This window comes from Mesorhizobium yinganensis, assembly GCF_040081985.1.
GTDB lineage: Bacteria > Pseudomonadota > Alphaproteobacteria > Rhizobiales > Rhizobiaceae > Kumtagia > Kumtagia yinganensis.
The window spans coordinates 1-51,798 of sequence record NZ_JBEBMH010000034.1 but is presented as its reverse complement, the minus strand read 5'-3'; the positions used below and the strand labels follow the sequence as shown (position 1 = coordinate 51,798).

General features: G+C 61.1%; 68 protein-coding genes, 1 tRNA gene and 1 pseudogene (1 of these 70 only partly in view). 10 read left to right on the top strand and 60 right to left on the bottom strand.

Features of this window, described 5'->3' with window-relative positions; all coding sequences use genetic code 11:
- The 23 genes from ABMA59_RS32175 to ABMA59_RS32065 form a co-directional block, all read right to left on the bottom strand.
- A protein-coding gene (locus tag ABMA59_RS32175) for a glycoside hydrolase family 108 protein (protein WP_349009461.1) crosses the window boundary here: on the bottom strand, positions 1 to 364 show its 5' portion. It extends 320 nt beyond the left edge of the window; only the first 364 of its 684 coding nucleotides appear in the window; the start codon lies at positions 362 to 364; the stop codon falls past the left edge of the window.
- 33 nt (positions 365 to 397) lie between these two features.
- The gene (locus tag ABMA59_RS32170) at positions 398 to 1,213 is read right to left on the bottom strand and encodes a hypothetical protein (protein ID WP_349009460.1); all 816 of its coding nucleotides are present in this window, start codon (positions 1,211 to 1,213) and stop codon (positions 398 to 400) included.
- Between the two features lie 15 nt (positions 1,214 to 1,228).
- Entirely contained in the window at positions 1,229 to 5,428 is a 4,200-nt protein-coding gene (locus ABMA59_RS32165) for an SGNH/GDSL hydrolase family protein (RefSeq protein ID WP_349009459.1), read from the bottom strand.
- Positions 5,429 to 5,461: 33 nt separating this feature from the next.
- Positions 5,462 to 8,269, bottom strand: coding sequence for a phage tail protein (locus ABMA59_RS32160; RefSeq protein WP_349009458.1), 2,808 nt, complete (start codon positions 8,267 to 8,269; stop codon positions 5,462 to 5,464).
- The gene (locus ABMA59_RS32155) at positions 8,254 to 8,670 is read right to left on the bottom strand and encodes a DUF6950 family protein (protein ID WP_349009457.1); all 417 of its coding nucleotides are present in this window, start codon (positions 8,668 to 8,670) and stop codon (positions 8,254 to 8,256) included. Before ABMA59_RS32155 ends, ABMA59_RS32160 begins: the two co-directional genes overlap by 16 nt.
- Entirely contained in the window at positions 8,652 to 9,224 is a 573-nt protein-coding gene (locus ABMA59_RS32150; protein WP_349009456.1) for a hypothetical protein, read from the bottom strand. Before ABMA59_RS32150 ends, ABMA59_RS32155 begins: the two co-directional genes overlap by 19 nt.
- Positions 9,225 to 9,929: a hypothetical protein gene (locus tag ABMA59_RS32145; RefSeq protein ID WP_349009455.1), complete on the bottom strand. Its 705-nt coding sequence runs from the start codon at positions 9,927 to 9,929 to the stop codon at positions 9,225 to 9,227.
- Between the two features lie 9 nt (positions 9,930 to 9,938).
- Positions 9,939 to 13,229, bottom strand: coding sequence for a tape measure protein (locus ABMA59_RS32140; RefSeq protein ID WP_349009454.1), 3,291 nt, complete (start codon positions 13,227 to 13,229; stop codon positions 9,939 to 9,941).
- Positions 13,230 to 13,238: 9 nt separating this feature from the next.
- Positions 13,239 to 13,418, bottom strand: a complete 180-nt coding sequence (locus tag ABMA59_RS32135; RefSeq protein WP_349009453.1) for a hypothetical protein — start codon at positions 13,416 to 13,418, stop codon at positions 13,239 to 13,241.
- A gap of 32 nt (positions 13,419 to 13,450) precedes the next feature.
- Positions 13,451 to 13,897, bottom strand: coding sequence for a gene transfer agent family protein (locus tag ABMA59_RS32130; RefSeq protein ID WP_349009452.1), 447 nt, complete (start codon positions 13,895 to 13,897; stop codon positions 13,451 to 13,453).
- Complete coding sequence (locus ABMA59_RS32125; RefSeq protein ID WP_349009451.1) at positions 13,897 to 14,337, bottom strand: phage tail tube protein; 441 nt, start codon at positions 14,335 to 14,337, stop codon at positions 13,897 to 13,899. The genes ABMA59_RS32130 and ABMA59_RS32125 overlap by 1 nt, the downstream gene beginning before the upstream one ends.
- Positions 14,338 to 14,405: 68 nt before the next feature.
- Positions 14,406 to 14,828 (bottom strand): DUF3168 domain-containing protein, encoded by a 423-nt coding sequence (locus tag ABMA59_RS32120; protein ID WP_349009450.1) that lies wholly within the window; start codon positions 14,826 to 14,828, stop codon positions 14,406 to 14,408.
- Complete coding sequence (locus tag ABMA59_RS32115) at positions 14,825 to 15,316, bottom strand: HK97 gp10 family phage protein (RefSeq protein WP_349009449.1); 492 nt, start codon at positions 15,314 to 15,316, stop codon at positions 14,825 to 14,827. The genes ABMA59_RS32120 and ABMA59_RS32115 overlap by 4 nt, the downstream gene beginning before the upstream one ends.
- Positions 15,313 to 15,654 carry a head-tail adaptor protein gene (locus ABMA59_RS32110; protein ID WP_349009448.1) on the bottom strand — a complete coding sequence of 114 codons (342 nt, stop codon included), beginning with the start codon at positions 15,652 to 15,654 and terminating at the stop codon, positions 15,313 to 15,315. Before ABMA59_RS32110 ends, ABMA59_RS32115 begins: the two co-directional genes overlap by 4 nt.
- Entirely contained in the window at positions 15,629 to 15,835 is a 207-nt protein-coding gene (locus tag ABMA59_RS32105; RefSeq protein ID WP_349009447.1) for a hypothetical protein, read from the bottom strand. Before ABMA59_RS32105 ends, ABMA59_RS32110 begins: the two co-directional genes overlap by 26 nt.
- Positions 15,835 to 16,245 carry a hypothetical protein gene (locus ABMA59_RS32100; protein ID WP_349009446.1) on the bottom strand — a complete coding sequence of 137 codons (411 nt, stop codon included), beginning with the start codon at positions 16,243 to 16,245 and terminating at the stop codon, positions 15,835 to 15,837. The genes ABMA59_RS32105 and ABMA59_RS32100 overlap by 1 nt, the downstream gene beginning before the upstream one ends.
- A gap of 26 nt (positions 16,246 to 16,271) precedes the next feature.
- A complete protein-coding gene (locus ABMA59_RS32095) occupies positions 16,272 to 16,814 on the bottom strand; it encodes a head-tail connector protein (protein WP_349009445.1) in 543 nt (180 codons plus the stop codon).
- A gap of 2 nt (positions 16,815 to 16,816) precedes the next feature.
- Entirely contained in the window at positions 16,817 to 16,996 is a 180-nt protein-coding gene (locus ABMA59_RS32090; protein WP_349009444.1) for a hypothetical protein, read from the bottom strand.
- The gene (locus ABMA59_RS32085; protein WP_349009443.1) at positions 16,993 to 17,229 is read right to left on the bottom strand and encodes a hypothetical protein; all 237 of its coding nucleotides are present in this window, start codon (positions 17,227 to 17,229) and stop codon (positions 16,993 to 16,995) included. The genes ABMA59_RS32090 and ABMA59_RS32085 overlap by 4 nt, the downstream gene beginning before the upstream one ends.
- Positions 17,230 to 17,283: 54 nt before the next feature.
- Complete coding sequence (locus tag ABMA59_RS32080) at positions 17,284 to 18,552, bottom strand: phage major capsid protein (RefSeq protein ID WP_349009442.1); 1,269 nt, start codon at positions 18,550 to 18,552, stop codon at positions 17,284 to 17,286.
- A gap of 96 nt (positions 18,553 to 18,648) precedes the next feature.
- Positions 18,649 to 19,230, bottom strand: coding sequence for an HK97 family phage prohead protease (locus ABMA59_RS32075; RefSeq protein WP_349009441.1), 582 nt, complete (start codon positions 19,228 to 19,230; stop codon positions 18,649 to 18,651).
- 73 nt (positions 19,231 to 19,303) lie between these two features.
- Positions 19,304 to 20,494 carry a phage portal protein gene (locus tag ABMA59_RS32070; protein ID WP_349009440.1) on the bottom strand — a complete coding sequence of 397 codons (1,191 nt, stop codon included), beginning with the start codon at positions 20,492 to 20,494 and terminating at the stop codon, positions 19,304 to 19,306.
- Entirely contained in the window at positions 20,491 to 22,161 is a 1,671-nt protein-coding gene (locus ABMA59_RS32065; RefSeq protein WP_349009475.1) for a terminase TerL endonuclease subunit, read from the bottom strand. The genes ABMA59_RS32070 and ABMA59_RS32065 overlap by 4 nt, the downstream gene beginning before the upstream one ends.
- Before the next feature lie 27 nt (positions 22,162 to 22,188).
- On the opposite strand from ABMA59_RS32065, the gene ABMA59_RS32060 reads away from it, so the two are divergent.
- Positions 22,189 to 22,329 carry a hypothetical protein gene (locus tag ABMA59_RS32060; protein WP_349009477.1) on the top strand — a complete coding sequence of 47 codons (141 nt, stop codon included), beginning with the start codon at positions 22,189 to 22,191 and terminating at the stop codon, positions 22,327 to 22,329.
- Here ABMA59_RS32060 and ABMA59_RS32055 read toward each other — a convergent pair.
- The gene (locus tag ABMA59_RS32055; RefSeq protein ID WP_349009439.1) at positions 22,313 to 22,744 is read right to left on the bottom strand and encodes a P27 family phage terminase small subunit; all 432 of its coding nucleotides are present in this window, start codon (positions 22,742 to 22,744) and stop codon (positions 22,313 to 22,315) included. The genes ABMA59_RS32060 and ABMA59_RS32055 overlap by 17 nt on opposite strands.
- A gap of 206 nt (positions 22,745 to 22,950) precedes the next feature.
- On the opposite strand from ABMA59_RS32055, the gene ABMA59_RS32050 reads away from it, so the two are divergent.
- Positions 22,951 to 23,418 carry a hypothetical protein gene (locus ABMA59_RS32050; RefSeq protein WP_349009438.1) on the top strand — a complete coding sequence of 156 codons (468 nt, stop codon included), beginning with the start codon at positions 22,951 to 22,953 and terminating at the stop codon, positions 23,416 to 23,418.
- Positions 23,419 to 23,550: 132 nt separating this feature from the next.
- Positions 23,551 to 23,991 carry a Ros/MucR family transcriptional regulator gene (locus ABMA59_RS32045; RefSeq protein WP_349009437.1) on the top strand — a complete coding sequence of 147 codons (441 nt, stop codon included), beginning with the start codon at positions 23,551 to 23,553 and terminating at the stop codon, positions 23,989 to 23,991.
- Between the two features lie 3 nt (positions 23,992 to 23,994).
- Here the strand turns inward: ABMA59_RS32045 and ABMA59_RS32040 are convergent, their stop codons facing one another.
- Both ABMA59_RS32040 and ABMA59_RS32035 read right to left on the bottom strand, forming a co-directional pair.
- The gene (locus ABMA59_RS32040; RefSeq protein WP_349009436.1) at positions 23,995 to 24,213 is read right to left on the bottom strand and encodes a hypothetical protein; all 219 of its coding nucleotides are present in this window, start codon (positions 24,211 to 24,213) and stop codon (positions 23,995 to 23,997) included.
- A 506-nt stretch (positions 24,214 to 24,719) separates the two neighbouring features.
- A complete protein-coding gene (locus ABMA59_RS32035) occupies positions 24,720 to 24,902 on the bottom strand; it encodes a hypothetical protein (RefSeq protein ID WP_349009435.1) in 183 nt (60 codons plus the stop codon).
- A gap of 526 nt (positions 24,903 to 25,428) precedes the next feature.
- Here ABMA59_RS32035 and ABMA59_RS32030 point away from each other — a divergent pair.
- Both ABMA59_RS32030 and ABMA59_RS32025 read left to right on the top strand, forming a co-directional pair.
- The gene (locus ABMA59_RS32030) at positions 25,429 to 25,713 is read left to right on the top strand and encodes a DUF982 domain-containing protein (RefSeq protein WP_349009434.1); all 285 of its coding nucleotides are present in this window, start codon (positions 25,429 to 25,431) and stop codon (positions 25,711 to 25,713) included.
- Between the two features lie 80 nt (positions 25,714 to 25,793).
- Positions 25,794 to 26,081: a DUF982 domain-containing protein gene (locus ABMA59_RS32025; RefSeq protein WP_349009433.1), complete on the top strand. Its 288-nt coding sequence runs from the start codon at positions 25,794 to 25,796 to the stop codon at positions 26,079 to 26,081.
- On the opposite strand, the gene nusG is transcribed toward ABMA59_RS32025, so the two are convergent.
- The 10 genes and pseudogenes from nusG to ABMA59_RS31980 all read right to left on the bottom strand — a co-directional run bounded on the left by nusG (position 25,972) and on the right by ABMA59_RS31980 (position 32,829).
- Positions 25,972 to 26,865: a transcription termination/antitermination protein NusG gene (nusG, locus tag ABMA59_RS32020; RefSeq protein WP_349009432.1), complete on the bottom strand. Its 894-nt coding sequence runs from the start codon at positions 26,863 to 26,865 to the stop codon at positions 25,972 to 25,974. The two genes, ABMA59_RS32025 and nusG, sit on opposite strands and share 110 nt — an antisense overlap.
- Positions 26,862 to 27,221, bottom strand: a complete 360-nt coding sequence (locus ABMA59_RS32015) for a hypothetical protein (protein WP_349009431.1) — start codon at positions 27,219 to 27,221, stop codon at positions 26,862 to 26,864. The genes nusG and ABMA59_RS32015 overlap by 4 nt, the downstream gene beginning before the upstream one ends.
- Complete coding sequence (locus ABMA59_RS32010) at positions 27,218 to 28,099, bottom strand: hypothetical protein (RefSeq protein ID WP_349009430.1); 882 nt, start codon at positions 28,097 to 28,099, stop codon at positions 27,218 to 27,220. The genes ABMA59_RS32015 and ABMA59_RS32010 overlap by 4 nt, the downstream gene beginning before the upstream one ends.
- Positions 28,099 to 28,710, bottom strand: a complete 612-nt coding sequence (locus ABMA59_RS32005) for a hypothetical protein (protein ID WP_349009429.1) — start codon at positions 28,708 to 28,710, stop codon at positions 28,099 to 28,101. Before ABMA59_RS32005 ends, ABMA59_RS32010 begins: the two co-directional genes overlap by 1 nt.
- On the bottom strand, positions 28,707 to 29,651 hold the full coding sequence (locus tag ABMA59_RS32000; RefSeq protein WP_349009428.1) for a primase/helicase family protein: 945 nt from the start codon (positions 29,649 to 29,651) through the stop codon (positions 28,707 to 28,709). The genes ABMA59_RS32005 and ABMA59_RS32000 overlap by 4 nt, the downstream gene beginning before the upstream one ends.
- The gene (locus ABMA59_RS31995; RefSeq protein ID WP_349009427.1) at positions 29,648 to 30,883 is read right to left on the bottom strand and encodes a DEAD/DEAH box helicase; all 1,236 of its coding nucleotides are present in this window, start codon (positions 30,881 to 30,883) and stop codon (positions 29,648 to 29,650) included. The genes ABMA59_RS32000 and ABMA59_RS31995 overlap by 4 nt, the downstream gene beginning before the upstream one ends.
- 16 nt (positions 30,884 to 30,899) lie before the next feature.
- Positions 30,900 to 31,208, bottom strand: a pseudogene (locus tag ABMA59_RS37385) (DEAD/DEAH box helicase family protein); the annotation flags it as partial.
- The gene (locus ABMA59_RS31990) at positions 31,205 to 31,558 is read right to left on the bottom strand and encodes a hypothetical protein (RefSeq protein WP_349009426.1); all 354 of its coding nucleotides are present in this window, start codon (positions 31,556 to 31,558) and stop codon (positions 31,205 to 31,207) included. The pseudogene ABMA59_RS37385 and the gene ABMA59_RS31990, both read right to left, overlap by 4 nt.
- Positions 31,559 to 31,561: 3 nt before the next feature.
- Positions 31,562 to 32,605, bottom strand: coding sequence for a ParB N-terminal domain-containing protein (locus ABMA59_RS31985; protein WP_349009425.1), 1,044 nt, complete (start codon positions 32,603 to 32,605; stop codon positions 31,562 to 31,564).
- Positions 32,606 to 32,622: 17 nt separating this feature from the next.
- Complete coding sequence (locus ABMA59_RS31980) at positions 32,623 to 32,829, bottom strand: DNA-binding protein (protein ID WP_349009424.1); 207 nt, start codon at positions 32,827 to 32,829, stop codon at positions 32,623 to 32,625.
- A gap of 130 nt (positions 32,830 to 32,959) precedes the next feature.
- Between ABMA59_RS31980 and ABMA59_RS31975 the strand changes: the two genes are divergently transcribed.
- The 3 genes from ABMA59_RS31975 to ABMA59_RS31965 all read left to right on the top strand — a co-directional run bounded on the left by ABMA59_RS31975 (position 32,960) and on the right by ABMA59_RS31965 (position 34,914).
- The gene (locus ABMA59_RS31975; protein ID WP_349009423.1) at positions 32,960 to 33,592 is read left to right on the top strand and encodes a hypothetical protein; all 633 of its coding nucleotides are present in this window, start codon (positions 32,960 to 32,962) and stop codon (positions 33,590 to 33,592) included.
- A complete protein-coding gene (locus ABMA59_RS31970; protein WP_349009422.1) occupies positions 33,589 to 34,755 on the top strand; it encodes a tyrosine-type recombinase/integrase in 1,167 nt (388 codons plus the stop codon). Before ABMA59_RS31975 ends, ABMA59_RS31970 begins: the two co-directional genes overlap by 4 nt.
- A gap of 69 nt (positions 34,756 to 34,824) precedes the next feature.
- Positions 34,825 to 34,914 (top strand) — tRNA-Ser (locus ABMA59_RS31965).
- A 205-nt stretch (positions 34,915 to 35,119) separates the two neighbouring features.
- Here the strand turns inward: ABMA59_RS31965 and ABMA59_RS31960 are convergent.
- From ABMA59_RS31960 to ABMA59_RS31940, 5 genes are all read right to left on the bottom strand, one after another.
- Positions 35,120 to 35,380: a DUF982 domain-containing protein gene (locus ABMA59_RS31960; RefSeq protein ID WP_349009421.1), complete on the bottom strand. Its 261-nt coding sequence runs from the start codon at positions 35,378 to 35,380 to the stop codon at positions 35,120 to 35,122.
- A 527-nt stretch (positions 35,381 to 35,907) separates the two neighbouring features.
- Positions 35,908 to 36,180 carry a hypothetical protein gene (locus ABMA59_RS31955; protein ID WP_349009420.1) on the bottom strand — a complete coding sequence of 91 codons (273 nt, stop codon included), beginning with the start codon at positions 36,178 to 36,180 and terminating at the stop codon, positions 35,908 to 35,910.
- The gene (locus tag ABMA59_RS31950; protein WP_349009419.1) at positions 36,177 to 36,737 is read right to left on the bottom strand and encodes a hypothetical protein; all 561 of its coding nucleotides are present in this window, start codon (positions 36,735 to 36,737) and stop codon (positions 36,177 to 36,179) included. The genes ABMA59_RS31955 and ABMA59_RS31950 overlap by 4 nt, the downstream gene beginning before the upstream one ends.
- Before the next feature lie 744 nt (positions 36,738 to 37,481).
- A complete protein-coding gene (locus tag ABMA59_RS31945) occupies positions 37,482 to 37,709 on the bottom strand; it encodes a DUF768 domain-containing protein (protein ID WP_349009418.1) in 228 nt (75 codons plus the stop codon).
- A 359-nt stretch (positions 37,710 to 38,068) separates the two neighbouring features.
- The gene (locus tag ABMA59_RS31940; RefSeq protein ID WP_349009417.1) at positions 38,069 to 38,791 is read right to left on the bottom strand and encodes a Crp/Fnr family transcriptional regulator; all 723 of its coding nucleotides are present in this window, start codon (positions 38,789 to 38,791) and stop codon (positions 38,069 to 38,071) included.
- A 172-nt stretch (positions 38,792 to 38,963) separates the two neighbouring features.
- Here ABMA59_RS31940 and ABMA59_RS31935 point away from each other — a divergent pair, with 172 nt between their 5' ends.
- Both ABMA59_RS31935 and ABMA59_RS31930 read left to right on the top strand, forming a co-directional pair.
- Entirely contained in the window at positions 38,964 to 39,254 is a 291-nt protein-coding gene (locus ABMA59_RS31935; RefSeq protein ID WP_349009416.1) for a hypothetical protein, read from the top strand.
- Between the two features lie 30 nt (positions 39,255 to 39,284).
- Positions 39,285 to 39,527: a DUF6894 family protein gene (locus ABMA59_RS31930; RefSeq protein WP_349009415.1), complete on the top strand. Its 243-nt coding sequence runs from the start codon at positions 39,285 to 39,287 to the stop codon at positions 39,525 to 39,527.
- Here the strand turns inward: ABMA59_RS31930 and ABMA59_RS31925 are convergent.
- The 19 genes from ABMA59_RS31925 to ABMA59_RS31835 all read right to left on the bottom strand — a co-directional run bounded on the left by ABMA59_RS31925 (position 39,524) and on the right by ABMA59_RS31835 (position 51,603).
- The gene (locus ABMA59_RS31925; RefSeq protein WP_349009414.1) at positions 39,524 to 39,763 is read right to left on the bottom strand and encodes a hypothetical protein; all 240 of its coding nucleotides are present in this window, start codon (positions 39,761 to 39,763) and stop codon (positions 39,524 to 39,526) included. The genes ABMA59_RS31930 and ABMA59_RS31925 overlap by 4 nt on opposite strands.
- Positions 39,764 to 40,000: 237 nt before the next feature.
- On the bottom strand, positions 40,001 to 40,750 hold the full coding sequence (locus ABMA59_RS31920; protein ID WP_349009413.1) for a hypothetical protein: 750 nt from the start codon (positions 40,748 to 40,750) through the stop codon (positions 40,001 to 40,003).
- Between the two features lie 8 nt (positions 40,751 to 40,758).
- Positions 40,759 to 43,572: a tape measure protein gene (locus ABMA59_RS31915; protein WP_349009412.1), complete on the bottom strand. Its 2,814-nt coding sequence runs from the start codon at positions 43,570 to 43,572 to the stop codon at positions 40,759 to 40,761.
- Positions 43,572 to 43,781, bottom strand: coding sequence for a hypothetical protein (locus ABMA59_RS31910; protein ID WP_349009411.1), 210 nt, complete (start codon positions 43,779 to 43,781; stop codon positions 43,572 to 43,574). Before ABMA59_RS31910 ends, ABMA59_RS31915 begins: the two co-directional genes overlap by 1 nt.
- Positions 43,778 to 44,014, bottom strand: coding sequence for a hypothetical protein (locus tag ABMA59_RS31905; protein ID WP_349009410.1), 237 nt, complete (start codon positions 44,012 to 44,014; stop codon positions 43,778 to 43,780). Before ABMA59_RS31905 ends, ABMA59_RS31910 begins: the two co-directional genes overlap by 4 nt.
- Entirely contained in the window at positions 44,005 to 44,520 is a 516-nt protein-coding gene (locus ABMA59_RS31900) for a hypothetical protein (protein WP_349009409.1), read from the bottom strand. Before ABMA59_RS31900 ends, ABMA59_RS31905 begins: the two co-directional genes overlap by 10 nt.
- Positions 44,521 to 44,522: 2 nt before the next feature.
- Complete coding sequence (locus ABMA59_RS31895; protein ID WP_349009408.1) at positions 44,523 to 44,879, bottom strand: P27 family phage terminase small subunit; 357 nt, start codon at positions 44,877 to 44,879, stop codon at positions 44,523 to 44,525.
- A 199-nt stretch (positions 44,880 to 45,078) separates the two neighbouring features.
- Entirely contained in the window at positions 45,079 to 45,492 is a 414-nt protein-coding gene (locus ABMA59_RS31890; protein WP_349009407.1) for a hypothetical protein, read from the bottom strand.
- Entirely contained in the window at positions 45,489 to 46,970 is a 1,482-nt protein-coding gene (locus ABMA59_RS31885; RefSeq protein WP_349009406.1) for an HK97 family phage prohead protease, read from the bottom strand. Before ABMA59_RS31885 ends, ABMA59_RS31890 begins: the two co-directional genes overlap by 4 nt.
- Complete coding sequence (locus tag ABMA59_RS31880; protein ID WP_349009474.1) at positions 46,967 to 47,497, bottom strand: ATP-dependent Clp protease proteolytic subunit; 531 nt, start codon at positions 47,495 to 47,497, stop codon at positions 46,967 to 46,969. Before ABMA59_RS31880 ends, ABMA59_RS31885 begins: the two co-directional genes overlap by 4 nt.
- 110 nt (positions 47,498 to 47,607) lie before the next feature.
- On the bottom strand, positions 47,608 to 48,138 hold the full coding sequence (locus tag ABMA59_RS31875) for a hypothetical protein (protein ID WP_349009405.1): 531 nt from the start codon (positions 48,136 to 48,138) through the stop codon (positions 47,608 to 47,610).
- A gap of 78 nt (positions 48,139 to 48,216) precedes the next feature.
- Positions 48,217 to 48,465 (bottom strand): hypothetical protein, encoded by a 249-nt coding sequence (locus tag ABMA59_RS31870; RefSeq protein ID WP_349009404.1) that lies wholly within the window; start codon positions 48,463 to 48,465, stop codon positions 48,217 to 48,219.
- On the bottom strand, positions 48,462 to 49,223 hold the full coding sequence (locus ABMA59_RS31865; protein ID WP_349009403.1) for a hypothetical protein: 762 nt from the start codon (positions 49,221 to 49,223) through the stop codon (positions 48,462 to 48,464). Before ABMA59_RS31865 ends, ABMA59_RS31870 begins: the two co-directional genes overlap by 4 nt.
- Complete coding sequence (locus tag ABMA59_RS31860) at positions 49,223 to 50,146, bottom strand: hypothetical protein (protein ID WP_349009402.1); 924 nt, start codon at positions 50,144 to 50,146, stop codon at positions 49,223 to 49,225. The genes ABMA59_RS31865 and ABMA59_RS31860 overlap by 1 nt, the downstream gene beginning before the upstream one ends.
- Complete coding sequence (locus ABMA59_RS31855) at positions 50,143 to 50,409, bottom strand: hypothetical protein (protein WP_349009401.1); 267 nt, start codon at positions 50,407 to 50,409, stop codon at positions 50,143 to 50,145. Before ABMA59_RS31855 ends, ABMA59_RS31860 begins: the two co-directional genes overlap by 4 nt.
- Positions 50,406 to 50,609, bottom strand: a complete 204-nt coding sequence (locus ABMA59_RS31850) for a hypothetical protein (protein ID WP_349009400.1) — start codon at positions 50,607 to 50,609, stop codon at positions 50,406 to 50,408. Before ABMA59_RS31850 ends, ABMA59_RS31855 begins: the two co-directional genes overlap by 4 nt.
- Complete coding sequence (locus ABMA59_RS31845; protein WP_349009399.1) at positions 50,599 to 50,793, bottom strand: hypothetical protein; 195 nt, start codon at positions 50,791 to 50,793, stop codon at positions 50,599 to 50,601. The genes ABMA59_RS31850 and ABMA59_RS31845 overlap by 11 nt, the downstream gene beginning before the upstream one ends.
- Complete coding sequence (locus ABMA59_RS31840; protein WP_349009398.1) at positions 50,793 to 50,996, bottom strand: helix-turn-helix transcriptional regulator; 204 nt, start codon at positions 50,994 to 50,996, stop codon at positions 50,793 to 50,795. Before ABMA59_RS31840 ends, ABMA59_RS31845 begins: the two co-directional genes overlap by 1 nt.
- Before the next feature lie 97 nt (positions 50,997 to 51,093).
- Positions 51,094 to 51,603, bottom strand: a complete 510-nt coding sequence (locus ABMA59_RS31835; protein WP_349009397.1) for a hypothetical protein — start codon at positions 51,601 to 51,603, stop codon at positions 51,094 to 51,096.
- Positions 51,604 to 51,798: the final 195 nt, after the last annotated feature.

Sequence of the window (51,798 nt, the reverse complement as noted above, 5' to 3'; positions counted from 1 at the left end):
GCGTCGCCTTCAGCGTTTCCGGCCCGATCTTACCGTCCTGAGCGGCGCCAACGACGGCCTGCAGGTAGGTCGCAGCCCGGCGCGGCCCGGAGTTCACGGCGAAGTCAAACACCGCATAGTCGACACCGTCCGGCAGTTCGGCGCCCGCGACGACATGCCAATAGTGCCGGCGATATACCATCGCTAGTTGCGCGTCGGTGATCTTGCGGAGATCGTCCTTCGTCGCGCCCGGCTTCACATATTTGCGGAAGGTCGCGAGCGTGACGCCTTTCATGGTAGGTCCGCCAGGGTCGGCAGGGTTGTCCGCCCACCCTCCTTCGTGTTTGAGGACGAGCGAAAACGCCCGCTGGAAATTGCGGTCCATAGTAATGATCCTATTGAGAGGGGTTTTCGCGGGTTAGGCGTCGAGGCCAGTGCCGGCCACGGCGTGCCATTCGATGTTGTTGTCGACGGCCGCCTCAAACTCTTCCTGAGTGATCGGGCGCAACACGATGCAGAAGCTAGACCCGACCGTCGTGCCGGTGCCTGAACCCGCCTCGTCCAGGATCTCAAACGGCACGTTGGCGTTCAGGGCGGTGACGGCGACGTTGTTCGGCGTGACTGCCTTCGTTGTCGCGCCCTTGCGCTTCGACCATCCGTACCGGCTGGCGAGCGTGTAGACGCCGCAATAATAGGCGCTGTTGCCAAGCTCGGTGGTCAGGTCGAGGATCGAAGCCGTCTGCTGCGCGCCGCCACCTGTCGCCTGGACACGCAAATCATTGCCGCCGTTAAGTCCAAGGGTAAGGCCGACATTCGGGTCAGGCGTGCCGGTATCGCTGCGGACAAGGGCGACAGCCTTTGCGGCGGCGGGTGCGGTGGCATGAGCGATGATTGTGAAGCCGCCGCTGCCTGCCGCGACAACCGCATCCCAGACATTCTTGAGGGTATACGTGGTGTTTGCTTCGTTGGCGACCACGCCAGCCGTCACGCCCCATTCGCCGAGGCCGCCGGCGAGGTCATTGAGCGAATTGAGGTGATGGCCGTTGCCGGACCAGTCATAGAGTGCGCCATAGGCTTCGGCTTCGTCATCCGGGTTCAAAGCCGCATAGCCGGTGCCGATCATATGCGCGGCGAAAAGATCGTCGCCGAACTCCCACGGCGGAAAGGGCACGAAAGCCCCTTCCGTCTCGCTGATATCGACATCGGTATCGAAATAAACACGGGTCTCGACCATGCGAGTGGTCTCCTGTCAGAGCGGATTGTCGTTGAGGACTTGTTGGGTTTTGCACTGGCTGATGCGGAACGTGCCGCTCGCCGGGATCGCAACGCCGCTGGCGTACTTGACCCCCGTCAGCGCCCAGAAGACGCCGGCCTTCGTCGGCGTGCCGACGATCGGTTTCGTCTCCGGGGTGATCATCGACCCGGAGAAGGCGACGTTCGGCAGGCCAAGGTTGATCTGTCCGGCCGGACGGGTCACATCCGGCTCACCGGCCGCGCTGATGAAGGTTCCGGCCGCCGTCGTGTACCAGGCATAGAGGCCGCAGCCGCGCACGTCGGTTATGCCGGCGTCCGCTTCGAGGTGGCACATGGCCTGGAAAGAGTCGCCCTCGACCACGTATCCGGGGTTCAGCGGGACGCCGAGCGTCGTATCCATGATCGTCTGTTGCAGGACAACCGAGATCGGGCGCGGATCGAGGTTGCCGGCGGTATCGCTGGTTTCCACACTGGTCGGACCCGCGCCGCCGACAACGATCTGCTGATGGTTGCCGAAGCCGCTGGCAGCCGCGCCAACCGAGCAGGCACCCGTGAGACCGCTGCCGGCGACGGCTTCCCAGCCGTCCGCTACGGTTCCGGTACAGTTCGCTCCGACGATGCCGGTCCCGCCAGTCGTCAGGAACAGCGGGTTCGCATTCAGAGAGCCGGCCTCATATTCCGTGGCATGGAACAGGTCCGCGACCGTAGTCGGCAGGAAGCTGCGCGGCGGAAGCATCTGGTTGAAGAACTGCGCGATCTTCATGCCGGCGACACGAGCACCCGGAGGTCCGAAGTGGAGACCTTCGCGCAGCAGACCAGCCTTCGCCTTGGCGTTCGAGCTCAAGGGATCGATGAAGTCCGCCCAGACATCGATCACATAGCAGCCAGCGATTGCCGCCTGCTGTAGCAGCGCGGCCCGGTCGGACAGGTGATGACGGAGCTGCGACCCGGTGAAGCCGGCATAGTAGGTGCCGGCGGCATTCGGATCGCCCTTCGGCGTCTCCGCGATGAAGACGACGCGATGGCCCATCTTGAGCACGCGGTCGCGGTAGGCGAGGATGCGTGCCAAAGTCCATGCCGGTCCGTTGCCCTCGGGCGGATCGTTGATCGAAATCCAGCAAACCACCCATCCCGGCTTGGCGCCCCAGAGGGAACCGGCACTTTCAAGGATTTGCTGAGAGTTCGAACCGCCAAGGCCGAACATCGCATCCTGGAAGCGAACGCGCCCGCCGGTGTAGAGTTGAGCCCACCAATGCCAGCCCTGAGCGCGCGTCCGGCCGGGATTGATGCCGAGGTCGGAGCGGCTGTCGCCGTCCGACCAGACATCGATGCAGACCTGCGCGGCCTTGGCCTGCGCCTCGATCCGGCTGATGGTCTTGTTGACCAGTTCGCCATCATCGCGCATGCCGAGCAGTGCCTTGCCTTTGCCGCCGACTGCCCACATCAGCCCGCCGGGCTTGGTTCGGGCTTTCAGCGGCGCCGTCGCGCGGCGCATCGCATTCAGCATCGGATTCTTGATCGTGCCGTCCGCATAGAGCGCGAAGAGACCGAGACCCTTGCCGCCCCAAGACAGGAGAGGGACAAGTCGGCCACCGGTGCGCTTGCGGTACTGTTTCGGTTGGGTGGAAAAATCGGTCTTGCCGAATTCATCGAGGCGCGGCGTCGATCCAGCGGACACAGCGCCAGCGCTCTCCAGGACCGAACGCTGACCTGGCCAAACGCGGAAGCGCACGACGCCATTGCCTTCGCCCTGGAACATGACGAGATCGCCACTCTTGACGGTGACGTTCTCCGTGAACTGGTCACCGCGCAGGGTATTGTCGCCACTTCCGACGACCAGCGTCACGTTGGTCAGGAACAAGCACATGCGCATCTTGCCGTCGTTCAGCGTGACTTGGCTGATCGACGGCACGCCCGCGGTGATCGGAATGTACCAGCCGGTCGGACCCGTTTGGATCGGCAGCGGGTCTATTGCGGCGATGCTGCCGCCGCGCCGCATGATCTGATCGAGCGACGGCATCGGATCGAGGAAGGACGCATCGCCGTAGCCGGTGGCGTTGGTCCTCATCGTCTTATTGGCGTCGCCAGCGCCGGCCCGCGTCCCGATGCCGGACTGATTGGCTTCCGGCACCTTCTGATCAACGCCGAGCGGCGCGTAGCCGTTCGCCTGCCCGCGCTCGCTGGTGTCCTGCTTCGCGGACGGTGCAACCGCCGACCAGCCGTCAAGATTGGCCGATGTCGTCTGCTTGCCCGTTTCGACCGCCGTTACACGGCCATCCAATGCACTATCGGCGGCGTCGCGCGTCGCGACTTCATTGGCCAGATCGCTCGCGACCGCAGCGGCATCGCCCGCCACCGTCGTTGCAAGCGTGATGTTGGTCGCCGACAGTTCGCCGATGCCGGTGTCGCCGGTCGACTTGAAGAGCCGCCCACCGATAGACGCATAGCGCGTGGACGCCGGCACGACATAATGGACATCGTCGGCGGCAACGCGGCTGATTACGATCGTCTCGTCGACCGTATCCAGCGCATCGGCGAGTGGATAGGCCGCGCCGCCCGAAACGATGTGCCCGTCGACCTCCGGCCCACCGAAGCGGATGTTGCTGACCGCATTCAGGTTTTTGTTGAGGTTCTGAATGCGCAGCTCGACGCCGTCGCCGAGCGGATCGCCGGTTGCAGTAATGCGCTCGAAGGCCCATCGCACGGCGTATTTGTCAGCCGAGCCAAGCGGGATTTCGAAGCGCGTATAGATATCGATGTAGCCGGGATCAGCCGGGATATCGGCGCCGTTGATGCGCAGCACCGTGCCGTAGACATCGCTCTGGTAGCGACCCGTGAATGGAAACGGCGCGCGGGACGCCGAACGTCCGGTGGGTTGCGCCGTGAACAGGTCGGGGGCATCGCCAGGCCGCAGGACGCTACTCGCCAGCGATGCCGCCGTGACCTCTTGCACGACAAGCCGATCGACGGCGGCAGTCAGATCAGCATCAGCCGCCTTTTCGTTCAGCGCATCTTCGAGCCCGGTGACGGTCGGGATTGCCTGCGTGCCGGTGTGGGTGGCACGCGCCCGCAAGGCCGCATCGGAGGCGTTCGCCGTGGCGTTTGAGGCGACACTGTCGAGCTTGTCCTTCAGCGTGGTGGTAAAGCTCGCCGTGGTGTTGGTCAGCACGGTCGCAACGGGCTGATAGACAGGGTCCAAATGGGCCTTCATCGCGGCCTTGATGTTGGCCCAGGTGAATTTCTTCAGGACATTGGACGCCGCGCTGTCGATACCGGCGAAGGTGTCGGCGTCGGCCGGCGCCGCTTTCGATGCAGCTGCGTGCACCACCGCGCCGACATTCCCGGCGTCGGTCACGTCGGCGGAAGTCTCGACCCCCGCCAGTTTCGTCTTTTCGGTATCGGTGAAGGCGTTGGTGTCGCCTTGCCCTTCATAAGCGGCCTTGATCTCCGCGCCGCTCATGTCCGCCGTTGCGCCATCCTCGACGTTCAGCAGCGTGCGAACCTGTGCGGCGGTAAGGTCTTCCTGGACGCCCGTGCCTGCCGTCACGCGACCTTTCAGCCGAGCCGTCGCCATTGTCGCGGCCTTGGCATTGGTCACCGCGCCGTCCGTGAGGTTTGCAGTGTTGACGGACGCCAGCAAGGCAAGCGCGCCGAGGCCAAGCGCTGTCCGCTGTGCGGAGGCGTCCGCCGCAGCCGCCAGGGCACGGCCCGCCGCCGTCAGGTCGGCAAGCGTCCAGTCGCCGGAGCCGTTGACATAGAGGAGCTTGTTATTCGCAAGCACCAGATCGGCCAGCGCATCGAGGTTCGGCGCGGTGTCCTGTTTGTCGGCGATGAGAGCCGCGAAAGTCGACGCAAAGGACGCGGGCAGCAGAACGTTGGCCGTGATCGCCCACGAGCCCGTGCCAGACGCGCCGCTCTTGATATAGAGGCCGTTGAATGCGGGCGTGCCGTCATTGACGACGATGCCGAAGCTGTCCGCATCGTGTGCGAGATCGGCATAGAGGTTCGCGCGCGTCTGCTTCCCGACCGCATTGCCGAGCACCAGCGCCGCGATCATCGTCGAGATCGCGGCGTCGATCGCCGGGCCGATCGGCAGAATGTCCGCCTTTCGCGGGTTGTGTTCGCCCGACGACGGCACATTCGGCGTGGACCATTTGCGCCACGCAAAGCCGACGAGGTCGCCAATAAGCGCCATGTCTATTCTCCAGAATTTCAGTGATGAGTGGGGCTAGAGGCCGATGGCCGTGCGGAAGGTCGACAGACGCCCATGGAGCGCGGTCACATTCGCGCCGGATAACGAGCCGCCGAATTCGCCGATCGACAGCACATGGGGAGCAGTGGCGAAGCCAGTGACGATGCGCAGGAACTGCAGTTCGGCTGCTGGCAGCGTCGTCGCCGCCGCGGTGTCGGAGTTGATCACCGACCCGTTCTTATAGTTCTCACGCGCCGAGGCGCCAGACCTGTTCGCCAGCGAGAAGCCTGCCGGTGTCGCTACCGGAAGTGTGCTGTTGAGCGTCGCCGTCGCGTTGGCACGCGATGACATGACCGTGCTGCTGCCACGAGCGCCCAACAGGACAACCGACGATCCTGACGTGCCGCCGATGGCGGTGTCGTTGGCCGTGGTTCCGGAGCCGCCGTTGAACCAGCCGCCGATATGGAGGCTGTTCGTCGTGAAGACGCCTGCGGCGTTCGCCAGAACTCCGGTGCCGATGTAGCCGGTGCTCCCGTCGCCCGCGAAACCAGCGTTTGCCGTGAACGTGACCGTGCCATGGATGGCTCCGGTCTCGGCAGGGTTGATCAAGTTCAATAGGGCGGCCTGCGGGGTCGGCAGGCAGAACAGCGACAGCCAGCGCAGCTTCGAATAGACCGAATCCGACTTCAGGCCCGCGACCAGCGCGTCGACCGCCAGCACGATCACGTTGCCGGGCTTCGTCGCCATCGCGTCCAGATAGTCTTCCGTCTCGGTCTCGAGCCCGAGGCGGATGATCGCGGGAGCGGTCGGCGAGGACTGGACGCCGGACAGGTTTTCCGCTGTCGCCCAATACTGCCATGATCCGTCGCCCGGCGTGTCCTGATCCGTCTGCGTACTGTTCGGCGGCCCATATACAGGCCCGAGATCGGTCGCGGACCCGAACGCGGTGGCCTCGTCGGCGCGCCAGAAGTGCAGCGCCTTGTGAATGGCCGTGTTCGGCGCCTTGGCCGAGAGGCTGACATCGATGCCGGCCGGCATAGCCGAGAACACAGTCGGCACGCCCGGCGGCGTCGGATTGGCGACCGCCATAAGGACGATGTAGCTGGTCCAGTTGCCGGGCGCACCGCCAGACCAGTGCCGCGCACGGAACCGATAGCTCTCATTGTCCGCGAGATAGCCGGTGCGATACTCATCAAGCCCGGCCTTTGCAATCGTTGATAACGGCTGCCCGCTGCCGACCTTCTCCCACTCGACTTCCGTTGAGATCGCATTGGAGGTCGGCGCGTTCCATTCGAATAGACCGTAGGCAGCCTGTTGTCCCGCGGCGATGACCTCTCGTTGGATCGTGACCGTCAAATTGTCGACTGTGGGAATGCCGTCATGCTCCAGCTCGTCGATATCCGGCGGAGGGTTGCCCTCGTCGACCGAGGCCGTGAAGTCGTAAAGTGACGGCGGCACAACGACGCCTTCGATTTCATAGGTCAGGCTGCGCAACGAAAGCTTGGGCGCGCTGCTGATCTCGATCACAGCTTCGTTTAGCCGAGGCGGGAAATGCACGCGGATGAACCGGCGATAGGGGACATGCTTGGCCGGCTCATAGTCTGCGACGATGCGCACGCGTGGCCCGTTGGCACGCTTGAACAGCAGCGATTGCAAGCGCTGCATGTGGTTGTGCCGCTGCACCGCCTGGTTATCGACGGTGCGGGTTCGTTCCGTGTCGTCATCGGAAACGTAAGGGTTGCCGACGATTGCCGCATCGACGGTATTGAACAGCTTCGCCGGATCGGTATAGCGCCCGCGCACCGCCAGAGCCGTCGTAGCGCGCCGCATGTTAGGGTCGAAGTTGACGCCTCTGATATCGGTTTCCGTCAGGCGGATATCCGGCGCCACATACTCCCCGGCGTGCACGCCGATTTTCCCGTCAGGCCGCTGGTAGACGACGAGATCGGCGGCCTGGTCGATGATCCTGCCGACATCGACGGGGTTGCTGTTACCCTTGAACCAAAGACCGCCGTGGTAGCGTGGCTCCGGATCGCCAGCCTTGTTCGTCACCAACTCGTCGCAGACGTCCGCCGCGTGGTTCCAGTCGGGCCAATAGAGATCGGACAGCCTGCGCTTGGCGCCTGCCGGCATGGTCAGGTGCCGCGCCCGGATCAGAGCAAGATTTTCCGAATATTCCCACGTATCCGGGTTGGAGGGGTTATGTCCAACCTCGCGCCCATCATAGAGCAGCGCGCCTTCCATCTCTTCCGAAAGGAGCGGCATTCCGTTCGGGAAGCGCTCTTGCTGTTTTTCCAGGTCGGACGATATGCAGGACATCATGACCGTCGCCATGCCGTCGCCGCGATGGTCGTTCGTCCAGATCGTCGGCATCGCCGCGACCATCTCGGCGAAGGCGGTTTCCGGATTGAGACCGACGCGATGCCGGATCATCACGTTGTTGTCGAAATGCGCCGGTCCAGTCGTGATTCCTGTCACCGGGTCGAGCTGCAGTTCCTCATCATGCGCATAGAAGCGCACATGCCGATTGATGCGCTGCCAGGCCGGGCAGAAGACGTGATAGGCGACGCCGTTCTTTTCCTCGAGCGCCAGATAGTCGGCAGCCTTCTTCACCCGGCCAAACACATAGGTCGGCGGCGGCACGGGTTGCCGCAGGTTGAACTTTCCGTCTTCCGGCTTCGGAACTTCCGGCTTCGGCGTTAGCGCCGCCTGCGCGGCGAACAGTCCGGCAGCGGTTGCAAGATAGCCGATGGCATTCGCCGTGGCCGTTACGGTCGCGGTTCCAAGAAAGCCAACCGTCCCCTGCACCAGGGGGAGAACGAGAGCTGCTATGAATTGCGGCATGGGTATTCCCAGATCGCCAGCGGCCGGGCCATGAACGGCAACCAGCCAGCATCGGCGCGAACCTTCCATCCATTTCGGTAGCGGATCGCGCTCCATTGCCGCGTGACCGTCGTCGGGCTTCCGATGACGGCAACACAACCTTCCGAAGGCGTATCGGCCCGCCGCCACCCGACGCCCTCCAGACGGTCGCCGAACGGGATAAGCCCTCCCGCCGCTTCCATGACCGCGTGACACTCGTCTTCGGTCGCATAGGTTCCGCGCAGATCGGCGGCAGGGTCATCGGTGCCGTAGGCAATCGACAGGTCGGCAACCGCTATGCAGCAGTCAACGAATGACCACCGCCACGGCCGGCCCTCATAGTCCGCCATGAAAGCGGGCAGGATCAACGAAATCTCGGCCACTGGATTGTCTTGTCGTTGAGCTTCGGCATCCGTTCGCAAACGCGATCGGGATTGGCGCCGGGGTTGAGAATTGCCGAGCGGGCCTTTTGCGCGGTGTCGGAAATAACATCCTCCGCATTGATGCCGCGCATATCGAAGGCATTGACGCATTCCAGGGCCACCAGCGAGCGGATGCCCTGTTCGGATGCCGTGTCGTCGAAAATCGGGTTATCGACGGTGCCGGTCCATCGAACTTCCGGGTTACCGACCGGATCGTCGTATTCGTTGCAATCCTGGATCAGGATTTGCATTTCGGAGCCGACCACGTCGCCGGCCTCGACCTCGCGCCACGCTATATCGGCGAGCGCCTTGGCGACACCCGACACACCGACCGTGATCCGGCTTTCCTCGCCATTGATTGCCGCCTCGACGATATCGGCCCCGCCCTCAGCGAGACTGACGCCAATCCACACTTCCCCGTCGAGATCGAGGTATGGGCCGGAGCCCTCCCACAGCCGAACCGTTTTCGACGGGAAATAGAAGACGAAGAGGATTTTGATCGACCGGATAGCCATCTACGCCACCGCCAGATCGTTCCAGTAGTCGGCAGCCTCGACAAAGGAGACCGAAACATCCTGCCGTTCGCGCTTTCCCTGCGCGATATCCATGCCGCGATCTTCGGCGAGATGGACAAGGCACGTCGGCTCATCGCATTCCAGCGCCGCACCGGCCGGGATCGTGGCGCGGATCGAAGGGAACACCGGAACCGTCCAGAGATTGCCGTCGATATCGATAGCCGGGCCGGTTTCATAAAGCGCGTGCTGGTAGGAGAAGCGTATGCCGGCGAGATCGTCGGCAGCCTTCACCCTCCGCAGGGTGACCACGTTCTGGCTGATTGTGGCCGTCTCTTCCATGACGACGTCGATTGCACCTTGCTCATAAAGCGAACCATCGTCGAACGACGTGCCGTCATCATGGGGAAGCAGGATTTTCCGCTCGAACTTGCCGGACGCATAGGGAGCGGTATCCCAAGACCAGACCGGCACGACAATCAGCCCGGCTCGACCGCCGAGCGCGACGCGCAGCGCGTTCCATGTGCGCTTTTTGCCGTAGTCGAGACCGCCGATTGAAATGCCTTGCAGCTCGATCGCCCACGAACCTTTATCGGTTTTTGTCGATCGCTCGAATCCGCCAAGCGTCGGCCCTCCGCCACGGGTGAACGGCAAGGGATTGGCGGGCGTGCTGCGCGGCGGCAGCGTGCATTTCGGCCAGAACAGCATGTATTTGCCCTAAAACCGGTATTCGCCGCCGGCACGTTGCTTCTGGAACGTTGCCATGGCGCCCGGCGCAGTGGCGTTCGCGCGCTGCACCGCGACGTTGATGATCGTTCCGGAACGGCTGACGATGCGCTGGTCCGCGATTTCGGCCATGCGCCCGCTATCGTCCTGCAGTCGGACGTCCACAACGTCGTGACTGCTGCTGCGCGCAGCCGGCGCTGGCATCGAGGCCAGGACGGGCGCCCGCATCGGCCAACCGCCATCTGCGAAGCGCCCCAGCCTGTCGTTGTTGATGGCATCCAGAAGCGGCCCATACTTCTTCGCGGATGCGGCGTTCGTGATGTGCTCGCCGTCCGACACCATGATCGGGATTTTGTCGCCTCGGGGCCCGCCTGGACCGCGCACGCGGCCACCCGGCCAACCGCCATCCGCGAAGCCGAACAGTTTGGCGAAGCCTCCAAGCAGCGAACCAAAGATGCCGCCGCCGGAGCCGGGTTTGCCGCCATCGAACAGGAGATCAAGACCGGCATCGAGCAATTTATCGCCGAGCCGGCCCAGCGCATTGCCGAGCGCTTCCGTCGCGCTCTTGCCGTTCCGTAGGTCCTGAATGAAACCGCCAAGGATGTCCTTGCCGACTGCGGAGACCTCGCCAAGATTCTCCCGGAGTTGGCCTTGCGCTTCGTCGAGTTGGTTGCTTGCCGCCTGCGCGGTGCCGGATGCTTCCGCCAGTTCGCGCATCGCAAGCGCCTGTTCGCGAGCCTCCGGAGTGAGGCCCGACAGGTCACCGGTGAGAAGCTGTTGCGCACTGGAAAGCTCACGGCCGGCAGCCGTGCCTTCCTGCTGCGCCATGTTCAGCAGTTCTTGCGCCGCCTGGAGCGTCGACAGCCCGCGACCGTAGTCCTCGATCAGCGGGTTGAGGCTGGCGCGGAGACCGGTTTCCTCTTTCAGGAAGTCGATCTGCCGTTTGTACTCTTCCAGGCTGGTCTGGAAGTTCTCCCGACTTTCCAGCCGTTGAGTGCCGGCCGTCGACATGCCGGCGCGCTTCTGCCCGTAGGCGATAGCGTCCTCGACCGTCCGATTGCCGCCGAGCACTGTGGGATTGGCCGCGATCTGGTCGGCACCGAGCACATTGCGCAGTGGCGTGCCGGGAGCCGCCTTCAGGACGTTGATCGCACCTTGCGGACCCAGGAAGTGCGCCAGATGAAGTTTATATTCGTCGGCAGCATCCTGTACGGCGATGCCGGCGGCCCGCAGCGCGTCAGCATTCTGATTGCCGTAGGCTTCGATCAATGCTTTCGACTTGGCGGCATCCGTCTTCATCGCAAGGATTGCAGCGTCGGAAAGCTGCTTTGCCTCGCCGGGGAAGTAGCGGCGGAAAAGGTCCAGCCACGTACTATCGATGAACTGTCCGAGACCTTCCGCCGACGACAGCGGGTTTTTGGCGAAGCGATTGCCGCCGCTTTCGGCATTGATCGTGCGGTCGACATAGCCGGAGACCGCGCCTTCACCGCCGCGCGTCTGCGTCTCCAGGATGATTTCCGTCCGAGCCTGGAGCTTCGCCGCTTCTTCGCTGATCTTGTCGCCGAATTCCTTGACGATCTCCTTGGCCCGCGCGTCGACCTGCTGTTCGAGCTGCGAGCGCTGCGCGTCGGCAAGGCGCTGATCGAGCGCGCGAGCCGTTTCCCGCGCTTCGCCCATCGAGCGGAGACCTTCGGCCCGTCGGGGATCGATCTGGACGCCGGCCGGCGCTTTTAGCCGGTCATTCTCGTCAGCCAGCTTTTTCGAAGCAGCCGCGGCATTGTCCAGTTGCTTGGCGTATTTCTCGACTTCAGCCGCGATTTTCCGGAACAGCGAATTCTGCTCCACCAGACGCTCCAGACCGTTGGACAGGTCTTCGACAGAAACCTCACCGGCCTTGTACTGTTCGACCAGTTTGGCGAAATCGTCACGCTGCTGCTGCGTGGTGTGACGCCCGCCAGGGACAATCACGTCCAGGGCTTTCAGCAGATCGGCGCGGGCTTTCTCGACCTCTTCCACGCCGACCTTCGCGGCTTCGCGGGCACGGCGACGTTCCGCCTCGACATAGCGGTCACCGGCCGCCTTCGCGGCATTGCCGGAATTCTTGGCCGCTTCCTCGACTTCTTGCAGGGCGGCAGCGTAAGCCTGTGCGGCCTCGGTCGCTTCGCCGGATTGCGTTCCGAATGCAATCAGGGCGCCGGTCAGCACCGTGCCGATAACGAAGCCTATCGGGTTCGCGGCAGCGGCAAGCCCGCTCAACGCCAGGCCCGTCCGCGCCACGGCTTGCGCGTTGCGGAGCAGCTTCACGAAATTGACCAGCGCAACACCGGAGAGGCCAAGTTTTGCAATCAGGCCAGCAAGCGACCGACCGACCAGCGCCCCGGCTATGATCGAGGCGAGTTGCAGGGCCGTGTCGGCAGTCTCGTCGAAATTGTCGGCCAGGGCATTGAGACCCTGGACCAACCGCTGCGACGCGCCGAGCGATGAATCCGTCTGACCGATATAGCGGGTCAGCGCATTCTCGATCTTCGTATAGCCCTGTTCGATCGTCTGCGCCGCCCCGGCGGCTTGTTGCCGAAGCTGCGGCAGCCCTTTCAGGAATGCATTGAAAAAGTCGCGACCGGAGACCTCGCCGTCGTTGACCAGTTGCTTCAGCTTCGAGACCGAGCCGCCGGCCTTGTCGAGACCGTTCGCCACCGCCTGCAGGATCGGCCGCGCGCCTTCGTTGACGGAGTTGAATTCCTCAGCCTGGACCCGTGTAGAACCGAGCAATTGCCCGAGCTGGGTCAGCGCGCCGCGCGCCTCATTTGCGCCAGTGCCGGCAACCTTCAGCGCGACAGCGACACCGTCCGAGAATTCGATAAGTTGTTCCTGGCTGGCTCCAAGCACGTCGCCGGCTTGCGCGGCCTTGCCATAGAGCCCGGTCAGCGCCTCAATCGGAGCCGCGTTGGCTTGTGCCGACTGGTAAAGCTGATCCAGAACGCGCTTCTGGTTGGTGCCCTGCACGCCGGCAATCGAGAGCGAGTTCTTCGCCCGCGTCCAGGCATCGGCATAGCGCAGCACTTCGCGGACGGTCAGCGCACCGGCAACGCCAGCCAGTGGCGCGACAAGCCCGTTCGCCATGTTGCGGCCGATACCGCTGAGGCGCTTGTTGGTATCGTCCCAGCGCTTGACGACGGCGCGCGCCTCGCGATCGGAAACACCACGGGCACGGCGCATTTCGCGCTCATAACCCTTGATGTCCGCCGATAGCTGGACAACCAGTTTTTCGATGTCAGTTGCCATGAGATCCTGCTAGTCGCCGCTGGTCACCCATTCGAAGAGTTCGGCGGCTTCATCTTCGGAAAGCTCGTCACCGGCCTTCGGATCGTTGGCTTTGACGAAGCCATCCCAGGCGGCCATGAACTGCCAGACAGACATGTCGTCGATCTGCTGGGGAGACAGCCCCATCACCGCGCCCTTGCCGTAGATCATTGCGAAGCGGAAACGGCCGTTCGGGAGGTCGTCTAGTCGTGGTCCTTCAGCGTCGGACCTTTTTTTTTGAGGCTGTCGTCTTCCTCCGGCGCGCCGTAGAGCGCGACATGCAGGATCGCCCAAGCGAGAGCGCGACTCTCTTCCGGAACGCGGTCCTCGACATAGGTCCGGACCAACTTCAGCGCCTTGTGAGGCGCCAACCCGCCGCCGATGAGCCCGAGTCGGATCACACTGCCGATCTCCTTCACGCCGCAGCGCGGCGGGGGAGGAAGATCGTCATCATCGGCTACGTCGGACGCCGCGATGTCCTCATCCGCTTCGATCGGCTTTTGCTTACCCGTACGGTCGCGCAGCCTGTCCAGCACCACGTAAGGGCCAGCGCCTGTCGCCTCCTGGAGTTCGGCAAGCTGGCCCCAGGGCAAACGGAACGTGTAGTCGCCGTCTGCCCAGGGGACCGTGAGGAACGCCCTGCGGCTCACTACGACACCACGCGAGTCATTTCGCCGTCGGAAACCATCTCGACCTGATTGGTGACGCGGCCGAGTTCGGTCGGATGGCCGGCGGTGATGGTGGTGACATGCATCAGGCCGGTCCAGGTGATCATCTTGGCCGGAAACTCGATCTCGACCTTGACCGGGATGCTGTCGGGATTTTCAGCGGCATCAAGCCAGGTCTCGACGGATTCGGAAGCAAGCACACCCTCGCCGGAGATCGACATGGACAGGCTGGTAGCATCGCGACCGAGCCACGGGACACGGTCGGGATCGGTACACGACGGGATCGTGAACTCTTCCGTCGCTTTGGTGAAGGTCAGCGATTTGCTGCGGAAGCCGCAGGGCGCGGCATAGACGATCGGCCCGGAACCGCTGCCAAGCAGCACGCGGAACTTGCCGCCTTTGATAGTGGTAGCATCAGCCATGATGTTCTCCTTATGGCAACGGTTGCGCCCGCCGGAGCGGGCCTTGACGAGGGATGGAGGTGAGGAGGTCAGTCGTGCTCGACGACGGCCTTGAACGTGACCACGGCGTGGCTGGTTTTGCCGTCGGGATCACGCAGGATGCGCGTGCTGTCGTGCTCAAGCGACACCAGCGCATTTTCGGTCAGGGGAAGATCGTATTTGTGCAGCGCCGACCTGACCGAACCGGCGATTTTCTTGACTTCGGCGAAACCCGGCTTCCGAGACCATGCGTCGAGCTGCAGGAAGACTTCGGAACTGTTCTGACAATCCCAGCCGTCGGGCAGGATCTGCGTCGGGCCAAACGAAAGGTAGGGGAACGTTGCCGTGACCTGGCCGTCACTATTGCGCGGAGGATCGTCATAGACACGCTGGTCGATCAGCTCCACAACGCCGGCAGAGCCCTTCAGCCGCGCGACGGTCGCGATCTGGATTTCGTAGGAAGCGTCGATCATGAACCCACTGCCACTTCCTTCGCGGCCTTGCGCGTCGCCGACCGGATGGCCCGGATCGCGCCGCGTTTGTTGGCCCGCCACGACACATAGAAGAATGGTTGTGCGTCGGTGCCCTCGTGGCGCTGGCCACGATCCTGCTTTTTGCCGCGCGCTACCGAGGCGTTGCGGGCAAGACTGTGCGCCTGCGTTCCGAACTCGATCCAGCGTGCGTAATAGGCGTCATCATTGCCGGCATAGATCGTGATCGTCATGTCGCCGCCGAGGCTCGCCTTGACCGAAGCGACGATCACCGCGCCCTTCGGCGCCTTGCCCCACGTCCACCCGATGCTGTCCCGCAAATCGCCATCGTCGACCGCGACCAGCGACTTCATCATCGAGACGACAACTTCGGCCTGTTCCTCCATTGCCTTGCGGATCAACGAGCGCGCGGCTTGCGGCAGCCGGTCAAGCTTGCGCTGCAGCCGGGCGAGATTCAGGATCGAGGTCACGATGCGACTCCGCTTTCGGCGAGGATGTCGAAATCGGCGCGATCCTTGGACAGGGAGACACCCTTGATCGCATAGACGATGCCGGTTCGCTTGTGACGGGCCTGCCATTCGCTGTTGATCAGCCGGCTTCGCGCCGTGGCACGCACTGTGATGACGATAGGCTGCCGGCCTTGAAGCCGCGAGGCGATGACGCTCTCGCTTCCCCGCAGAAAAATGACACGCGCCCAAAGAATGAACTGCTCCGCAAACTCGCCTTGTGTGTTGCCATCGTCGGGGCCGACAGGCGCACCACGACAATCGAAGGCAATGCGCTCAGTCAGTTCGCCGCTCGGAACCATCGCCGTACTCCACAGGCTTCGTCGCCTTCGACACCTTGCGGAGCCGAACCGCCTTGCCGGCGGCTACGGCTTTCGCGGCGCATGGCGTGGTGACGTTGCACTCGTCGCCGCGCCGGTAGGCGAGGGTGACGGCACGTTTTGGCTTGAAGTCGAAATCCGTCGTGAAGCGAACCCAGGGCATTAGCCGAGCGTCACGCCAGTTTGCTCAATGTCGACGTTCAGAACGCTGGTCGAAAGCGCCACGCCGATGATCACCACATCATCGCCTGAGGCAACGTCAGCTTGCGGACAGATCGCTCCCGGCGTGGAACTCAGGCAATAGGTCGTTCCGGCGACCAACGTGCCGCCGATCGTGACCGGGCCGCGTCGAATGATCGCCATAGGTTGACCGTTTGCCGCTCCATTGAGCGCCAGGCCGCGCACCTTGCGCACCGCAGCCGCCCCATCATTGTCGCTCACTTTCAGCCGGCTATCGACCGCATCACGGTAGAGCGCTTGCCCGGCCGTTTCGGTTGCGCCGGCTATGCCGTGCTCGATTTCAGCGCCAGCACCCGCCAGGACGTTGGCGGCGGCAATGGTTACGTCTGCCATGGGGATGGTCCTTTCGGGATTTCCGCCTAGCGGCGGTGATTGCAGAGAAGATCGTCAAAGGAGGTGCGACCCTCGACCGCGACGGGCTCACGCTGGAGGAAGGTGTTGGCGACGTGCATGATCATCGCTTGCGCGACCGCAGGATCGACCGGGTCGCCGCCGACAACGGCGGTTATGGTGATGCGAGAACCGCATTGGATTGCCGGCCAGTGCTGTCCAGGTTTCAAGACAATCGCGGCGTCATAGCCGTCGAAACGCTCTTCATAGACCGTGTTCGCAACGGTCTGCACGACACCATCGACGTCTAGATATGCAATTGAGGTCAGCGACTTGACCGGGGCTTCCGGCAGCCGCGGCAAGTCGGCGAAACAGTCGCATTTCGCCTCAATGGTCTGTTCGGCAAACCGCGCGCTGCAATACTTCTCGACATGCGCGCGCGCGGCTTTGATCAGCCGCGTCAGTTCGGTGTCGAACCCGTCCGCCTCATCCACCGAGCAATGCCGGCGGACATCATCGAGCGTGATCGGCTCGACGGATGGCGCCGTCGTGACTTTGGTCGGATACCACATGGTCAGCCGCGCTTTTCGGAAACTCGTTTCTTCGTAGTCGTTTCCATTTTCCTGTCGGTCACCGGCACGGCAAAGCCCGCAGTGATGAGGCGCGCGGCCTCATCGTCCGGGAATTCGTGTTCATCTCCAGGTAAAAGGCAGTATGCGTTCCCTGAAAGACACGTGTTGAGGCGGACCATCATGCGATAATGCCGACGCCGCGCAGCGCAGCCAAAACGGAGTTTAACTTTGTGATCAGCGTGTTGTGCTCGGCTTCCGTGGGAGAGTCCCCGCCGGAAATTGCAACGGCATTGGTAATCGCGCCCGCCTGCGTGCCGTTGTTTGGAACGATCATCCCGCCTGTTTTGATCTGAATCAGACCACCAGATTCCACGACGAGTTGATCGCCGCCCTGCGGCCTATTGACCTTGGTCATGTTCGCGCTCCGTCAGTTTGGGCGGGGCCAAGCCCCGCCCGATCTAAACTAGGTTCAAGCTTGGATGAGGTGCTTCACGGCGGCCGTGTCGCCAAGTTCGCCGTCGAAGCGGATCAGGCCGGCGATGCCGAGATCAGGCCAGAACCGCTCACGCAAAACGCCGATGACGGGCGAGCCGACCTTGCGCACAAAGTATTTCCCGAAATCCCCGAACAGCATCGTCTTGTTGCCGGTCGCGAGGTTCGCCATCGCCTGGTTGATGCTGTAGCGATAGCCAAGCAGATTGCCAGGAACTCCCTTCTGGATGTCGCCCATCGACCAAATGTACGCTCCGTTGCCGTCTTTGAGTTTTCGGATCGCAGCGAGCGTCAGATCGTTGAACATGAACCGGACTTTCGGCGACTGACGGTAAGCAGGATCAACCGAATGGACGAGATCGATGATCTCGTCTCCGGTGATCGCTGCCGTCGCGGCGGCCGTCTTGCCAAGCGTGGACGCGGTCACGACGCCGTTCGGATCGCCGGCGCCGTCACCAACCGTCAGTTCGTTGTTGGCGATGCGGCCTAGGCGTTCGCCAAGCAACCCGCCGAGCAGGCTCTCCATGTTGAAAATGGAATCCTGGGCCAGCTCCATCGAAAACCGAACGAACTCAGTGTCGTACACGTAGGCGTCCAACGATTTCTGTCCGAAGGTCACGTCCGAACCGCCATCATCGGTCAGCGCCGTGCCTTCGGTGTGCTTCACCGCCGGCACTGCCGTGTCGTCAACCGTTGGAATCTTCATCGGGTTGCCAGATGCGGTGGCGATGATGGTGCAGACATCCTCGTCGTACATGGGGCCCCAGGCCTTCATCGACTTCACGATGAAGTCAGCCAGTTCCGTGGGCACCGTATAGCCGCCGGCTGTGGAGGAAGTCGTCTGCGCACGGAATTCTGCTTTGGCTTGAACACCGGCTTTGAGAACCGATCGCTCTTCGCTGGTGAGCTCGTCCAGTGATGCGCCCGCCGCGAGATAGCGGTAGAACACCGTCCGATAGTCGACTTCCTCTCCCGTATCCTGACCGTTCGCCGTGCCATTGCCGGGATTGGGACGGTTGGCCCTGCGTTCCGCTTCCGCACGTTCCTCCAGGCGGCGCTCAGCCGCGGCGGTGCGTTCCTCGCGCTCGATGACCTTTTCGAGCTTGTCGAACTCCGCCATGATGTCGTCGTGGCGCTTTTCCAGTTCGGCAGCGCGCGCGTCATCGGTATTCTTGGTGATGTCATCAAGGGCGGAACGGGCGTCCGCGACAAGCTTTGCCCGCTTCTCAAGCAGTTCCTTGCTCATGGTAATCTCCTATCGAGCAACGTCGAAAAGCCCGCGCGAGCGGGCGGCTAAGACAGGAAGCGGGTGCTTGCGTGTCCTCCGGATGGTCCGGGTGAACTATGAAATCCTGCGGAATTTCGCTTCGGACGCAGCCTTGCGGCGAGCGAATGCCGTCGCGTTGTGCTGGCGACGGGTTTCCTTTCGGGCCTCGTCGAGACTGCGCAGGCCGATTTCCGTGCCGTCATATGCAGGTTCGGTGACGATCGACACGTCGTAAAGCTCGAGCTCTTCGACGGTGCGCAACGGCGGGTCTTGCGTATCGTCCCAACGCTGGACGACGGCGCGGAAGGCAAATGACATTTTGTCGAGATCACCGCGTTTCATTTTCGGAACGATGCGCATGACATCCGGGTCGGCCGCGTCGAGATCGGTGTCAATCTTGAGACCGTGATCGTCTTCCGTGAGCTTCAGCGTGCCCGACCGCGTCCGCGCCAGCGGCAGACCGTCATGGTTGATCAGGAACGGCACGTCGCTGTTGGCGAGAGCCTTGCGGAAGGCGCCGGGCAGGATGATTTCCCGGAAATACCCGCCGATGTTCGCTTCCTGATTGAACACAGCCGCATAGCCCGAGACCTTGATAGCCGTCGCATCGGCACGAATTTCGGCAGGGATGCCACCACGGGTTTCGCGCTTCGTCATTTCAAGGCTCCATCGTCGGGCGCGTCGCCGTCCGGCTTCGGTTCGGCGGGCGGTGGATTAGCCGCAGCAGTGCCTAGCACACGGTCGCGCCCTGGATCAGCAGTTCGTCAGCGGCCTTGTTCGGGTGTTTGGGCCTGTTTTCTTTCTCGCGGGCCTCGTTTGGCGTCATCTGCGATGTCTGGATCGCGCGGGCGTTGCCTTCGATGCGGCTCTTGTAGTCGCCACGCATGAGACCATCGAGATTGTGCTGTACGTTCCGGCTGCCATTGAAGCGGCCGAATATCTTCAGGTTCATTTCGCCTTCCAGCGCCGAAGCCCACTGGCTGATCAGATGCTTGACCAGGTGCAAGTCCTGCTGCTCCGAATTGTTGAGCGTGGCGTGGGTCAAGTCCTGAAGGAAGACGGGTGGCATCTGCCAGGCGCGCGCTATTTCCTCAATCTGAAACCGCCGCGCGTCGGTCATCTGACCTTTTTCAGGGTCTATGCCGACAGGCTTAAGATCGTGACCAGGCGGAAGAGGAAAGACTGGCTTGGCGCTCGATTTGGCAACCTCAATCGCGCGATGGACATCATCCATCGCCCGTTTCATACCGTCCTTGCCCTGTGGCAGCGGGCCAGTCAGCGCCAAAGGGGGAACGCCACCGCCCGCAAAGAAGGCGCTCGCATAATCGTTCATCGCAAGTGCTAGCTGAATAGCCTTCGATGCCAGCATGATCGGGCCGAAATGGTTCAGCATGTCTTCCTTCAGCATGAAGGGGACGTCGATCACGTCTTCAGCCGGATAGTCCTTCCCATCATGCCGGTAGACCAACCTTGGCCCGATGCGGCTGATCGAAGTCTTTTTGGGGTTCATCGGCCAAATGGCTTCGAGGTTGACCCCGTTGCGCTCAATCCAAGCGAGCCCGCGACCGCCCGTGAAGACTTGTTGCCAGAAATATTGCCGGAACTTGAACGTGTCCATGAGCGGATTCGGGTTCTCATGGATGATGGTTTGCAGTTTGCCCGTAAGCTTTACCGAGCCGTCTGCCGTAGTGCGGAAGGCGTGAAGCGGCACCGCCGCCAGCGTGCGCGACAGGAAGGCAACAGCCGCAGCAACGGCCGGCACCTTCAGCGCCCGCTCAATCGTTACATGGGGAAGATCAGCGGTGTCCTGCCCGAAGAACGCGAGAAAGTTGGACGCGCTGACCTGTACTGTCTCACTCTCCGGAGATTCGGAACGAACCTCCCGCCGCCGCCTGCCAATGTCGAAGCCCAAAAAGTTCATGCCGGCACCAGACTGAAATTCGGGTCATCCCAGGGCGAGGTTGCGACCACGGCGTTGAACTCGTTCTCGGCGGCGCCGGTCACCATGGCGACGGTCACCATGCCGTCGATGCGACCGCGAGAGCGCTTCTTGTCGAAACAGCGGTTGCCCATGCCGTCCGCGTCCAGGAAAGCGTTGCCGGCGCACATGTACGTGACCGGCGAGGCGTCAATGTCGATCGTCTCGGCGAGGATGCGATCTTCGAGCTTTTCAATGGAGCGCGGCATGTTCAGCGCCCGCTCTTCGAATGTGATGCGCTTGCCCTGCCCGTGACGGACCAGTTTCAGGCCGATACCTTCCGATTCGTCCGGCCCCTCATACTTCCACACCGGGAAGCCGATGACCTCGCAAGCGGCGATGAAATCCTCCATGCCGGCAGGATCGAAAGCGAGGAAGTCGACACCCTCGTTTTCCTCGCAGAACTGTTTGACCTGCATCGCGACGAACGTCTTGTCGATCACCGCGCCTGGAACGGCGGTCAGATCAACTTTCGGGTCAGCGGCCCATTCAACATATTTCGCGTTGTCCGCGAGCGCCCGATCGGCAAGGCCATGCTGTGTCGTCCAGTACCAGGTCTTAACCGCCAGCTTCGCAGTCGGTTCGTCTTCCGGCCCGGCTTCCCATGCCGCAGACATCGCAGTCAGGTCGTTCTTCATCGAGAGATCGAGGGCGAGCCAGCATTTCCGGGTTCTATATTTCGTCTCGTCGACCTTCCGCTGGACCTTCGCCCATACCTCTTCCTTGATCCAAAAATCGGTCGAACCGATCGGAATTCCGAAATAAAGGCGCTTGACGGAAAACGCCGTCGACAGCAGCACGCGAGCGGTGTTGACCTCGCCCCTGATATTCTCGATCGGAAACGTCGTTCCGAGTGCAGGAAGCGCCTTCGGCCAGCAGTTTTCGTTATCGAAGACGGTTTCGCGGTCTGCCTTGTCCACGCGGGCGATGAAGGCGAACGCCTCATCGTCGATAACCTCGCCCTTCGCCACCTTCTGATAGAATTCCGAGTAGTCGGTGCCGACCAGTTGCGTTGCTGCCGGCGTGTTGGTGCCGAGTAGCATGAGCGCATCGCCCGGCATTTTGGCAATCGCGCGCTTCCAGGTCTCGATCGCGTGGTTAGCCTTGAACTCGTGAATCTCGTCGGCCGCTACCATGATCGGGCGGGGCCCGGAGATCGCCTCACCGTTCGCGAGTGATTGAAACTTGCTGCCGCTCTCAGGGAACTCGATCTTCCAGGCGTTGTCTCCTTCGCCCCGAATCAGAACTTCGCCCCGGCTCTCCAGCATGTCCGTCTCATCCTCGTCGGCACCGGGGATATTGGCCCGGCACATGGCAACGGCATCCTTGAAGAGAACGTTCGCCGTCGCCTTGTCCTGACCGATCGCGTAGACTTCGGCGCGCTTAACGCCGTAGTAGCCGCCCATGTACAAGCCCGTAGCCGCCATCCATGGACTTTTGGCTTGTCCTTTGCCGGTCTCGACCCATGCCGAGCGAAACCGCATGCGCCCGCTTTCGTTGCGCCACCCGAACAGGCTTCCCGTGCAGAAGACCTGCCAGGGTAGAAGGTTAAACGGCTTACCCTCAAACGATCCTGCCGTGATCGACAGGACGGCAGGCGCAAATCCTATCGCGCGCCCAGCCAGCTCCGGGCGCCAATGGAGCCCGCGCGACTGCCCGTCGTGCCGATCGCGAAGGTGGCGTTCTGCCGCCGCAACGTGATGCTCGCCAGCGACGATGCGACCGGCGAGGACATCGTCCGCGTACTGCGTCGTCGGATCGTCAGGATACTGGTTTGAGGTACGCGTCGGCCGCGCGTTTCCGGTTGGCTTTGCGGTCGGCCTTTGTCGCGGCATTTCGGTCTCTCGGGGATAGGCCGAGTTTGGATTCCAGCAGTGTCGCGTCGGCGCTCGCCTCACGCATGGCCGTGAACCACGGGTTGATCCGGGAAATGGCCTTGCTGTTTCCGCGCCGGGGTTTGAGTACCGCGCCGTTCTCCGCGACCTCTCGCGATGCGCGCTCATAACTGAGGTACGAGATCACCAGCCGCTGCAACGAATGGACATTGGCCGCCGACAGCAGGCCGCGATCGATCAGCTCCGTCGTTACGATCCGCCAGCGCTCATGTGCAGCCGCGACCTCCAGTTCATCGCTGAAGATCGAGGCCCAATCGGGTTCGCTGACGATACCGCCGGTGTTGTCGACAAGGTTCATGACACATCATCCCCTATGGGGATGGCCCCAACTTTTTGGTTCAAAACTGATCTCGGTGCGAAGGAAGGGGGGACGCGGGTAGGGGACCGGCACGGTGCTGACTTTTGACCCTCCCCCTGGGATCAGCAATCGCACGAGGTGCTAATCCTAAGTTGCACTGGACTCATCGCCTCGATTTGCTGCAACAATGCCGCTCGGGGGAAATCATGACGTTTAGAACGCTATTGCTATTCGCGGTTGCGATTTCCAGCGGCTGCTCAACAACAACGGCGCCGTCTCAAGCGCAGCTGACCAGCAAGAGCACGAATGAGTTATGCCGTGCTTTGGTGACAACCAACGATCAGGTTTACATCCAGAAAGTCGTTGCACTGCTGGTGAAGCGCGGGGCAAACGCTGAGAAGTGCAAGCGACTGATCGAGGGTGACAATGCCGTTTGGGCAGGTATTGCCGTCGCCGGCGTCGGTGTCGCGGCCGGAGCCGTTGCTGCGAACAATCCCGGCTATGGTGGGTACTATCCAAACCAGCCTTACGGCGTCGCGTGGGATGCTTTCAATAACCAGTACGGCCAACGAGTTTGGCGCTGCCGGGATCGGGCAACAGGTCGGTTCGTATCCGACTACAATTGTGCCGGTCTACCTATGACTGACTATGCATGGCCCGGTCCAATCATCTGATCGAACTGACTTGCTCGATGCGATTTCCCAAGACGTTGGGGATCAAATGGGTGTTGATAGCCCAGCAATTGCAGCAGGGCTTGCAGACTCACGCCGATGCAAATAGCGCTTGCTTTATAGTGGAGGTTCGCCATGTCCGACAACGACGATCTGGTTCAACTCACCGCCGATATTGTCTCGGCTTATGTGAGCAATAATCCAACCCCAACAACCAGCCTTCCAGACCTGATCGCCGTCGTCAACACGGCGATGCGGAACCTTACGCCGATTAGTGAGCCTGAACCTGTGATTCTCGTGCCGGCTGTACCAGTCAAGAAGTCCATCACGCCGGACTATTTGGTTTGCCTGGAGGACGGCAAGAAGTTCACCTCGCTAAAGAGGCATCTCGCTACGTCTTTCGACCTTTCGCCGGACGAGTACCGCAAGAAGTGGAACCTGCCACCCGACTATCCCATGGTCGCGCCTAACTATGCGGCAAAGCGTTCCGAACTGGCGAAGACGAGTGGGCTCGGTCGAAAGGCTGCTCCGCCGCCTCCGGCGCCGAAGAAGCGCGGTCGACCTGCTAAGAGGTAGCGCTCACTTATTCCAAGGATGCTGCGGATCGATCGGCCGGCCATTGATGTCCGACCCGATGGTGTACCCGCGCATCTCCTCGCGCTGGATCAGCGTGTCGTGGTCGCGCTTGCAAACCGTCTCGACGTTCTCCAGGTCGAAGAACAGTGTCGGGTCGCCTCGATGCTTGACCTTGTGGTTGGCGACAGCGGCGCGAGGATCATGCCGGTCGCCCTCGATCACGATGCAGCCACACCGCCTGCATGTGTATAGGTCGCGCAGGAAGGCTTGACGGCGGACGCCGTGCGGGCCGCACCAACGAGGGTCTTTGTAGAGCTGCCGGTATTGGAGGGCTTCAAGGCTACGCCCGCGGCCTGGAACTAACCGGTTGTTTGACATTGACGCCCTTCCGGATACACCGGTAGGTTGAGTAGTGGTGTTGTTGAGGCAGGCAGTGCAAACGAAAGGGCGCGTGGAAGGCGCTGGAACCCTGATTGTGAATGGGGAAGATCGTGTGGAAGTCCGGTACGTCTTGGACATCCGCACTGATAGAAGGGCTCGTTACGGCGTGGGCTCTCTTGAAATCGACAAATCTGCGACTTTTGGAGCTTTACTCGATGCGTTTTCGTCAGCCGATGTTCAGCTCCGGCTGGCTGATGGCCAACGCGTAAGGATCGTGATCCAGAGAATGAGTACCACGGGCTCCGTTCCGATCGCCACGCGCGGCTAAGTGCCAATCATTTAACAGCTTATCGGCCTTTCGCGCGGTCCTGTTTGATTGGGAAAGTCGCATCGCCTTCTTTGTTGCCGGAGAGGACACGTGGATCCGCACTGGATATGCCGTCATTGGAGCCGCCCGCGTGGTTCTTTTCTGACTGACCTTTGGCATCCGCCTCGGGTGCGGCCGAGTTGCGATCTTGTTTTTTCGACACTGTTTGCCTCCTTCTGAGGATGCAACCGCGAGCCCTGGCCGAGGTTCCGACTGATTTTGCGAATCGCAGGCCAAGCGGTGCCAAAACCAAACGGGTCGACGGATGTAACGGGGCAGATCGCTCATCCCGGCAGCAGAACTACTTGACGACCTGACAGCCTTGGATAGAACGCCGCGCCGTAGTCAACAAACTTGGGTTTCACGATGGCAAAGGAAACTGTGATCCGCCAACCGGTCCGTCAGCCGACAGACATCTACTATGACAGGGATTGCCAAGAAGCATTGGCGGAATATGTGGATAAGCTTCTCGACGATGCAAAGGCAGCCGGTTGGGACCGCTCAAAGGCAGCATCCGCTCTCATGTACCTGGGCGCAAAAAGGCTCAAGCAGGGGACGTCCTAATTCCTGCCGCTCCACCCCTTGAAATTTGACACGACAGTCTCAAAATTGTTGGCGCGCCACCACACAGGGCGTTTGTAACAAGCCGCTCCGGTATCTACACCCGGCCAAGAATCAAGGAGGTCAAGATGCTTGCACAGCCATTCGAAAAGCCAATCCATGTGTTTGTCGGACTTGGCTTTCCGCGACAGATCAACACCGTTGTTGACGCCTATCAATTTGCTCAGGAGTGGTGCGGCAATAGCCCGGAGCAGCGCGCCGCGATCCGCGCTTGCAAGGCCGCTCTTGCAGGCGACGTTGATCCCGAAACCGCGCGCGGCGCATTCGTAGCCTTCGCCCGCAAGAAGGACATCCTCTTGGAGGATGACTTCGTGTCGTCGCCTATCGCGCGACCGCAAGCGAACCACGTCTAATCTCACCCTCGTTGAAGCTACCGATTGCTGGCGGTTTATCTGCCAGCAATCGAGCTGAATATACGCACCAGGAGGACGACATGGATGATCGGCTTTTCCAGCCTGCTGTTTACGTAGAGTGCGGGCCGCGACTCATTCAGGAAATTTCGAATATCGAGGACGCTCTGGATTTCCTTTATGACTGGCCCAGCGATCTCCGCGACGTTATTCATCAGACCGCGCTCCGAGCCTGTCAAAAAGCGTATGAAGGCGGATACCCTATTGAAGCGGCTCGGCAAGCGTTTGTGGGCTTTTCCAAATCGGCCAGTATTCTAGCGGACATCGCTTCGACCTTGCCGGACTGGACACCGCCGCCGCAACACGTCTGAGCGATTTGAGACATGCGGACCCATTGCGCCCGATCGGTATCGTCGGGCTGGGTCCGCTCCGCTGGCAGCGCCCGAGGGCCCCCAAACAAAGACAAGCTGATCGTCCGCGAACACATATAGGCGATTTGCATGAATCGCGCAACCGCTTCGCTCGGTTGTGCACAATTACGCTATCACGCAGCCGGCTTGCTGACCGCTTCCAACTGGTCCGGCATGAACTTAGCCGGCACGAGGCGCTTGAAACGTCGATCAGCGCCTTGACCTTGCCGTCATGCGTCAACGTCTCGACCTCCGCCAGGAACGAGGAGAAAGGCCCATCGATCACCCGGAACGAAGCGCCGACCGGGAACCGGGCTTCCAACTTGTCGCGGTCGCTTTCGCCACGGAAGCGTTTGCCGGCTTGCGTGTCGTCATAGGCGCTTTCGAATTCCATCCGCATGATGACTTCGATCACCGCATGAGGGATGACGACCGGCCCGAGCTGGGTTTTCAGCCGGCCACGCACGCCCTTGATCTTGTCAACTTCCGTCCAGTCGTCAGCCGGCTTGCCAGGGCGAGGATGCGCCACGAACAAATAGCCCGGAAGCAGCGGCTCCGACCGTTCGGCCATGACCCGCATGCGCCGGTTGTATTTGTCGATTCGGCGGCGAGGTAGATAGGCGTCATAGCCAAGCTTGGTGAGATCTGCAAAGACGGAATCGGCCATGCCGCCGCGCAGCTCCAGCACATACCAGCGAAGGGTCAAGGCGGTGATCGTCACGCAGCCGGGTATTGTGATCTTCATTCCGATCTCCAATAGAGTTTGTACGGCTTCGGCTTTCGGTAGAGCTTGCCGCCGATGTACTCGTGGGTTCCGCGTTCGGCGCGAGCGACGACCGAGTGCAGGCGATGGCTTGCGAGCTTGAAACCGGTCGGGCGGAACTCGACCAATAGGTCAAAGCGCGACATCACCTTCGGCGGTTCGATGCGATACCAAGCGCCGTCACGCAGGGTAAATCGCGCCGCGCCGAGATCGGTCGGTTCGCCGGCATTGGACATGCGCAGTTCGCAGATCGATCCGTCCTCGACAGCTTCCGCAAGCGGACGCCACGGATTTTCACGGTCATATTCTTCGCGGGCGCGGCGTTCGGCGATCGTCATGCGACCAGCCTTTCCTTCGCCAGCGCGTCCACCTGTGCCGCCAGCCGTTGCGGACGGCTATCCCCGGCGATGCGCGCGAAGGTGTGCAGCATCCGAGGATCGGACGGCCACTTGTTCATCTGGACAAAGCAAAGCTTCTGGAGCCGACGAGCCTTGAAGTACCGTTCAGCCGTGAAGTCGGCGACGCATTGTTCCAGCGCCTCGACCATTGCCGCGTAGCTATGCGGAAGCGGCGCTTTCTTCGTCGAGATCGGAGCCTCGACCATATCGGCGAGGAAGCTGCAATCGTCGATCACCAGATAGATCGGGCCGGCGGTGAAGGTCCATTCCGCGATCGGGATTTCGAGAGACCGCGCGACCGTCTCCCATAGCCCGCTGAAATATGAGCCGTCGCCGAGGCGGATCGCTTCCGCCTTCACCGGCTTGCCGGTCGTGGTGAAGGTGCAGCCTTCCGGGCCAATCACCGACACATCATAGAAGCCCTCGACCTCAGACGGGAGGATGCAGGCGATCGGAGCCTGCCCATTGCCCGTGTCCGCGTCTTCACGACACACGAAGACGACTTCGTCCGGCGCCGGCACGACCCGTTTGCCGAGCCATTCCAGCGTTGCCTTGATGCCGCCAATTTCGGACACCGCGTCCGCTTTAAGGCCGGAGCGGGCAATCTGCATCAGCCGCCGCGCCTGGCGTTCATGGACCCCGGCCCGACCGAGGAACGGCCCCCACTCACCATGCGCGCACGCTTCTTTCGCGTCGCAGAGCAGCCGGCCAGCGACCAGCGCCTTTTCAATCGCCGTCGCTTCCGCTGCGATCGAGGCTTCGTTCGCCTCCCGAATACGTTCCGCCAGATCGGCGAGGGAATTCGTCAAGTCGGTCATCATGCGATTTTCCTCTTGTTGTCGTTGGTCACGAGCGAGAAGGCGCCGTTTTCATCGTGTCGGGCATCCTTCTTCTTTGGGGTAATCATTGAGGGGGAATAGGCGGCAAATTGTGCCGGGACAGACCGGCAAATTTTGCCGGGACCGTCGTCATTTTGTCCCTGCAAATTTTGCCGGGACAGATCAGGTTCGTGACCCGGCAAATTCTGCCGGGACGCTCGATTTCTTGTCGCCGCCTTTTTCTGACGCTCGACCTCTTTGTGATAGCCAACCATCGCCGGGACGTGCGCCCTTGCTTGGTCGCGCCATGGATTGGCGAGCCTGTATGCAACGATCTTGCCGCTTTGGCGGGCGGTGCTCAGATAAGCGCGGCCCGCGTCATTCTGGCCTCGCAGGCAAGCACGACTGGACCTGAATTGTCGCTCACTCAGGCCCGTCATCGCTTGCGCCAAGGTAGACGCCAGCCATGTTCGGCACGAAGGCCACTCCATTACCGAGACGTAGGCAACCAGCAGTTTGAAATCGGCTGGCGACAGCATCGGGTCCGCGTTAGCCGTCTCGATCAAATCGAGCTTGAAGGACGCCTTAGAACGATCCAGTTCAGCCTTCATGCCGGGCATCTCCCGGCCATGACCGACGTCAAAACCCGCTGGACAGCGAAGATGCCATCTTTCTGGTGCATGTCGTTGAAGTCGTTTCCGATGACCGGCGGCATGCCATAAGGACGATCGGCCTGACGGGCGAAGTATTCCCCGGTGCCAAGCCCGCCATACTGCGGGAGCGGCTTGTCATTGTCCGTGCCGAGGAAGATGCGTCGATCAGACAAACGCCTCGCGACAGCAGCCACGTTCGCCGCCGAAAAGCAGCATAGAACGGTACTCCTGAGACCTAAGCCGTGAAGCGCGGCGCGGAGCGAAAGGCCGGTCGCAAAGCCCTCGCACAACCATGTGTCGACACCGGTTGCTATCCGGTGCGACGCGCATTCTATCGCGCCGCCGAAGATGAATTTCTTCGTCCCGTCTTCCCAGATCAGTTGCAGGCTTGTGATCTTGTGGCCGATGCGGGCCGGCATGACGATGGCCCGTTCGCCGCCCGCCGAGACCAGATATTCGCCGGTCGAATTGTGAGCTGGATCAGCAGCGAGCCGCAGCACATCCGCGGCGCCGAGCACCAGCGCCTTTTCTTCCGAGAAGCCCTTGCGGACAAGGTAGGGATGCGTCGAGAGCCGCGACGCCTCGACCATTCGCGACGCCAGCGCAGAAGCGCGCGCGGCCCGCTCGACACGCCGCCGATTCTCCCGCTCGATTTCTTGGGCGATCTCCCGGCGCTGTTTCGCCGTGACCTCGCCTGTCATCCAGACAGTCGACGTCTCATTAGTTTGCCAGTTGAACGCGGTGACGTTCACGTCATTGACGATGACCCTGCCGTCACCCTTGCCGTTCTTTCCGGACAGGGTGTCAGTCTTCACCCAGCGTCCAGGACGATAGCCGTTGCGCGGCGGCACGATGCCGACTTGCTGACAGGCTTCCGCGATAGCTTCGTCGATCGTCATGCCGCATCCCGTCGTTGCCGCCGGAAGCGGGTGATTTCCCGATCGATCAAACCCCACTGGTCGCTGGTTACGGCCCCGCCATTCGGTGCCGCGCTATACAGGCCGGACGGCAGTTTGCTATTCGGATAGATGCCACGCCAAATCCCATAGGCCCATCTGCGGAGCTTTTCCGGATCGCGCTTGCTATTCATCAGGCAATGGGAAAGCGCCGCATTCCAGACCCCACGAGGATCCTTTAGGCATTCCGCGCGAAGCCCTTTTCGTGGCTGGTAGGCGTCGGCGATGCTGTGTTCGAAGTCGATAAGCGTCCCTTCGACAGTCTGGATTTCGCCCCGCTTCGGCCGCTGCCAGCCGCAGGACGGACAGGTATCGGAGCCGGCTTCCATCTGGAGCCCACAATCGCCGCAGAAGTATTTCTGCTTGACCTTCTCACCCGGCTCCCGGACCTCGCTGTCTTTCTTCTGCGCATCGGAGAGACTGTCGACGCCATGTTCGAACAGCCAGGCGGTATCTTCAGCGAAGGAGATGCAGTTGCCGGAGTGATCCAGCCAAAGGCCGAAGTCCTTGCCCGGCGCGATGCGCATAACGCGGCCGAGTTCCTGAATATGCGAGGAGAACGACTTGCGATACGGCCGGCAGGATATGCCGCAGAGCACGTCCGGCACGTCGAAGCCCTTGGTGAGCACAGCGCAGGACACCAGTCCATGAATGGCGCTTTCAGGCTTGCGGAATTCCTTGATCTTCGCTCGCCGGTCGTTGTCCGTCCTATCCAGGTAGGAAATCTGTTGGAAGTTGAAGCCGGCGTCGGCGAACTGCCGGCATAGCTCTTCGCCATGCTTGACCGAGGGCGAGAACACGATCGTCTTCACCGGTCCGCCGAACAGCTTGCCGGTCTGCTCTATCCATGTCTGCACCACGTCGCCGACGATGCGCAGGCCGCGCTGCGTCGAGTCGTCGTCGTCGTATTCGCCCCGGAAATTTTTCTTTGCCCCGGTCATGTCTGGCGCGACGCACGCCTTGATCTTCAGCGGCGTCAGATACCCCAGCTTCAAGAGCTGGTTGACGGTCGCACCGTTGACGACGCCGTCCCAATGGTCTGCCATGCCGGCGGTGAATGGCGTCGCCGACAGGCCAATCACCTTGGACCGTTTCGAACGCTCGACCAATTCGAGGATCGCCTTGTATTGGCAGTGCGCCTCGTCGATCACGATAAGGTCTGGGAACGCTTCCATTGCGCCCAGCGATAGTCTGCGCACTCGCCACCTGGACGGGCTTGTCCGGTGCGGTCAGCCAGTGATCAGCCTGAATGACGCCGTGATCGATGCCGTAGCTGCCGAAGCGCTCGCTGGTCTGGTCGACGAGGTTGATGCGGTCGACGATGAACCATGCGGTCGACCCTTTGAGGCGACTTTGCTGGATTATGTGCGCGGCGCATTCGGTCTTTCCGAACGCGGTCGGCGCGACAAGGATTTGCCGCCGAAGGCCCTGCCGGATTCCATCCCGAAGACGCTCGACCGCGTCTTTCTGATAGTCGCGCAGCTCGATTTCCCGGATCAAGCGGCGCTCCTATTCGGAGCTTCGTCAAGAATTTGGCCGCATCGGGTTATGAACCATGACCAGTCCAGATCACTGATACCGGGCGGTCGGCGCCGGACGAGAATGTCGGCGAACTGTTCCGCCCACTCGCGCGGCATTTTTCCGTCAAATTCGATGATCGCGGCGCGCTCTTCAAATTCGTCTTCCTGGTCGCGCAGGAATTCGCCGATCTCGGCCCGATGCTTGGCAATGAAGGTCAGAGCCTCAGCCGGCAGCTTCGCCTTGTTGACGAGTCGCAGCGCGCGCCTTTCGAGCACGATGTTCGCGCCCAACTCCCGCACGCGGGCTATGATCTCCGCCGCGCTCGACACTGATCAGGCGACCTTGTCGTCGAGCGGGATCACCGCCTCGTTGGACCAGCCGAGTTTCTTCGCCTGATTTTCCCAATGCTTGGCGAGCCTCATATAGCCGGCCTTGTCTTCGCTTTCCCGGTAGAGCCGCGTTTCCAGTCCGCGAATGACTTCGTCCTTACCGGCGACGACCTTGTCGAAGCCGCCTTGTTCGAACTGGACGCGCATGTCGGAAAATCTCGCGTTGTCCGCCTTCAGGGCTTCGTTGTCGTCCTCCAGGACGCGGACGGCTTGCTCCAGTTCCGCGATGCGTTGGTTGGCAGTCAGCCCGTTGTAAAGGGCCGGCTTCGCCGCGTCGGATTTCGCGCGCCATTCGGCTTTGGCCTGTTCGAGATCCTTGATCGACTGCGGGAGATCGGCGCGGACCTGTTCGGCGAGCGATGGCGGCGACGGCGGAGCAGGAGCTTCCGACGCGGCCGGCGGCACGCTCTTGCCGATCGCCGCCGTGTCCATGGTGTAGGTGCTGCCGCCGCGACTTACGGTGCGGCTATCTGGGTGATCACCCAGATAGAGGGGTGCGGTTTCGGCGCGCACCTTGGCCACTAGATGGTGCCCAACCCTGCATTGTCGGGCTATTTCCCGGTCAGACCATTGCGACCATTCAGGATCGTCGAGAAGACAGCCAATAGCGCAACGCTTGTCTGAATTGGATCGTCGGAGCCCATGGGTGTCGTTTGCGCCGACGCTGTAAAGGACGGCGTCGCGCCGCGTACCCTGGCGAACGTCTGAGGCGACTTTCTTTTTCCCCGCCTGTGCGTGCGCCTCGACCCGATGGAAGCCGTCTGCCAGCCAGTATGCAGAGCCGTCGTGAAATACAGTGACAGGCGGGAAAGTCGCGCCCCCGGCTATCGCTTCCGCGTAATCCCCTACAACGTCAGCATCGCACTGCCATCGGGACTGCGTGCCGCCGTCAGTGCGAATGTCGGAAATGTTGAGGTTGATCGGCGTGGACGCGACCTTCGGCTGCGTTGTCAGCTTTTCAGGCGCGCCTTTCGTGCTTCTCGCCACGAACTGCTCCTTGATGCTCATGAGTGCTGACCGATTTTCATCGATAGCCCGAGCCGGGCCGCGATTGGCGCCACTGGCACCACGATCTTTCCGCCGATCTTGATGATTTCGAAGTCGCCGCGCTTGGCGGCCTCGTAGGACGCATTACGCGCCAATCCGAAAAACACATGGCCAGCCGTTTGGACTGGCAAGGTTGCGTGGGTGAGAGCTTCGTCGAGGGTCATCGAACCTTTCCGGCGCTACTTGTGCCGATTTTTCTTATAGGTTTATGTCATGTGCCGGACAAGTGCCTCTTGTGCCTTTTGTGCCGATTTCTTATACTCTGGGGAAAAGTAGGGACTAAAAGGGACGAAGATGGTTAAGCCCCGCGAGAACCGCATCCCCATCATGTTCTCCGACGTGGAACTCGATCAGATCGATGAGTGGCGGCATGACAACCGGATCGCGACCAGGGCCGACGCGGTGAGAAGGTTGTGCAAGATTGCTCTGACTGTAGACAGAGAATTCGAGACTATCGTCGATAATTCTGTAAATCTGCATGGTGCTGCGGCAGTTGAACACACAGAGAGCGTTAAAGCGCTTCACAACCTAGCTATCGGTGAGCCTGGAAAGCCGAGTGCGGAAGATGTGATCCAATATCATGCGGATGTTACTCATGATATGTTCGATAGGGCATTCATCTTGCATGTAGAACTTGTAGGTATGTTCAATCAAATTGCATACTATGCGCGGCCCGGTCGGCATAAATTGGCCGACAGGCTAGTCGCGGAGGAAACGAAGGAAGTTGTAAAAATCATCGATGCTTACAATGAGGGCCTTGATAGGATCAATGCGAAGGCGGGCGATCCCAAGAGTGACAAGGCAATTTGGCTGCGAGAACACCTTGATCGAATGCTAAAGTTTACAGCGAAGATTTTGGAGCGCGAGCGAATAGCTCAAGAGGAGCAAGCCACAGAACACGGGACTGTCGACGGAGAGCACGAATGAAAGGCCACGTCTTTGAGCGTAGCCCCGGCAAGTGGGCGATTGTCCTCGACGTCTATGACGAGGACGGGAAGCGCAAGCGCAAGTGGCACACCTTCGAAACGAAGTCCCGGCGCAAGGCCGAGGAGGAATGCGCCAGGCTCATCGCCGAGATACGCGGCGGAACCTACGTCGAGCCGAGCAAACTCACCTTCGGGGAGTATCTGGAGCGTTGGCTCACCCACATGAAATCGCAAATCTCGCCGCGCACCCACGAGCGCTATTCGGAGATCGTGCGCAAGAACATCGTGCCCCTACTCGGGCAGATCATCCTCACAAAGCTGAAGCCGGCGAAGATATCCGACGCTTATGCGACGGCACTGGCATCCGGCAGGCGAAAAGGGAATGGCGGTCTGGCGCCGACCACGGTCGTCTACATGCATAGGCTGATCAAGCACGCGCTGGCGCAAGCGGTGAAGTGGGAACTGCTCAATCGCAATCCCGCCGACGCCGTGAGCCCGCCCAAAGTCGAGCGCGGCACCATGAACACCTACGACATGCCCCAGACGGCCGAATTGGTCGAGAGCGTTCGCGGAACCCGAATGCTTATCCCGATCGTGCTCGGCGTCCTGTGCGGACTTCGGCGCGGCGAGATCGTCGCGCTGCGCTGGCGTAACGTCGACTTCGACAAGGGAAGCCTGTCAATCGTCGAGAGCGCCGAGCAGACTAAGGAGGGCGTGCGGTACAAGCCGCCGAAGTCGGGCAAGGGGCGCGCTGTGGCGCTGTCTCCGACTGTCCTGGAGGAGTTGCGGGTTCACCGCCTGCGCCAGGCGGAGGATCTGCTGAAGCTCGGCATCCGGCAGACGGAAGCGAACTTCGTCTATGCCCGAGAGGATGGGGAGTCGCTCCAGCCGAGGAGCCTCACGCAATACTGGATGAAGGTGGTCGGCAAGATGGAACTGCCGCGCGTTCGCTTCCACGACCTGCGGCATGCCCATGCCACCCACATGCTGGTCAACGGTGTCCATCCCAAGGTGGCATCCGAGCGGTTGGGTCACTCCCGCGTAGGTGTCACCCTCGATCTGTACAGCCATGTGCTGCCCGGAATGCAGGAAGATGCGGCATCGCGCGTTGACGACGCCCTACAGGTCGCGCTAGAGAAGCGCGCGTCCAAGGACGTTCGGTAGCAATTCGGTAGCAACCGGCGATTTCAACCACAGTCGCCTTTCCGATTTTGTGAACGTTCTCAAGGGCTTGGAGAGGTGGCAGAGTGGTTGAATGCACCGCACTCGAAATGCGGCATACTCGCAAGGGTATCGGGGGTTCGAATCCCCCCCTCTCCGCCAGCCCTTCAATGATATCAGCGACTTAAGGAACGATTTTGGCCTAAGCCATATCGTTTGCCATAACCTGGATTTTTTATTCCCATACCGTTCCAAATAAGGCCCAGAGCCCGGCGACGGCCACGATGGCAAAGACAAGCATGAAAGCGACGGCGAGGACCAAAGGTCGGTGGCGTTGATTCTCCGTCGATGGCATTATTGTGCTTCCTCAATCAACCAGGATGTCCGCCTCTTTCGCCGCCTCGGCGAACGCCTTCTGAGCCTTGGCCAGCGCCATCCGGTCGTGCGCCCGCTCCATAGCCTTCACGACAGCCTCGCGTGCGGCTCGCTGCTTGGCGCCGCCCTTCGTTGGCCACTTGTGGAGAAGGATGTCGGCGGCCTGGTAATTGTTGGTGACGTGGTGGAGGGTCGAACCGTTCCGGCCGAGCATCACCTTGACCGTTCCATCCCACCAACCGCCTGCAACCATGACACAGCACTCACACTCGACACGGGCGAATCAATGCGCGAGGGGGTGAGTCGTTGCCTGCTGTCGCGAACGATTAAATTGGCCAAACCTTCACCTATGATAAGGACTGGCGCTAGGACCGCTGTAGAATTCAGATGGCGCCTGCACTTCAGGCACATGGCGCTTGGGAGAGACGATCATGCTTTCGCCGTGTCGGAAGGAGGAAAGCAATGCGGTCCAATCGTTCAGCAAACCCGGAACAATTAGCAGTTCTATCTCAAGTGTTTGAGAGCTTCTGTCAAAAACGGGGGTTCGACTCTGAGTTCGAACGAGAACAAGTATCCGAAATGGTCATGGGAGTTTATTCGGCGGGTGCCGTAACGCCGGGCGAAATCACGGCAGGCCTTGAATACTTGCTCCCGTCGGAATTCTGCCGCCAAGCCTAGCGTGCATTTGGAGCCGTCGCGCACAATTCCGGTACCAACGACTTTAGGCTAAAGCCCGGCCACGTCTCCGCAGCCGGGCTGAAACGTCCCGACGTCGGGAGGTTAGTGGCAGCTTCGCGCGATGCACTCCTTGCAATTGCGCATCAGGAGCTTGCCGGTGATGTGCAGGGTGCTCTTTGCCGCCTCCCGCGCGGCGTCGGTGCTCATGACGACCTTGGAGACGACGGTCTTTTCCATGATGTCGCCGTTCCACTGGTCGACGGCGAAGACGAAGCGCATCAGGCCCCCTTTCAGTTCCTCGACTCGCACCAAGTCAGTCGCCAAGATGTCTTGGACAACAAACGGCTCCACCACCGGCACATAGTCGGCCGTCATGACACGCCCCGCAGTTCCGGCTGTGTCCGCCCGACGAGCCGTTCCAGTTCTTTCCACGTCTCGATATTGGCGGGCACGTCGGGGGCGAACTCGAAGCTCCCGTATCCCGTGATCGCGATAATCTTCGCGGCCAGGTCGGCTGCGCTCCTGCTCGGGATCGCTTCCATCTGCTCTTCCAAGGCGCGTCTGCGTTCGCAATGGGCATCACACTCTTCGTCCGAAAAGCTGCCGGACTGTTCAAAGCCGAGCCGATAAATCGCGTCCCATTCCTCGAACAGCGTCATGATCGGCGAGCCCATGGCGCTGCTGTCCTCCAGCGAAATGGGATGGGAGCGGCTTCCCGCCGGATAGACGCGCGCTACCCACGGCCCGCCGCCAAAGAGCGCGCCGTTCCAGTCGGCGAGCGCTTGCGACAGTTCCCGCGCTATGCGGATGACGCGGTCAAGCGGATTGGTTTCCTCGACAGGTATGACGCTCGCCGCGGCCGGCGCGATGGCGAGCGGAAGAGCCGCTGCGCCGCCCGCGATCAAAGAGCGGCGGGAAAGATTGGTACGCATATTTCGTCCTCCATGGTTGCCGAAACCATGGCGGGAAAGCCGAATCGTGATTATTAAGGGTGTGGTCATTCGAGGTCCCGCCAGGGCTTCGTGTGACAAGTGCCGGTCGGGAGTTACGAGCTCTCGACCGGTGCGCTTACTGTCCGCTCATTCGCGCGGGTCGTCAAGAGTCCGTTATGGGCTCCGATTTCTGTCGTATTGGCGCCGCGCTTGCTGTAGAATTTCGTATGAGCGAACGGCGCATACCCTCAAAGATCCAGCTTGAGGCTTGGACGCGTCGCATGGAGAAACTCCGTGCTCGCATCAATCGGCCTCCATACGAGCTATCGAAGGACGAACGTACCGCGCTTCAACGGGAGGCGGCGGAATTGCGGCTCATCGCAGACACGTTCTTCGACGAGTTCAAAACCATCGAAACACGGGGGAGGAGTTAGAGCGCAGCCGGGGATTGCTTTCCAGGGTCTGGCGCCCTCCGCCGAGCCTGAAAAGCCTTCTGTCGACATAGCGAGGAGCAATAGCGCCGGGTGAGCCTTTGCGCCGCTACGAGATCGCCGCACACGGCGCAGTTTATCTCCGACCGCTCGGCCCTCTGTCGCGCCGCCCGACGGTGGTTCCGGCGCTTCGCAGCCTTTTTGCGGGTGATTGCCTGGCAAGCCTCGGAGCAATGCAGTGCCCAGGGATGGCCAGCAAAAGCAGTGTTGCACGCCATGCAGCGGAGCATTCTTCCCTCAACCACGTCGCTCGTCATCCTCCCTTTCTTTTTTTGCGCTTGTGCTTCTTGAGCGAGCGTAGGGCTGCTTGGAAAACGCTGTCAACTTCCTCGTCGATATCGTCCTCCGTAATGCCTGCGGCCTCCGCGTCGACAAGTAAACGATCGGCGAGTTCGCTGGCGAGAACGCTATCGGGTTCGGCATCGATTGGGATATGCTCGGAGAGCCAGTCATTCAGGAATTTTCGTCCTCGTTTGCTCATGAATTCCTCCGCAGATCGCCGTAACGATCAGTTGTCGAAACGGTTCAAAGCCCCCGGCGGTGCTGGTGCGTGAGGCAAACCGGAACCATGTGCCGATCAGGACATTGACGAGATACTTCCCTCGCTCGGCATCGGATCAGCATTCATGGAAAATGCAATTACCACGGACAAGGCGCGCCAGGGCCGGAGGGGCTTCAGGTGCTTTTTGTGCTGATTGTATCGCTTTTGCTCGCAGGCGTTGTTTGGGGCGGTGTGGCGATTTGGGGCGAGACGATCGATGGAAACGCAGCCGACAATCCAGGCGGGATAACCGCACCGCCGGCGGATACGGGTTCGTCCAGCAATTAGAAGCCGAAAGATCAGGCGGCGCTGCGCAGTCGCCGATGTAGGTAGTTCGCATCGAACCCTGCAATGTGAATAAGCTTACCGGGGTCGGTAATGAGCAGGCGTCCTCTTTGCATGTCCATAGCCCCCTCGCGTCTCAACTCTTTCAGCACCCGATTGAGATGCACGGGCGTCATGCCAAGCGAGTCTGCCAACATCAGTTGTGACAATGGGAACGCCACGTGCGGATCAACATTGAGGCCGATGTTTCGCGCTCTCAAATAAAGCTCGCACATCAAATGCGCCACCCGCTCGATACTGCTGCGGCGCCCCATGCTTGTGATCCACGCCCGCATGGTGCCCTCGTCGACCAACTGGGCGATGTACATTGCCTTTGCAATGCCCTTGTGGCGATCCATGATTGCATCCATTTCCAGACGGTCGATCGTCGCAACCAAGGCTGCCGTGACGGTTTGTATGCTGTGGTCCATCTCAGCCAGCAAACCGACATGGAGGTCGCAGCAGTCCCCCGGCATGAGATATGCCAGTACCTGGCGACTGCCGTTTGGCAAGATTTTGTAGCGGCAAGCCCACCCGTCCAGAATGACAAAAACAGGACCGGGGCGATCGCCTTCGCGTATCAAATCCTTGCGGGCAATAACCTTCCGCGCATCAGAGGTGGCAGCCAAGAGCACCCACCGCTCCTCGTCGCTCAATGGTCCAAAGTTCAGCAATTTCTCGACAAAGCGGTTCGTCATGGACCGATAGTCCCACGTAACCATCGATATTAATATTGTCCAAAGTTAATATCGAATGTTGATATAGGTGATGGTTAGAGGGTTAATTTGCTGTAGGATAGAGTGATCGTCGGCCCCATCCCGGCTCCGGCGGCTGAGAGACAAATCGCTCTCGCCCAACCGGAGAACGGGCATGACCACCGAAATCTTCAATGATAACAACGCGCCTAAGGCGGACATGGAACTTCGCGGGCCTGATGCACACGGGCAGGCTGCGATGCTGCTTGTTGAAAGCCTTGTTCACGGTCTGATTGCTCGCAAGGTCATAAGTGTCGCCGATGCGGTCGAGATCGTGGAGACCGCCACCGAAGTAAAGGTCGAGGTCGCCGCTGAGTGGGGAGACTCGCCGGCAACGATGCTCAGATCGCTCCATCTTCTCGGCGCCATTCGAACCAGCTTGGCACGCGACATTCCCCGCAAATGAAGCTCTAGTTTGAAGTTGGAGATACTTAGAATGCCTCGCTACTATTTCGATGTCTGTGACGGAGAGGACGTCATGCATGACCAGATTGGCATCGAACTCGATGACGACAACTTGGTGGCTGACCATGCGGTCAGGGCGCTTCCGGAGATGGCCCACGACGAGTTGCCGAACGGGCCGGAGCGCGATTTCTGGGTGAAGGTCCGCGACGAGACAGGCGCCTACATTTTTGAGGCAGATTTGCAATTTAAGTCAGTTTGGCTTCGACGCCGCTAACAGCGTTTAAAATCTTTCAGCCCCAGCCGCATCCGCTGGCCCTCTGCAAAGGAAATCGCATAATCTTCGACTTCGAAGTCAGCGACACGGGTTTCGCGGCCTTCCTCGACAACCCGAACCAGCCAATGGCCGTAGCCCTCGACCAATTCAACACCATGAGATTGAGTCTTGGAATTAGAGATGGAGCACATGGCCTCGCCTCCATTCGGGGCGAAAGCACCTGTGGTCGCTTCCAAGTGCCGGCGCCCTTGGCAAAAGCCGGCAACATGATCATCGAACACCCATTCTCGTGTCGACGAATTAACCTATGTTGAACGAGGCAAAAAAAGCCCGCCGCGTCTAAGGCTAAACGCGACGGGCTCATTCGTGGGGTGAACCACGGGTCGCGAAATTACCATTGCGGAGGGCCTCGCGACCTGTCAGCGAAACAAGCAACGCTCATGAAGGTTCCGAGCGTAACGGCGCGCCGCCGTTCAGGCAGCCCGGAATAACGGCCTGTGCGCCGGCTCGCCGGGCAGCGTCCGCGCGGTCTCGACAATGTCGGCAAGCACCATGCCGAGCGCGAATTGAAGATTTCGCAGTCTCGGCGGCTCGAAAGCGTCGAAGTTTTTCAGCGCCGGAAAGGAAACCGGCGAAAGCGGCCACCACTTGCCGGCGCCGTCCTCGATGGCGATCACCCGTTCCATGTGCAGAATGTGGCCGGCGTCGTAGTGGATCAGCAAATCCGGCTCGGAAGCCCAAACCGACACGGTGTTGCCCTTCCGTCCCGCGAAAACCTTGCCCATCAACGCGGGCGTGCCGCGCACCGCGTAGAACACAACGTCGCCGGCACGAATAGGCGCGTCGGGGTCAACGATCACCTTGGCAACGTCCTCGCCGATCACGCGGGCAATGCAGCGCCCGGTAATCGGCCATTCCCGGTCATATGCCGGAATAGGGTTCCCGGCGGCGAGCGCGGCGGCTGCGGCGGCGTCTAGTTCCGCCTGTGGCCGATCGGCGGCAGCTTCCAGAATTGCGCGCATAGCCGCCATATTCTCAAATCCCGCCGTGCCGCCGAACACGGCATCGAACAGGGTCCGCCGCGTCGTTGCGGGATACGGCCACCGATGCCGGGTCATATTCGATGTTTCCACCGTCAGCGGCCCGGCGGGTGCGCCAAGCCCCGACACGGCGGTCGTAACCAGCGAACCTAAAAGCCCGACTAATCCCAAAACCTGCGGCATGATGCCTCCTACAGTTGCCGAGCCTGCGCGTTCGCCATTCGGGCGCCGAAGCTTCTGTTGATGTCCTTGTCGTACTGCTTGATGCCTTGCTGGACGCCTTGCTTGACAAGCTTCACGACATGATCGTCGCCGTTCGCACCTGAGACGTTCACGTTGATGCTGACGGGTTGCGCCCCGGCCTCGCGGCCACGGCCAAAGCCGCCTTTCGGGATCACCAGTTCGCCGGGGTTCAGGAATGCAGGAATTTCGCCCGGCCGTTTGCCGGCAATGCCGCCGCCATGGTAGCGGCGGGCACCTGCAAAATCTGCCGGCATGGCGAACCGATTATGATTGTAGCCGTCAACACCAGCAGTCCCGCCCTTGTGCAAGATGCCGGGGATGATCAGGCCACCTAGCAATCCGCCTGCACCCCCACTGCCCCCGCCACCAAGTAGACCACCGAACAATCCACCACCGCCGCCAGCACCAGGAACACGCGGCATACTGAGAAGCTGAGTGATGATCTGGGTGATGATCTGAAGGACTTCCTCGCCCTCGATCTTGCCGTCAGCCAGAGCCGTAGCAATGCCATTGAGCGCCGTCGACGCAATCTGCCCAAGGTTTTCGTAGGCTTGATCCTGCGCCTTTAGCGCGGCAGTTTGAGCGTCGGTTGCCGCCTTCGCTTCGGCTGACTTTGCCGTCAGGTTATCCAGTGCATTCGCGGGCAACTGGAATGCATCTGTCGCCCTGCGAGCGACCACCTGAGATGCGTCGATCCAGTCCTTCGATACCTGATCCGAAGCATTTCCCGACAGGATTTCGACCTGTGCAATACCTTCCGCCGTCGCCCTGATTTGCCCGGTGGCAAACCCTACGTGGCCGCCTGTCTGACCCGCGCCGCGCCCGTTGGGATCGACGAGAATGTCGCCGCGCTGAAGGTCTGAGAGATTGACGGCCTTACCGAAGTTCAGGAAATCCGTGGCGACGTTGCTACCCGTCCCCTTGATGCCGACCTGCGCCAGCGCGGAATTGACGAAGCCAGCGCACCATGCCGAGGTAGCCGCGTCTAAATCGACCCCGCCGGCCTTCAGGAAAGCGTTGATCGATCCTCGATTGGCATTCTCGTTCTGGCCTATGTACTGCGTCACCGCGTCGACAGCCGTTGCCGTCTGGCGAGCAATCGCGTCGTTCAGTTTATCGGCGGCGCGCTTGGCTTCCGTGGCTAGCCTATTGTCTGACCTCGATGAGGACTGACCATCAAAGTACGGATCGACGCGCCGTTCTGGCGTGACTGAGACCTCGGCTGGCAACGGCACTGTGGGCCTGTCGCCCTCTGGCATCGCGGCAAGTCTGGCAGCTTCCCTCAGCGAGGCTCCGAATCGGCTGACCGATGCAGGCAAGGCATTGCCGATCTTGTCTATGAGCGTGTTTATGACGCTGATTGCGTTCGTTCCGAAAGCCTCGACCAGAGCCCTGCCGGCTTCTTCAAATGACTTCTGAGCGGCAGCGCTGGCCTCGGCGAACTTCGCCTGTATCAGTTCAAGCCGACCGGCGAGTTTGTCCGCCGCGACGTTCCCGGTGTCGGCAAGTTTGGTTATTACGGTATCGAAATCCTCAACGGTGAAAGTTCCTTCACGGACTTTCTGGGCCAGCCGCTCGAACTCGCTCGCTATGCCTGAAGCTACCTCACCCTGACCCGTGGCTTGTAGTGATGCCATCGCCTTGTCGTAGTCGGACGAAATAGCGCTGAGATCAGCAGACAGTGCCGCCCGCAACTGCCGTGACTGATCCTCTGCCGCCTGCATGGCCTGAATGAGAGGGTTGGTAGAGTTGCCGAGTTCGCCGGCCAATTCCCTGATCTCGTCGCCTACCGCGCGCAGGCCGGTGACGCGGCCGAGCCAGTCGCTGAACTCCTGAATTTTCTGATTGTTGTAGGCCACCACCTCACCCAAGGAGACGATTGCAGGCGCGACAACAGTCGTGATTGCTTCGGAAAATCCCTTGGATGCCCCTGTGGCGCTGTTGAACTCGCCGATCGCTATGGTGAGCGCGGTGGTGATATTCTCGAAAGCCTGCGAGAAGGTTGCGCTTGTCTTTGCAGCCTGTGCATCCAGACCTTCAGAACCCTTGATGAAGGCATCGAACACCGTCTTGGCGTCAAGCTCGCCTTCCGAGGCCATCTCCCGCAGTCTGCCGACCGTGACGCCGAGACCGTCCGCTATGGCCTTCGCCACGACAGGCAGGTTTTCCGCAACGCTGTTGAATTCGTCGCCGCGCAGCACGCCCGAGGCAAGAGCCTGGTTCAACTGCAGTATGCCGGCGCTGGCAGCCTGTGCGTCAGTTCCCGACGCCCGAAGCCCTACCGCGATACGCCGCGTGAACTCTTCCGCCTGTCTGCTGTTGATGCCGAGCGTCTTGGCGTTCTGCGAAACCTTGGCGTAGAGGTTCGCCACCGACTCGAAAGACGCGCCGTTGGCGAGTGCAATCTTGCCTAGCCGCTCATACGTGTCGCTGAGGTTCTTGCCCTCCAGCCCAGCGACGCGCAATGCATTCGTGACGCGGGTGCCACTGTCGGCAAATCGTGTGAACGCTTGCACAGTGAGACCAGCCGCAAGGCCAGACGCGAGGCCGGTGCCGGCGTCCTTCAGACCAGCCAGCATTGACTGGATGCGCCCGGTGGACGCACGCACCGCGCGCTCGGCATTCTTGCCCATCTCTGCAAACTGCTTCTCAACAGCGCGCGTTGAGCGGTTCGTATCCGTTTCCATCCGCTTAAGCGCGCGCTGAAGCTGCGCAAGGTCGGCGGAAATGCTCAGAATGAGGCTAGTGTCTTCCGTTGCCATCATGCGGTTCCTTCTTCTGCGGCCAGCAGTGCGGCGTACCGCCGGAAAATCTCCGCCCAGTGCTCGGGACGGCCCGACCTTTTCGCGATGTCGAGCACGCCGCCCAAAAGCCCGCAGCCAACCATTTCCTCGTCCAGGTCGGACGCACGGCCTCGGGTCAAAACCTCGGCGACAATTTCGCTGATGCGGGTGGCAGCTTCGATGCTCATTGAGCGGCCTCCATCAGCGCCAGATGCAATTCCTGCCCCTCCGGCCACCAAGCCGCGCCACCAGAGCCTTCCGGCCAGGGCGAGGCCTCGTTGAGCGGTGGCAATGTGGGAAATTCCCATGGCGACAGGGACATGGCGTCACGAAGGGCGGCCTCGTCACCGGCGACGAATGCAGCGACGGCATCCGCGTTAATCTGCTGGCGCCGCTTGGCGGTACGTCGTTTCACTGGCATCGTGCGGCCTCGCCATCAAACAGAAGACCGAGCCGAGCCAGGTATTCGACCTCGCTCTCAAATGTCGGCGGGTCGGCGGGGTCGTAGACTTCCGCAACGAAATCGCCGGGCTTGTAGCCGTTGACGATCCAGTTGCCGCGAATGTCGACCGCAACGCCGTTGTAATAGTCGTGCAGGAACCGGTCGACGTAGCCGCACGCCGGAAGGCCCATCTCGAACCTCGCCGCCACGGCGGCGAGCGCATCGTGCGTTGCCGTTCCTTTCCCACCGATCCTGAGCCGGTTTTCCAAGGTGTCGTATTTCCACCACGCCCAGGGCCGTGTGCCCGGATGTTCGGCTATCCAGTCGCCGAGCAGCACATCGCGGAAATCGTCCCACATGAAGCGGATTTCGTGATCGTCGTAGAAGAACAGGTAGCGATGCTCGGGGTCGCCGAGAAGGTGCGCCTCGACTTCCTCTGGGAGTCCTTCGGCTCTGCGTTTCGAGCGGCGGCGTTTGATCGGCATCGTCAGCCCCTATTGCTTCGGAGTGCGGGTGGGCGACGGCCTTCAGCGGGTGGTTCGGTATCCAGGTCCAATTCCCGGACGGCGCGCATGAAGGCAATTCTCGCATCGCGCTCTATCGAAACTTCCGGCCGAGCTTTGACGCCGCCTTTGTCATCCTTGAACGTCAATCCAAACTCAGCGATCGCCTTTCGCGCTTCCTCCTTCCGATCCCACGCTTCGGCCGCAGCGATAAGCACACGCAGGTGCCAGCTTTCCAGATCGAAGTCCGAAACGATGCTGTCGAACCACTTCCTCGTCGCAGGCGCCAGGTGCGAGGGTGCGGAAGGAATTTCGGCCGCCCCTGGCCGGCGGATGGTCAATGGTTTCTGCACAGTGGTCCCACCGACGAGGGCCAGTTCGGCGGCACTCTTGCGTCCTCGCCCTCCCATCAGGCGGTCCTCCTCGCGCGTGCGGGACTAACCGGGGAGGTCTGAATGGAAATGCAGGGGGCACGCGGGTCTAGGACCGCAATCGATCCGACTTCGGAACCCCCGCCCCCCTGGTCTGCCTTGATGATGGTCATGTGTTCACCACCGGTCGCCAAGAGAGATGCGGCAGGACCGACGCGAACTCGTCTATGCGCAGCAGCCCGGTTGACGTGATCGTGGTCGGCATCGGCAGCGTTGCGCGGTACGTGCTATTCACGTCTGGGTGCATGTGCCGATCGAAGATGACGGTTCGGCCATCGTCGGACAAGCGGATGTCGATAGCGCCCATTTGCTGGATAGTCAGATGCCGATGTTCCTGCGGTTCTATGCAGGCTTCTGGCACACCGCCGGCACGCTGCACACTGGCCCAAAGGATCAGGGCTTCTCGCTCGGACGGCAGGCGTTTTAGGCCCTCAATAAAGCGCAACGTCCACAACTTCATGGTTGCGAATAGCTGGTCGCTGCTGTCGGCGCCGGCAATCGTCATAGGATCGTGAAGCATCATTTGGCGTCCCTTCCGTCGCGTCCGCGTTTGACGACCAACGACCACGCCTTTTCCTCGCCGATGGTGTCGGGTTTCGTGCCTTTGCTCGCGCGGTCGGCGTGCCACGCCGAGCCGGCCCAGGTCACGCAATGCCCGGCCTTGTAGGAAAGGTCAGGATGCCAAACGCCCTTCCAAGCCATGAAACGGCCTTCGCCGGCTTCGATGCGGTCGGCGAGTTGCTTCAACGGCCCGGCGGCGGCGGCGAACTGTTGTTCTAGCGCGGCAATGCGCTGCTCGGCTTCAACGTGACGATGCGCATACCACTGCACAACGCCGTCAAGCGTTCCTATGGCGATTGCAAACGTTTCGAGAGCCACCAGCATGTCGGGATTGGCCCCGGCGTCCTTCCAGAACTTGCGCTGATGGTTGATGTAAAAGTCGCCAAACTGTTCGAATGCCGCGTCTATCTTCTCTTGGTTTTCAGCCAAGTTTGTCCGCAATCCGTAGGGGTCAGGCGGCTCCTTCAGATTGTCGTCAATGTCGTGCCATTTCCTATCGTCAGAAGCAGCGGCGGCAGGTGCTGGATTTTGCACCGGCGCGGGTGCTGCCCGAACCTTTCGCCGTCGCCACTCCTCCGGCTCGCCCCATTCGATGTTCCCTAGGTCGCCCTCCGTTTCCAATTTGTCCCGAACCGAGCGCAGTTCGCGAAGCCGCTGCTCGTATTTTTCCGCCTTGTGATACCAATCGTCAGTCGCCGAGATGCTGAAATGCGGTGCCGCCTTGGTGTTCTCGATTTCGAACTGTCTTTGCGCTTCGTGGTGCAGCGTCTTGATGCGGGCAATCTCGGCGTCGATCTGCGCCACCTTCCAGCCCCATTCCGTTGTCGGTTCGGACGTCGGCGTCACAGGCTTCGCCGGCTCCGGCCTTGTGCCGTCAAGCCTCACCACCGTATGCGGCTTGCGCGCCGGTTCGGTTTCAGCCGGCGGCTTCCATTTGGTGTCTATGGATTTGAGCGCCGCCATTGTCGTGGCGTCGATCGACTTGCTTGTGAGAATCAGCGCCTCGGCGTGCGCCGGGATCGTGCAAAGCGATAGCTCTAGCCACTCCCAAAGCTTGAACCGGGTTCCGCCACTGTCCAGCCGCTCGGCACCGCCGGGAAGCGCCCGAAAGCCGATGCTGACTGCGGCCCGAAGCTTGTGCTTCACGGCCTGCCACGCCATGTCCACCAAGTCCTTTAGCGGCCCCGGTTCCTCGATTTTGGCAATGCGCGCCTTGAAGGCGATGCCTTCCCGTGTCGCCCGCGCCTCGAACACATGCCCCACTTGTGCAAGCCGGTCATGGTCCAACAGCAACGGCAGCGGCAACACAAACTTGCCGCCCAAAGGTTCCACCACGTCGAGCACGCGGTCAGGCGACGGCGTGGTGGCGATGCCGGTTAGGATGCGTTCCTCTTCATCGAAGGATTTAATCTCTATCAGCGAAAAGGCTCTGGAAGTCATGCGACCACCTCGTGCACAAATCCGTGCCGCATCAACCAATCGGGTTCCGATGGCTGTTCCTTCAACGCTTCGGCCAGGATCACGTCGAGCGCCGCGCCAGTGCGATCGGCGAACATATTCAGCATCTCCGAGTCGAGCGCCTGAAGTGCGCGGCTTGCCTGCATATGCCGGCGAACCGTCCAGCGGTCGGCCTCGCCGGGAATGTCCGAAACAAGGTGCATGAAAAAACTGCTATCGGCCCGCATAACCCGCCTGTCGCAAGCGAGCGCCACCACCACGCCAGCCGATTGGCATTTGCTTCCGATCAGCGCGGTTTTGGTTTCGGCTTGATGCCACCGTATGCCACGATAAACGCGCATGGCGGCATGGTAGTCGCCGCCGCGCGTGTCGATCACCACGCGAAGCTCTTTCGCGTTTCGCACGGCGTCCAGCCCGTCCAGCACGGATGTCGCCATAGTCCAGTCCACCTCGCCGATGATGCGAACCTCGGCGATGCCTTCCGGCGGCTCCCGGCGATTGCGGACCATCGCCCTAATCCATGCCGGCTGTTCTAGGACGTTTTCGCGCCGTCGCAGGGGTTCGGGCAGGAAGTCCCCGACGATGCGTTCCAATGCCTCTAGGCGTTGCTCGATCTCGCTCACTTCGGCAAAATCCCTCTCCGCGCCGGGCGATCCTTCACCATGCCGAGAATTTGCCGGCCAGGAATGACGCATCGCTCAATGAAATGCCGGGAAAGGCCCGCCATCGTGTTCGGTGCCTCGACACCGACAATCACGCAGTTCGAATGCAAACACGCCCCTTTGCCGGCGAGGTCGTCTAATTGGTCGAGGATGCGGGAAAGTTCGCCGGCCAGCCATTTCAACGGCTCGTCAAGCGCGGCGTCGACTTCGGCCTGAAACGCCACCTTGGCGTCGAGCGCGGCGGCGACGGCCTCGGCGTGCTTGGCTTCGAAAACGGCGATCTCGCGCCCGATCTCGTCAACTTCGGTTCTGGTAATCGTCGGCGCCTGCCCGGCCATCTGCCCGGATAACTGCCGAGACGCCTCGCGATGGCGAGCGCGGACGCTTTCCAAGTCGGCGTGCGCGGCCTGCGCGGCGGCGTCGAGTGCCCGGATTCTATCCGGCTTGCGCGGCATGACTACCGCGTCGATCGGCGACAGTTCGGCCACCGGCTCTGTTTCCTTTCGCTTCAGCCTTGCAAGCATAGTCCTACCTTTCTTCGCTAAATCTAACATCAGGTTGCCGATCTACCTATCTAACCGGTTAGAAAACGTTCGCCTTACGACTTCGGAAAGTCCGGCCTTCGTTCGAATCTGTTCCTTGGTGCATTGCTTCGTTTCGATCATGAAAATGATTTGCTCGTCGGTGACGGGAAACTGCACCATTCGCTCGCCGCGCGTGTCGCGCCTGTATTTGTCCCGGCTCTTTTTGTTGCGTGCGAGCCGCCGCCGATAGTCGGTGAGACTTTCGCCCGGCTTCCGTGGTTGCTCTTTCATCCGGCGCCCCCGATCTTTCGGGCAAGCCGCCGATTTTCATCTGCCGCCTTTTTCAGGATGGTGGATCGCTTCAGGGCGTCGGAAATCTCACCGATCGGCTGAAGGCCAACGAGCGCGTGCCCGTTGTGCGGCAGGCCGGACGCGCGTGCCGTTTGGGTTGGCTGCGCGCCGGCCTGCACTTCGACGCTATCGCCCCGAGATATAGAGGTAGTATCGGTTTCCGTACTATGGCCTGTAGTATCGGTTTCCGTACTATGAAACGGCTCTGAGCGGTTCGGTTTCCGTACCAATCCTTGGTACGCTTTTCGATACTGGAGTTTTGTTTCCTTCCGGGCCTCCGCAGCGATTGCCTCGGCCTCCTCTATAGTCTTGATTTTGCGCCAGTCGTCCGTCGCGTCGGTCAATTTTGTCGGCCGATACGTGACGCGATAGACTGACGGCCGGCGCCATTCGGCGTTGCCAGCGCGGCCGCGTTCCGTCACCTCGACAAAGCCCAATGCGACGACCTCGCGGATCGCCGGAGCGATGGAATTCCGATGGATGCCGTATTCGTTGAACTGATCGAACGTCGTCGGCAGTTTGCCGTTGTCGTTGCCGCCGTGATGAGCGATCTCGATTTCGAGCCGAGCCAGGACAAGATGCCCGGACTTCGACAGGACACGATACGCTGGCGACTCGTACATCTCGATGAGACGCCAGCCGAACTGCCCGGCGATTTGTGTGCGCTTACCCTTTCTGGCGCGGCCGTTGTCCGCCATCAGCCACCCCCCGGAGCCGGGAGAGCCAAGGCGATGCTGCGGCGCTCTTTCTGCTCGATGTAGAGTTCACGGTTGAAGATGGCGGCGTCGAAGTGGCCCTCGATATGCTCGCGCAGAATCTCGGCGATGACGTTCGGCGGCAGCGCCTCCAACTGGCAGGTATCGCCGCTCCAGCCCTTGCTGCGCGTGTCGGTGGCCTTCGGCGGCGCCGTCGGCAGATTGTACTCTCGCACCTGCCCGGCGGTCAGTGCGACCCGCTCAAATCGGACATAGACAGTGGCCCATGGCCGATCGGCCTCGACGAACGCCGTCACGTCCTCGGCCACGCTGTCGAAGATCGACACGCCGCTCGGATCGAAGTCGCCGAGATGCAGGATGATGGCCGGCTTGCCCTTGGCGCATATCCGGTCAGCCAACCGCTTCTTCGCCGTGAGGCTGTCGAAGCCGCTGGACGAGAACGCCTGCACGGAGAACGGCTCGGCCACGTCGCTGATCTGCGGCAACATGCCGGCCGCCTCGCACCACACCTCCATGTGGAAGTCCTGGCCGGCGAGCTTGTTGCGCTTGTAGTTGTCGCCCATCTCCCGGACCCGGCGCCGGAAGTCGTCTTCGTCATCATAGTGATCGAGGCCGTATGTCATCACCCCATCGTCGCGGATCGCATGGAAGGGGATGACGCTCGCCCGTCGGGCATTGGCGAGATGGTGGCAGAGCTTCCCGTAGAAGACCTCCGTCTTGGGGTAGGAGGCGACCGTCGAGACCAGCCTGTAGAAAATCTGCCGGCACGACAGCGGCCAATATTCGCGGTACTCGGCGAGAACCTTCTGGACATCGTCCAGAAGGCGCTGGGTCTTGGCCTGGGGGTTATAGTCCGTGATGTAGCCCCGGCTCCGGACCTGTTTTACGGCTTGCTGTAAAATCATCCGGAGCCGCCGTTCTGCCGGAGCCGGCGATGCTCAGCTTTGTGATGGCCTCGGCAAAACCAGCGGACAGCCATCGGCCTGTCATAGTCGTCGTGGTGCCCGTCCACCTCGGCGGCGCCGCAGACTTCGCAGGTGCCTTTTTCTATCAGGCCGCGCCGGAGGGCCGACGCAAGCGCCATGTGCGCCCAGCGAGCTTTGGGATTGGCTGCCTGCCATTTCGCCTGTCTCGTGATCTTCGTGGGAGTAGCGTTCTCGGTCGTCATGCCGCCCTCCCGAAAGCGTGCTCGGCCACGACGCGCGCCGCCGGCAGAGAGATGCCGGGCTGGTGCTTCTGGACGCGAAACGCTTGAAAAATCTGGGTTTGAAGGGTATCTTCCGGAACATCGAACTCGCTGCCAAGCATGTCGATATTCTGGAAGCCCGTCGCCTGGACCGCGACGGGTTTTCCGGTTTCAGGAAGCATGATGGGCGCCTCCCGTTTCGCGGCGGATGGCGTTGGCCAGCCGGATCGCCTCGATTGCCTCGGGCGTGGTCAAGCCGAAGCGGGTCTTGATTTCGGGGAGGATCGCGCCGGCGCGGGCAGGATCACTAGCAAGCCAGCGTCCGGCGGCAGCGACGGATTCATCGGGCTGAAGGTCGCTCTGCATCACGCGGCCTCCGGCTGGCGGGCGCGGATGCGGTCGCTAATCCACTTTTGAACCTCCGCGCGGACAAATGCGACGCGCTTTTCGCCCAGCGGAACCGCCTGCGGAAACTGGCCTGCGGCGCGCCATTTGTTAATCGCCGTGCGGCTGAGCGAAGTCAGCGCGCAGGCGTCATTCATGGAAATAAGGGTAGGGATTTCGGACATTGCCGTTCCTCTGTCTTGGAACGGCGACACGGTTAACTATGCCGTTCCGGTTGAACGGCTTCCCAATATTCAGAAAAAAACGGGCAGGGCAAAAGGATTAGGTTTCAGAATCTGGCCGAGTTTTTGAAAGAACCGCGTCCTCGGGAAAAATGGCGTCTCCTGGATAGAGCTTTTCGTACTGCTTCCAGGCGCGTCGAACCGTGGAGGCGCTGACTCCGAAGTGATCGGCAACGTGGTCGATCGCATATGTCTCTTGATGTTTCTGCTTTTTGAGATGTCGGACGTTCATCCCATACGTCACCCAATTGTCGTGATATCCAGCGAGGTGCGAAGCCTTGATAAAGAATGCCGGAGCTACGCGCTTCACATCCGTAACGTGTCTTTTTCCTACCTGCTTCGCCTGCGCATGTTTCTGTTCTTCTTCAACAGCCAACGCCAACAGCCGCTTCGACGCGAGATCAAGGTAGGCAATTACCCAATCAGGTATTTCGGCTCTAACCACCCGTGCGAAGCGAAATGCAGCCCATACATGCATCGGGTTGCTGGTCTCCATGAATGCGCGCCGCTCGACTTCAATATAGTCCGCGTTAGTGTCCCGAATGGTCATGCTAGCGCTCGTGGACAAACGTTGACTGAGGAATCCGGTTTTGATTCAAGGCTTCTTTTTGGAGGGAGCCTTGGGCGAACGCGTTGGACTGACGGACGAGGAATGGGCGCTGATCGGGCCTTTGCTGCCGCCTGAGCGCGGACGCGGGTGTCGGCCGGCACAAGACAACCGGCTCTACTTCGAAGGCATGATGTG

Coding starts and splice junctions, on each gene's coding strand:
- ABMA59_RS32060 (WP_349009477.1), top strand. CDS start 22,189: ATGGAGCCCGCGCGACTGCCCGTCGTGCCGATCGCGAAGGTGGCGTTC.
- ABMA59_RS32160 (WP_349009458.1), bottom strand. CDS start 8,269: ATGCCGCAATTCATAGCAGCTCTCGTTCTCCCCCTGGTGCAGGGGACG.
- ABMA59_RS32090 (WP_349009444.1), bottom strand. CDS start 16,996: ATGATGGTCCGCCTCAACACGTGTCTTTCAGGGAACGCATACTGCCTT.
- ABMA59_RS31900 (WP_349009409.1), bottom strand. CDS start 44,520: ATGCCGATCAAACGCCGCCGCTCGAAACGCAGAGCCGAAGGACTCCCA.
- ABMA59_RS32095 (WP_349009445.1), bottom strand. CDS start 16,814: ATGTGGTATCCGACCAAAGTCACGACGGCGCCATCCGTCGAGCCGATC.
- ABMA59_RS32150 (WP_349009456.1), bottom strand. CDS start 9,224: ATGGCTATCCGGTCGATCAAAATCCTCTTCGTCTTCTATTTCCCGTCG.
- ABMA59_RS31915 (WP_349009412.1), bottom strand. CDS start 43,572: ATGGCAACGGAAGACACTAGCCTCATTCTGAGCATTTCCGCCGACCTT.
- ABMA59_RS31870 (WP_349009404.1), bottom strand. CDS start 48,465: ATGAAAGAGCAACCACGGAAGCCGGGCGAAAGTCTCACCGACTATCGG.
- ABMA59_RS31880 (WP_349009474.1), bottom strand. CDS start 47,497: ATGGTCCGCAATCGCCGGGAGCCGCCGGAAGGCATCGCCGAGGTTCGC.
- ABMA59_RS32110 (WP_349009448.1), bottom strand. CDS start 15,654: ATGGTTCCGAGCGGCGAACTGACTGAGCGCATTGCCTTCGATTGTCGT.
- ABMA59_RS32140 (WP_349009454.1), bottom strand. CDS start 13,229: ATGGCAACTGACATCGAAAAACTGGTTGTCCAGCTATCGGCGGACATC.
- ABMA59_RS32125 (WP_349009451.1), bottom strand. CDS start 14,337: ATGGCTGATGCTACCACTATCAAAGGCGGCAAGTTCCGCGTGCTGCTT.
- ABMA59_RS31960 (WP_349009421.1), bottom strand. CDS start 35,380: ATGGTTGCAGGCGGTTGGTGGGATGGAACGGTCAAGGTGATGCTCGGC.
- ABMA59_RS32050 (WP_349009438.1), top strand. CDS start 22,951: ATGACGTTTAGAACGCTATTGCTATTCGCGGTTGCGATTTCCAGCGGC.
- ABMA59_RS31845 (WP_349009399.1), bottom strand. CDS start 50,793: ATGCAGAGCGACCTTCAGCCCGATGAATCCGTCGCTGCCGCCGGACGC.
- ABMA59_RS32135 (WP_349009453.1), bottom strand. CDS start 13,418: ATGATCTACGGCAAGGGCGCGGTGATGGGGCTGTCTCCCCAGCAGATC.
- ABMA59_RS31930 (WP_349009415.1), top strand. CDS start 39,285: ATGCCTCGCTACTATTTCGATGTCTGTGACGGAGAGGACGTCATGCAT.
- ABMA59_RS31910 (WP_349009411.1), bottom strand. CDS start 43,781: ATGAGCATCGAAGCTGCCACCCGCATCAGCGAAATTGTCGCCGAGGTT.
- ABMA59_RS32165 (WP_349009459.1), bottom strand. CDS start 5,428: ATGGCGCTTATTGGCGACCTCGTCGGCTTTGCGTGGCGCAAATGGTCC.
- ABMA59_RS31970 (WP_349009422.1), top strand. CDS start 33,589: ATGAAAGGCCACGTCTTTGAGCGTAGCCCCGGCAAGTGGGCGATTGTC.
- ABMA59_RS32105 (WP_349009447.1), bottom strand. CDS start 15,835: ATGCCCTGGGTTCGCTTCACGACGGATTTCGACTTCAAGCCAAAACGT.
- ABMA59_RS32030 (WP_349009434.1), top strand. CDS start 25,429: ATGCTTGCACAGCCATTCGAAAAGCCAATCCATGTGTTTGTCGGACTT.
- ABMA59_RS31835 (WP_349009397.1), bottom strand. CDS start 51,603: ATGACCATTCGGGACACTAACGCGGACTATATTGAAGTCGAGCGGCGC.
- ABMA59_RS32170 (WP_349009460.1), bottom strand. CDS start 1,213: ATGGTCGAGACCCGTGTTTATTTCGATACCGATGTCGATATCAGCGAG.
- ABMA59_RS31955 (WP_349009420.1), bottom strand. CDS start 36,180: ATGACGGCCGACTATGTGCCGGTGGTGGAGCCGTTTGTTGTCCAAGAC.
- ABMA59_RS31920 (WP_349009413.1), bottom strand. CDS start 40,750: ATGCCGCAGGTTTTGGGATTAGTCGGGCTTTTAGGTTCGCTGGTTACG.
- ABMA59_RS32025 (WP_349009433.1), top strand. CDS start 25,794: ATGGATGATCGGCTTTTCCAGCCTGCTGTTTACGTAGAGTGCGGGCCG.
- ABMA59_RS32045 (WP_349009437.1), top strand. CDS start 23,551: ATGTCCGACAACGACGATCTGGTTCAACTCACCGCCGATATTGTCTCG.
- ABMA59_RS32070 (WP_349009440.1), bottom strand. CDS start 20,494: ATGAACTTTTTGGGCTTCGACATTGGCAGGCGGCGGCGGGAGGTTCGT.
- ABMA59_RS32080 (WP_349009442.1), bottom strand. CDS start 18,552: ATGAGCAAGGAACTGCTTGAGAAGCGGGCAAAGCTTGTCGCGGACGCC.
- ABMA59_RS31935 (WP_349009416.1), top strand. CDS start 38,964: ATGACCACCGAAATCTTCAATGATAACAACGCGCCTAAGGCGGACATG.
- ABMA59_RS31980 (WP_349009424.1), bottom strand. CDS start 32,829: ATGACCCTCGACGAAGCTCTCACCCACGCAACCTTGCCAGTCCAAACG.
- ABMA59_RS31840 (WP_349009398.1), bottom strand. CDS start 50,996: ATGTCCGAAATCCCTACCCTTATTTCCATGAATGACGCCTGCGCGCTG.
- ABMA59_RS31945 (WP_349009418.1), bottom strand. CDS start 37,709: ATGAGCAAACGAGGACGAAAATTCCTGAATGACTGGCTCTCCGAGCAT.
- ABMA59_RS31975 (WP_349009423.1), top strand. CDS start 32,960: ATGGTTAAGCCCCGCGAGAACCGCATCCCCATCATGTTCTCCGACGTG.
- ABMA59_RS32055 (WP_349009439.1), bottom strand. CDS start 22,744: ATGAACCTTGTCGACAACACCGGCGGTATCGTCAGCGAACCCGATTGG.
- ABMA59_RS32100 (WP_349009446.1), bottom strand. CDS start 16,245: ATGGCAGACGTAACCATTGCCGCCGCCAACGTCCTGGCGGGTGCTGGC.
- ABMA59_RS31860 (WP_349009402.1), bottom strand. CDS start 50,146: ATGATTTTACAGCAAGCCGTAAAACAGGTCCGGAGCCGGGGCTACATC.
- ABMA59_RS32015 (WP_349009431.1), bottom strand. CDS start 27,221: ATGACGATCGCCGAACGCCGCGCCCGCGAAGAATATGACCGTGAAAAT.
- nusG (WP_349009432.1), bottom strand. CDS start 26,865: ATGAAGATCACAATACCCGGCTGCGTGACGATCACCGCCTTGACCCTT.
- ABMA59_RS31940 (WP_349009417.1), bottom strand. CDS start 38,791: ATGACGAACCGCTTTGTCGAGAAATTGCTGAACTTTGGACCATTGAGC.
- ABMA59_RS31885 (WP_349009406.1), bottom strand. CDS start 46,970: ATGACTTCCAGAGCCTTTTCGCTGATAGAGATTAAATCCTTCGATGAA.
- ABMA59_RS31890 (WP_349009407.1), bottom strand. CDS start 45,492: ATGATGCTTCACGATCCTATGACGATTGCCGGCGCCGACAGCAGCGAC.
- ABMA59_RS32000 (WP_349009428.1), bottom strand. CDS start 29,651: ATGACGATCGACGAAGCTATCGCGGAAGCCTGTCAGCAAGTCGGCATC.
- ABMA59_RS31905 (WP_349009410.1), bottom strand. CDS start 44,014: ATGCCAGTGAAACGACGTACCGCCAAGCGGCGCCAGCAGATTAACGCG.
- ABMA59_RS32005 (WP_349009429.1), bottom strand. CDS start 28,710: ATGAAGGCTGAACTGGATCGTTCTAAGGCGTCCTTCAAGCTCGATTTG.
- ABMA59_RS32010 (WP_349009430.1), bottom strand. CDS start 28,099: ATGACCGACTTGACGAATTCCCTCGCCGATCTGGCGGAACGTATTCGG.
- ABMA59_RS32145 (WP_349009455.1), bottom strand. CDS start 9,929: ATGCTGTTCTGGCCGAAATGCACGCTGCCGCCGCGCAGCACGCCCGCC.
- ABMA59_RS31865 (WP_349009403.1), bottom strand. CDS start 49,223: ATGGCGGACAACGGCCGCGCCAGAAAGGGTAAGCGCACACAAATCGCC.
- ABMA59_RS32075 (WP_349009441.1), bottom strand. CDS start 19,230: ATGACGAAGCGCGAAACCCGTGGTGGCATCCCTGCCGAAATTCGTGCC.
- ABMA59_RS31855 (WP_349009401.1), bottom strand. CDS start 50,409: ATGACGACCGAGAACGCTACTCCCACGAAGATCACGAGACAGGCGAAA.
- ABMA59_RS32085 (WP_349009443.1), bottom strand. CDS start 17,229: ATGACCAAGGTCAATAGGCCGCAGGGCGGCGATCAACTCGTCGTGGAA.
- ABMA59_RS31950 (WP_349009419.1), bottom strand. CDS start 36,737: ATGCGTACCAATCTTTCCCGCCGCTCTTTGATCGCGGGCGGCGCAGCG.
- ABMA59_RS32120 (WP_349009450.1), bottom strand. CDS start 14,828: ATGATCGACGCTTCCTACGAAATCCAGATCGCGACCGTCGCGCGGCTG.
- ABMA59_RS31995 (WP_349009427.1), bottom strand. CDS start 30,883: ATGGAAGCGTTCCCAGACCTTATCGTGATCGACGAGGCGCACTGCCAA.
- ABMA59_RS31850 (WP_349009400.1), bottom strand. CDS start 50,609: ATGCTTCCTGAAACCGGAAAACCCGTCGCGGTCCAGGCGACGGGCTTC.